This is a genomic window from Novosphingobium sp. HNCC26BN242 (assembly GCF_057180525.1).
This window is the reverse complement of the sequence record NZ_JBXUGM010000001.1, coordinates 114,288-171,958: the sequence shown is the minus strand read 5'-3', so window position 1 is coordinate 171,958 and position 57,671 is coordinate 114,288. Positions and strand designations below refer to the sequence as shown.

The 57,671-nt window shown below is 61.2% G+C and carries 43 protein-coding genes (2 of these 43 cut by a window edge); 22 read left to right on the top strand and 21 right to left on the bottom strand.

Annotated features, from left to right (window positions below):
* From peaB to AC2A1F_RS00725, 8 genes are all read left to right on the top strand, one after another.
* Nucleotides 1-264: the final stretch of a quinohemoprotein amine dehydrogenase maturation protein gene (gene peaB / locus AC2A1F_RS00760; protein WP_484206874.1), read on the top strand. The gene continues 1,191 nt to the left of window position 1, outside the view; only the last 264 of its 1,455 coding nucleotides appear in the window; its start codon lies off the left edge, out of view; the stop codon is at nt 262-264.
* A complete protein-coding gene (gene qhpC, locus AC2A1F_RS00755; protein ID WP_292630081.1) occupies nt 261-584 on the top strand; it encodes a quinohemoprotein amine dehydrogenase subunit gamma in 324 nt (107 codons plus the stop codon). Before peaB ends, qhpC begins: the two co-directional genes overlap by 4 nt.
* A gap of 46 nt (nt 585-630) precedes the next feature.
* Nucleotides 631-1,719: a YncE family protein gene (locus tag AC2A1F_RS00750; protein WP_484206873.1), complete on the top strand. Its 1,089-nt coding sequence runs from the start codon at nt 631-633 to the stop codon at nt 1,717-1,719.
* Nucleotides 1,720-1,757: 38 nt separating this feature from the next.
* Nucleotides 1,758-2,753, top strand: coding sequence for an NAD(P)/FAD-dependent oxidoreductase (locus AC2A1F_RS00745; protein ID WP_484206872.1), 996 nt, complete (start codon nt 1,758-1,760; stop codon nt 2,751-2,753).
* Nucleotides 2,750-4,447, top strand: a complete 1,698-nt coding sequence (locus tag AC2A1F_RS00740) for an ABC transporter ATP-binding protein (RefSeq protein ID WP_484206871.1) — start codon at nt 2,750-2,752, stop codon at nt 4,445-4,447. Before AC2A1F_RS00745 ends, AC2A1F_RS00740 begins: the two co-directional genes overlap by 4 nt.
* 7 nt (nt 4,448-4,454) lie before the next feature.
* Nucleotides 4,455-5,138: a S8/S53 family peptidase gene (locus AC2A1F_RS00735; RefSeq protein WP_484206870.1), complete on the top strand. Its 684-nt coding sequence runs from the start codon at nt 4,455-4,457 to the stop codon at nt 5,136-5,138.
* Nucleotides 5,139-5,250: 112 nt separating this feature from the next.
* The gene (locus AC2A1F_RS00730) at nt 5,251-6,564 is read left to right on the top strand and encodes an NAD(P)/FAD-dependent oxidoreductase (protein WP_484206869.1); all 1,314 of its coding nucleotides are present in this window, start codon (nt 5,251-5,253) and stop codon (nt 6,562-6,564) included.
* A 74-nt stretch (nt 6,565-6,638) separates the two neighbouring features.
* Nucleotides 6,639-8,666, top strand: coding sequence for a tetratricopeptide repeat-containing sulfotransferase family protein (locus AC2A1F_RS00725; protein WP_484206868.1), 2,028 nt, complete (start codon nt 6,639-6,641; stop codon nt 8,664-8,666).
* Nucleotides 8,667-8,860: 194 nt separating this feature from the next.
* Here the strand turns inward: AC2A1F_RS00725 and AC2A1F_RS00720 are convergent, their stop codons facing one another.
* Nucleotides 8,861-11,578 (bottom strand): TonB-dependent receptor, encoded by a 2,718-nt coding sequence (locus tag AC2A1F_RS00720; protein ID WP_484206867.1) that lies wholly within the window; start codon nt 11,576-11,578, stop codon nt 8,861-8,863.
* Between the two features lie 472 nt (nt 11,579-12,050).
* A complete protein-coding gene (locus tag AC2A1F_RS00715) occupies nt 12,051-12,488 on the bottom strand; it encodes a VOC family protein (RefSeq protein ID WP_484206866.1) in 438 nt (145 codons plus the stop codon).
* A gap of 134 nt (nt 12,489-12,622) precedes the next feature.
* On the opposite strand from AC2A1F_RS00715, the gene AC2A1F_RS00710 reads away from it, so the two are divergent.
* The 3 genes from AC2A1F_RS00710 to AC2A1F_RS00700 all read left to right on the top strand — a co-directional run bounded on the left by AC2A1F_RS00710 (nt 12,623) and on the right by AC2A1F_RS00700 (nt 17,079).
* Nucleotides 12,623-13,336, top strand: a complete 714-nt coding sequence (locus tag AC2A1F_RS00710) for an SIMPL domain-containing protein (RefSeq protein ID WP_484206865.1) — start codon at nt 12,623-12,625, stop codon at nt 13,334-13,336.
* Nucleotides 13,337-13,419: 83 nt separating this feature from the next.
* A complete protein-coding gene (locus tag AC2A1F_RS00705; protein ID WP_484206864.1) occupies nt 13,420-14,223 on the top strand; it encodes a metallophosphoesterase family protein in 804 nt (267 codons plus the stop codon).
* A 372-nt stretch (nt 14,224-14,595) separates the two neighbouring features.
* Nucleotides 14,596-17,079 carry a TonB-dependent receptor gene (locus AC2A1F_RS00700; protein ID WP_484206863.1) on the top strand — a complete coding sequence of 828 codons (2,484 nt, stop codon included), beginning with the start codon at nt 14,596-14,598 and terminating at the stop codon, nt 17,077-17,079.
* A 71-nt stretch (nt 17,080-17,150) separates the two neighbouring features.
* Here the strand turns inward: AC2A1F_RS00700 and mtgA are convergent, their stop codons facing one another.
* Both mtgA and AC2A1F_RS00690 read right to left on the bottom strand, forming a co-directional pair.
* The gene (gene mtgA, locus AC2A1F_RS00695; RefSeq protein ID WP_484206862.1) at nt 17,151-17,873 is read right to left on the bottom strand and encodes a monofunctional biosynthetic peptidoglycan transglycosylase; all 723 of its coding nucleotides are present in this window, start codon (nt 17,871-17,873) and stop codon (nt 17,151-17,153) included.
* 58 nt (nt 17,874-17,931) lie between these two features.
* Entirely contained in the window at nt 17,932-18,600 is a 669-nt protein-coding gene (locus tag AC2A1F_RS00690; RefSeq protein ID WP_484206861.1) for a Crp/Fnr family transcriptional regulator, read from the bottom strand.
* Between the two features lie 138 nt (nt 18,601-18,738).
* Between AC2A1F_RS00690 and AC2A1F_RS00685 the strand changes: the two genes are divergently transcribed.
* The 4 genes from AC2A1F_RS00685 (at nt 18,739) to AC2A1F_RS00670 (ending at nt 26,939) form a co-directional block, all read left to right on the top strand.
* Nucleotides 18,739-19,203, top strand: coding sequence for a hypothetical protein (locus AC2A1F_RS00685; protein ID WP_484206860.1), 465 nt, complete (start codon nt 18,739-18,741; stop codon nt 19,201-19,203).
* Between the two features lie 255 nt (nt 19,204-19,458).
* Nucleotides 19,459-22,434, top strand: coding sequence for an adenylate/guanylate cyclase domain-containing protein (locus AC2A1F_RS00680; RefSeq protein WP_484206859.1), 2,976 nt, complete (start codon nt 19,459-19,461; stop codon nt 22,432-22,434).
* Complete coding sequence (locus AC2A1F_RS00675; RefSeq protein ID WP_484206858.1) at nt 22,431-23,804, top strand: cytochrome P450; 1,374 nt, start codon at nt 22,431-22,433, stop codon at nt 23,802-23,804. The genes AC2A1F_RS00680 and AC2A1F_RS00675 overlap by 4 nt, the downstream gene beginning before the upstream one ends.
* Nucleotides 23,805-23,828: 24 nt before the next feature.
* Nucleotides 23,829-26,939 (top strand): Dyp-type peroxidase, encoded by a 3,111-nt coding sequence (locus tag AC2A1F_RS00670; RefSeq protein WP_484206857.1) that lies wholly within the window; start codon nt 23,829-23,831, stop codon nt 26,937-26,939.
* A gap of 99 nt (nt 26,940-27,038) precedes the next feature.
* Here AC2A1F_RS00670 and AC2A1F_RS00665 read toward each other — a convergent pair whose 3' ends face one another.
* Nucleotides 27,039-28,448 (bottom strand): methyltransferase domain-containing protein, encoded by a 1,410-nt coding sequence (locus AC2A1F_RS00665; protein WP_484206856.1) that lies wholly within the window; start codon nt 28,446-28,448, stop codon nt 27,039-27,041.
* 258 nt (nt 28,449-28,706) lie between these two features.
* Between AC2A1F_RS00665 and AC2A1F_RS00660 the strand changes: the two genes are divergently transcribed.
* The 3 genes from AC2A1F_RS00660 to AC2A1F_RS00650 are packed head-to-tail and all read left to right on the top strand — an operon-like array spanning nt 28,707 to nt 31,062.
* On the top strand, nt 28,707-30,203 hold the full coding sequence (locus tag AC2A1F_RS00660; RefSeq protein WP_484206855.1) for a hypothetical protein: 1,497 nt from the start codon (nt 28,707-28,709) through the stop codon (nt 30,201-30,203).
* Between the two features lie 6 nt (nt 30,204-30,209).
* Nucleotides 30,210-30,626, top strand: a complete 417-nt coding sequence (locus AC2A1F_RS00655; RefSeq protein ID WP_484206854.1) for a hypothetical protein — start codon at nt 30,210-30,212, stop codon at nt 30,624-30,626.
* Nucleotides 30,589-31,062: a tetratricopeptide repeat protein gene (locus AC2A1F_RS00650; RefSeq protein WP_484206853.1), complete on the top strand. Its 474-nt coding sequence runs from the start codon at nt 30,589-30,591 to the stop codon at nt 31,060-31,062. Before AC2A1F_RS00655 ends, AC2A1F_RS00650 begins: the two co-directional genes overlap by 38 nt.
* Before the next feature lie 127 nt (nt 31,063-31,189).
* Here AC2A1F_RS00650 and tssH read toward each other — a convergent pair whose 3' ends face one another.
* The 10 genes from tssH to AC2A1F_RS00600 form a co-directional block, all read right to left on the bottom strand.
* Nucleotides 31,190-33,838 (bottom strand): type VI secretion system ATPase TssH, encoded by a 2,649-nt coding sequence (tssH, locus tag AC2A1F_RS00645; RefSeq protein WP_484206852.1) that lies wholly within the window; start codon nt 33,836-33,838, stop codon nt 31,190-31,192.
* Nucleotides 33,835-34,938 (bottom strand): type VI secretion system baseplate subunit TssG, encoded by a 1,104-nt coding sequence (gene tssG, locus AC2A1F_RS00640; RefSeq protein WP_484206851.1) that lies wholly within the window; start codon nt 34,936-34,938, stop codon nt 33,835-33,837. Before tssG ends, tssH begins: the two co-directional genes overlap by 4 nt.
* The gene (gene tssF / locus AC2A1F_RS00635) at nt 34,902-36,764 is read right to left on the bottom strand and encodes a type VI secretion system baseplate subunit TssF (RefSeq protein WP_484206850.1); all 1,863 of its coding nucleotides are present in this window, start codon (nt 36,762-36,764) and stop codon (nt 34,902-34,904) included. The genes tssG and tssF overlap by 37 nt, the downstream gene beginning before the upstream one ends.
* A 4-nt stretch (nt 36,765-36,768) precedes the next feature.
* Nucleotides 36,769-37,311, bottom strand: coding sequence for a type VI secretion system baseplate subunit TssE (gene tssE, locus AC2A1F_RS00630; protein WP_484206849.1), 543 nt, complete (start codon nt 37,309-37,311; stop codon nt 36,769-36,771).
* Nucleotides 37,311-38,099, bottom strand: coding sequence for a type VI secretion system accessory protein TagJ (locus AC2A1F_RS00625; RefSeq protein ID WP_484206848.1), 789 nt, complete (start codon nt 38,097-38,099; stop codon nt 37,311-37,313). The genes tssE and AC2A1F_RS00625 overlap by 1 nt, the downstream gene beginning before the upstream one ends.
* A 54-nt stretch (nt 38,100-38,153) precedes the next feature.
* Nucleotides 38,154-38,633: an Hcp family type VI secretion system effector gene (locus AC2A1F_RS00620; RefSeq protein ID WP_484206847.1), complete on the bottom strand. Its 480-nt coding sequence runs from the start codon at nt 38,631-38,633 to the stop codon at nt 38,154-38,156.
* A 200-nt stretch (nt 38,634-38,833) separates the two neighbouring features.
* The gene (tssC, locus tag AC2A1F_RS00615) at nt 38,834-40,324 is read right to left on the bottom strand and encodes a type VI secretion system contractile sheath large subunit (protein WP_484206846.1); all 1,491 of its coding nucleotides are present in this window, start codon (nt 40,322-40,324) and stop codon (nt 38,834-38,836) included.
* A gap of 83 nt (nt 40,325-40,407) precedes the next feature.
* A complete protein-coding gene (gene tssB / locus AC2A1F_RS00610; RefSeq protein WP_484206845.1) occupies nt 40,408-40,920 on the bottom strand; it encodes a type VI secretion system contractile sheath small subunit in 513 nt (170 codons plus the stop codon).
* 102 nt (nt 40,921-41,022) lie between these two features.
* On the bottom strand, nt 41,023-42,108 hold the full coding sequence (locus AC2A1F_RS00605) for a type VI secretion system protein TssA (RefSeq protein WP_484206844.1): 1,086 nt from the start codon (nt 42,106-42,108) through the stop codon (nt 41,023-41,025).
* Nucleotides 42,109-42,177: 69 nt separating this feature from the next.
* Complete coding sequence (locus tag AC2A1F_RS00600; RefSeq protein WP_484206843.1) at nt 42,178-42,828, bottom strand: OmpA family protein; 651 nt, start codon at nt 42,826-42,828, stop codon at nt 42,178-42,180.
* 381 nt (nt 42,829-43,209) lie between these two features.
* Between AC2A1F_RS00600 and AC2A1F_RS00595 the strand changes: the two genes are divergently transcribed.
* The 3 genes from AC2A1F_RS00595 to tagH are packed head-to-tail and all read left to right on the top strand — an operon-like array spanning nt 43,210 to nt 47,465.
* Nucleotides 43,210-45,219: a type VI secretion system Vgr family protein gene (locus tag AC2A1F_RS00595; protein WP_484206842.1), complete on the top strand. Its 2,010-nt coding sequence runs from the start codon at nt 43,210-43,212 to the stop codon at nt 45,217-45,219.
* A gap of 10 nt (nt 45,220-45,229) precedes the next feature.
* Entirely contained in the window at nt 45,230-45,766 is a 537-nt protein-coding gene (locus AC2A1F_RS00590; RefSeq protein ID WP_484206841.1) for a DUF6931 family protein, read from the top strand.
* A gap of 34 nt (nt 45,767-45,800) precedes the next feature.
* Complete coding sequence (gene tagH, locus AC2A1F_RS00585; RefSeq protein WP_484208135.1) at nt 45,801-47,465, top strand: type VI secretion system-associated FHA domain protein TagH; 1,665 nt, start codon at nt 45,801-45,803, stop codon at nt 47,463-47,465.
* 44 nt (nt 47,466-47,509) lie between these two features.
* Here the strand turns inward: tagH and AC2A1F_RS00580 are convergent, their stop codons facing one another.
* From AC2A1F_RS00580 to tssK, 6 genes are read right to left on the bottom strand one after another with little or no spacing between them, the layout of a single operon-like run.
* The gene (locus AC2A1F_RS00580; RefSeq protein ID WP_484206840.1) at nt 47,510-49,567 is read right to left on the bottom strand and encodes a serine/threonine-protein kinase; all 2,058 of its coding nucleotides are present in this window, start codon (nt 49,565-49,567) and stop codon (nt 47,510-47,512) included.
* Entirely contained in the window at nt 49,564-50,316 is a 753-nt protein-coding gene (locus AC2A1F_RS00575; RefSeq protein WP_484206839.1) for a PP2C family protein-serine/threonine phosphatase, read from the bottom strand. The genes AC2A1F_RS00580 and AC2A1F_RS00575 overlap by 4 nt, the downstream gene beginning before the upstream one ends.
* The gene (gene tagF / locus AC2A1F_RS00570) at nt 50,313-50,855 is read right to left on the bottom strand and encodes a type VI secretion system-associated protein TagF (RefSeq protein WP_484206838.1); all 543 of its coding nucleotides are present in this window, start codon (nt 50,853-50,855) and stop codon (nt 50,313-50,315) included. The genes AC2A1F_RS00575 and tagF overlap by 4 nt, the downstream gene beginning before the upstream one ends.
* The gene (gene tssM / locus AC2A1F_RS00565; RefSeq protein WP_484206837.1) at nt 50,837-54,301 is read right to left on the bottom strand and encodes a type VI secretion system membrane subunit TssM; all 3,465 of its coding nucleotides are present in this window, start codon (nt 54,299-54,301) and stop codon (nt 50,837-50,839) included. Before tssM ends, tagF begins: the two co-directional genes overlap by 19 nt.
* Before the next feature lie 18 nt (nt 54,302-54,319).
* Entirely contained in the window at nt 54,320-55,816 is a 1,497-nt protein-coding gene (gene icmH / locus AC2A1F_RS00560) for a type IVB secretion system protein IcmH/DotU (RefSeq protein ID WP_484206836.1), read from the bottom strand.
* Between the two features lie 34 nt (nt 55,817-55,850).
* Nucleotides 55,851-57,191, bottom strand: a complete 1,341-nt coding sequence (gene tssK, locus AC2A1F_RS00555) for a type VI secretion system baseplate subunit TssK (RefSeq protein WP_484206835.1) — start codon at nt 57,189-57,191, stop codon at nt 55,851-55,853.
* 120 nt (nt 57,192-57,311) lie between these two features.
* Between tssK and AC2A1F_RS00550 the strand changes: the two genes are divergently transcribed.
* A protein-coding gene (locus tag AC2A1F_RS00550) for a peptidoglycan DD-metalloendopeptidase family protein (RefSeq protein ID WP_484206834.1) crosses the window boundary here: on the top strand, nt 57,312-57,671 show its 5' portion. 1,077 nt of this gene lie beyond the right edge of the window; the window shows 360 of its 1,437 coding nt (coding positions 1-360); the start codon lies at nt 57,312-57,314; its stop codon lies off the right edge, out of view.

The window sequence follows — 57,671 nt, the reverse complement described above, 5'->3', positions numbered from 1 at the left end:
GACAAGGAAAAGCGCACCGATTTTCTCACGCGCGGCCATGTTGGGGCAAAGTACGAATGCTCCACCTGCTGGGCGCGGCCGCTGTGTGCGGGCGGATGCCATCATGAGGCTTTCGTCCGCTATGGCGATACCGGCCACGCCAACCTGCATTACTGCGACTGGATCCGCGAATGGACCGAGGCCTGCCTGAAGATCTACGGCACCGTCGCCCAGCGCAATCCTGAATTTCTTGAACGCTTTGCTGCACGAAAGGGCTTGTCATGAAGCACCTGAAACCCCTGAACAAAAAAGCACTGCGGATCGAGGAAACGATTGCCTCGACCGAGGAAGACGTGATCGCGCTGCAAAAGCCGATGCACACGCCGATGGGCTGCTCGATCTCGTTCTCGCCGGGGTGGGAAGTGGATGCAGGCGGCGGCACGGCGGGTCTGTGCCAGCCGGCCGAGCGCGACATCTATGACTGCTACGTCACCTGCTTCTGGCCGGTGCAGGTGCCCGATCACGTCAATTATTCGCCCGACTGGGCCAGCAATTGCGCGACTGCGGCCAAGGACTGGCGCAGTCTCGACATCATCTTCCCGTAAGGCCGCCGCCTGCGTCCCTGTCCATCACCACCGGAAGACCCGCCCCATGAAGAAACTCGGTCTTGCTATAGCTGCTTGCGTTGTCGGGATCGCCCCGGCGCAGGCCTCCACGCTGTTCATGGGCTCCTACCCCGACAAGATGCTGGTGCTGGATGAGGCAACCGGTGCGGTGAAAGACCGGCTGACGCTGGCTTCGGGCCTGCCCACGTCGATGCGCATCTCGAACGATCAGAAGAAGATCTACGTCACCACGATCACCACCAGCGGGATCGAGGTGATCGACACGGCAACCAAGAAGGTCACCAATTCGTTCAGCCTGAACACGCCGACTGTGCGCTATCGCTTCAATGGCGGCGTGCCCGATCCTTCGGGCAAGTACTTCTATACGATGATGCAGAAGTTCGAGAAATTGCAGGACCGTTGGACGGTCAGTCCGCAAATGTTCGGCGTGATCGATTTGACCAAGAAGGCCGTAGTGCGCACCGCCAATGTGCCGGAAGAGGACGTCCGGGCCGGGGCCGGGCGCGGCAATTACATGATGTCGCTTGATGGGTCGACGATGTTCCTGATCCGCGACAAGGTGCTCGTGGTGGATACCGGTAGCCTGAGCGTGAAAGAACGGCTTGAAGTGTCCAAGCCCGAAGCCACCGGCATTGAAGGCGTCAGCTTCAGCGGCGGGGTGGAAACGCTGCGCAACCCGGCTGAGTACGTCTCGATGTTCACGGCGCAAGACCCCTATATCCGCAACAAGGTCTATGGCGTGGGCCGCTTCAATCTGGCGACCAAGGCGTTTGATTTCCGCCCGATTGGCCCCGCTCCGGTGGGTGGCGGGATGGCTGGCCTGCAAGTGTCAAAGGACATGAAGGAAGGCTGGACCGTCGTCACGCAGGAGAAGGTCGGCAACAAGCGCTGTGAATTCTGGCATCTCGATCTCACCACTAATCTGGTCAAGAACAAGGCCGAATTCCCCTGCCGCACGCGCTTCCAGTTCGGCATGTCGGGCGATGGCAAGATGCTGTACATCTATGGCGCCAGCTATGACATCGAGATGTATGATGCGCAGACGTTGCAGCACATCAAGACCATCGATCTGGGCAACGACACCACGGGCGCGGGGATGATCATCACCCAGTGAGCGCGCCAGCAATTCAGTTGAGGGGGCAGGGTGTCGCGGTGGCTACGGCTGCACACCTGATGCAACGGGCCGGGTTTGCGTTCACACGTGAACCCGGCCTTCGCCGTTCAGTGCCGGTGATCATGTTGAGCGATCCGGCACTGGCTTTGTTGCGTGACGTATTCGACAATCCTGTGCTGTTTGACGACAAGCCAAGGATCGACCGGCGCGTGGTGCGTTGGGGCAGCCCGGAAGCGGTGGAAATGCCGCATGGAGCGGTGGTTATTTCAGAGGACGACCTGAGCGATGTTCTTGATTTGTTTCCCCAGGGAAACACGTTGAAAGCAAACCACAAAATCCAACATTCCAATGATTTCAATGGTAGTTTTTCGGTCCACGCAATGCCACCGTTCCCGCAGGGGGAAACGCTGCGCTTCGGTGAGCGCCTTTCGTCGACGGCCCGTGTCACTCTGAAGAGCGATGTCACGCCCGCCACCTGCTGGATCGAGGCCTTGGATGCCGGCTGGCTGTTCCTGATCCCCGATGGGTTCGGGCAGGCGTGGTTGCTGGCCGTCGGTGGCGCACCGGAAATGTTGGCGCAGAACGCGCCGCTGATCGGCCCATTGATTAATGCACTTGAGCCTTCGGGTGGCCAGTTCGACACCAGCCCGCGCATGTTGGCGAAGCTGGCCGGGGATGGCTGGCTGGCTTGCGGCACAGCAGCCATCGCCTTTGATCCGATCTGCGGCGATGGCACCGCGCAGGCCGCGCGCGAAGGAATCTTGGCAGCAGGCGTGATCGCCGCACTGGCCCGTGGCGAGGAACCTGCCCTGCTTGCCACGCATTACCACTCGCTACTGCTGGCCTCGCTGCGGCGGCATTTGCAACTGTCCTTGCCGTTCTATGCCAATGGCGGTGCGGGTCGCTGGTGGCACGAACAATATGCGGCGGCGCGTGAAGGCTATGACCGCACCACTGCGCTGCTCAGCCGCTTGCCCGAACCGCGCTTTGCCCTGCACGGCTTCGATCTGATCCGGCGCGGACAAGCGGCTTGAACCCGCCCTCCAAGATTGCGCCCTGGAGCACATACGCACGGTTGTGGCCGTGGCTGCGGCCCTATGCCCCGCGTCTGGTGCTGGTCCTGCTCGGCAGCCTTGTCGCCACGGGGCTGACGCTGGCGCAGCCGTGGATTTCCAAGCTGATGATCGACGAAGCGCTGATGAAGCGCGACTGGGACATGCTGGTAAAGATCGCCGCGCTGATGGTGGGCGCAACGGTGGGTGGCTTTGCGGTCAATGCGCTCGTCTCCTACCGCTATGTCGGGCTTTCCGCGCAAATGCTGTTCGACATGCGGGTGGGCCTGTTGCGCCATCTACAGCGGCTGTCCCCGCGCTTTTACGGCAACTTCCGGCTGGGCGATCTGATGTCGCGGCTGAACAGCGACGTGTCCGATGTGCAGCGCGTGGCGGGCGATACGCTGCTTTCGGTGCTGAGCAATGTGCTGTTCTTTACAGGCTCCGTGGCGATGATGCTCTGGCTGGACTGGAAGCTGTTTCTGGTCGGCACGGTGCTGGTGCCGCTGGCGGTGGGCAGCTTTTTGCATTTCCAGCGCAAGATGACCGACCTGACCCGCCAGATGCGCGAAAGCGGGGCGGACATCGGCAGCCTGCTGGCCGATACGATCATCGGCATGCGCACGGTCAATGCACTGGGGGCCGAGGCGCATGAGGCAGAGCGTTTCGGCAAGGCCAATGGCGGGTTCGTGGCGACGATGCTCAAGATGCAGACCGTCTCGTTCCTGACCGGCGCCTTGCCCGGCACGATCGTGACCGCATCGAGCGCGGCGGTTATCCTCTATGGCGGCAAGCAGATCATCGATGGCACGATGACCATCGGCGCGCTGGTGGCGTTCATCACCTATCACGGGCGGCTGCTGGCCCCGGTTCAGGCGCTGATGGGGCTGACCGCCAGCCTTGCGATGGCGCGCGTGGCATTGGCGCGGATTTTCGAGCTGTTCGATACTGCGCCCGAGGTGGTTGAAGCCACGGCTCCTTGGCCGCTGCCGGTCGTAACGCGCGAGATACGGCTGGAAAACGTGACGATGCATCACGGGCGCGAACCGGTCCTGCAAGGCGCAAGCCTGACCATCCCGGCGGGCTCGCTGACCGCGATCATCGGGCCATCGGGCGCGGGCAAATCGACGCTGGCCGATCTGCTCGTGCGCTTCCTTGATCCGGTGGAGGGCCGCGTGACCATTGATGGCGTGGATCTGCGCGAACTATCGCTCGTTGATCTGCGCGCGCGGGTGCTGCTGGTGGATCAGGCACCGTTTCTGTTCAACGCCAGCATCGCGCAAAATATCGCCTTTGCGCAGCCAGAGGCGACGGACGCGACCATTGCGGCAGCCGCCAGCGCGGCGGGGCTGGATGGGCTGATTACGCGCCTGCCCGAAGGCTATGCCACCCGCACCGGAGAGCGTGGCCTGGCGCTGTCTGCGGGCGAGCGACACCGCATCGCCATCGCCCGCGCGCTGCTGCGCCGGCCCGATGTGCTGATCCTTGACGAGCCGACCGCCGCGCTGGACGAGGCGACCGAGCAACTGGTCGCCAAAGGCCTGCGCACGGCCCTGCCCCATGCCACGCTGATCGTGATCACGCACAAGCCAGCGCTTGCCGATATGGCCGATCATGTGATCCGGCTGGAGCATGGGCGCGCGCGGATCGACCCGCAGGTTTCTGCCCATGGTTAAACGCCCAATGCCTAAGCGGATTGCGGTGATCGACAGCGGGGTTCATCCCACTCACCCGCATATCCATGCCCCGCGGCTCTTGCCGGGGCTATCCGTGCTGGCCGATGGCACGGTGCTGCGCGATCCTGCCGAAAGCCTCGACAAGCTGGGCCATGGCACGGCGGTGACAGCGGCGATTCAGGAACTTGCGCCCGAAGCTGATATTCTGCCGATCCGCGTATTCCGCGAGGGCTTGCGCGCATCGGCCCGCGCGCTGGCAACCGGCATCCGGCAGGCACTGGAAGCGCGCTGCGATCTGATCAACCTCAGCCTTGGCACCACCAACCCGGCCCACGCCGCTGTCTTTGCCGCACTGGCGCAAGAAGCGGCAGAGCAGGGCGCGCTGATCGTGGCGGCATTCGAGACAGAGGGTGTGCCGTGCTGGCCGGGGTGCCTGCCACACGTGCTGGGCGTGGGGCTGGACTGGGACCTGCCGCGCGGGACACTCACCGCCCGCTCAGACCCCAATGCAAATTGGCGCATGGTCATAGCATCGGGCTATCCCCGCCCTATTCCCGGCGTGGAGCAACGCCGCAATCTCTATGGCGTAAGCTTTGCCGTAGCGCAGGCAACCGGGTGGATTGCCGTGCGCAAACAGTTGAAAACGCGGGCAGATGTTTTCGCAGCGCAGGAACTTTGCGCTGAATTGTAACCCGCAACTGCCACAACAGAGGCAATACTTCGCACAAACGGCCAGATTGATTTCGCCAATCAGAAGGCAGCATGCTAGCTAAGGCAAACGCGGTTACCAACAGGGGAAGTCGTTGGCGCAGCAAAAGACACAGATTGTGGTGGTGGGCGGCGGTGCCGGCGGGCTGGAACTGGTGCGCAAGCTGGGCGCAAAGTTTGGGCGCAAGCAGCACGACATCATCCTGATCGACCGCAATCTGACGCACATCTGGAAGCCACTGCTGCATGAAGTGGCCGCCGGATCGCTCGACGCCAATCTGGACGAGGTGGGCTATGGCGGGCATGCAGTGCGCTGGGGCTATCGCTTTTTCAACGGCAGCATCGAAAGCATCGATCGCACCGCCCGCACTATCACCACTGCGCCTTTGCATGATGAACATGGCGAGGAAGTTATTGGCCGCCATACCATCCGCTATGACTATCTGGTGCTGGCCATCGGCGGCATTTCCAACGATTTCGGCGTGCCGGGTGTGCGCGAACATGCGATGTTTCTGGAAGACCGGCCACAGGCAGACCGGTTCCGCCAAAAGCTGCTGAACGCCTGCCTGCGCACCAATCATGCGCACCAGACTGGCGATGCCGATGCCTGCGTGCGGGTGAGCATTGTCGGCGGTGGGGCGACCGGGGTGGAACTGGCGGCCGAACTTTACAATGCGGCCAAAGCCTTGCGCCATTATGGGCTGGAGGTGTTTGACGAAACCAAGCTGCAGGTCTCGCTAATCGAAGCAGGCCCGCGCATTCTGCCCGCGCTGGATGAGACGCTGGCGATGAAGGCCAAGCAGGAGCTGGAAAATCTGGGCGTCCATGTGCTCGACAACACGCAAGTGACGCGGCTGGAAGATCGCGCGGTCCACACTGGCAGCGGTGCGGTGATCGAGGCCGATTTGATCGTGTGGGCGGCAGGCGTAAAGGGCGCGGACGAAATCACGACAATGAGCGATCTGGAGCTGGCGCGCGGCAACAAGATCGTGGTGCGGCCCACGCTGCAGACTGTGACCGATGACCGCATCTACGCTCTGGGCGATTGCGCATCGTGCATGTTGCCGGGCCGAGAACAGCCGATCCCGCCGCGCGCGCAATCGGCGCATCAAATGGCCAGCCTGATCTTTGCCAATCTGGTCCGCGCGCAAGAGGGCAAGCCTCTGAAAGATTTCGTCTATCAGGATCACGGCTCGCTGGTTTCGCTCAGCCGCTTTTCCACCGTGGGCAGCCTGATGGGCAATCTGGTGGGCGGCCGGATGCGCGTGGACGGCTGGATTGCGCGGACGGTCTATGTCTCGCTCTATCGCATGCATCTGATCGCCATCCACGGATGGTGGCGCGGGGTTGGTCTGATCATGCTGGGGCATGTGAACCAGATCGTACGCCCGAAATTGAAGCTGCATTGATCGGATAGCAACGCCGATTGGCCTGCGTCTTTTAACGTACACAATTTGCGTAGGCCCGGGACTAGGCTTTGGCCATGATCCAGCAGGTCCGCAGTCCCATCCCGCCACAGGCCTTGGCCGAGGCCGAAGCGTTGCTGGACAAGCAGCCGCATCTGGCGCTGGGCAAGGCCGAGGCGATGTTGCGGGTGGCACCGGCCTTCCCTCCGGCAGAGTTTCTGGCAGCGCGAGCCTTGCGGCGCATGGGCAAGGGGCGGCAGGCACTGAGCAAGCTGGATGGACTTGCCCGCAGCGGAGGGCGCGTGCCCGCCGTGTTGTGGGAATTGGCCCAAGTTGCCAGCGAGTTGGGTGATACGCCGCGCGCGATTGCCGCGCTTGAAGCGCTGACGCAGATGCAGCCGATGGTGGCTTCGGGCTGGTTCCTGCTGGCGCGACAATTGCGCAAGGCAAAGCGGGAACAGGATGCCTGGCGGGCCGATCTTTCCGGCGTCCATGCCTCATCGCGCGACAAGGAATTGCTGCAGGCGGCGGTTGCGGTGAACGAGGGCAATCTGGACGCGGCGGAGGCCATGCTGGCCGCGCGGCTGGTCCGACACGCCGATGATGCCCCTGCCCTGCGGCTCTATGGCGAGATCGCTTGGCGGCGCGGGGAGATGACGCCCGCGCTAGAGCGGGTGGAAAAGGCCGTCGCGCTGGCCCCCGGTTTTGATCTGGCGCGCGATTTCCTGATCCGGTTGCTGTTGCAGACCAACCGTCTGCCCGAGGCGCTGGCGCATGCTGAAATGCTGGTGCAATCGCCGATCCCTTCACCGGGGCACAAGCTGATCCTGGCATCAGTGTTGGTGCGGCTGGGGCATCAGGAGCGCGCGGCGGGGCTTTACCGGGAATTGCTGGCTGAGAAACCTGACGAGGCGCAAGTCTGGCAAAATCTGGGCCACGTCCTGAAAACGCTGGGCGAACAGGCCGAAGCAGTCGAGGCCTATCGCGCCGCCGTTTCGCGGCAGGCCACGATGGGGGAAGCGTGGTGGAGCCTTGCCAATCTGAAGACCGTAAAGCTGGGGCCGGACGACATCGCCGCGATGGAAGCGGCGCTGGCCACGCTCGATCCTGAGGACGAGGCGCGCCGCGAGGACGTGTTCCACCTGCACTTCTCGCTGGGCAAGGCGCTGGAGGATGCCAAGCGCCATGAAGCTTCTTTTGCGCATTATGCCAAGGGCAATGCCCTGCGCCGCACGATGATCCGGCATGAAGCGGGTGCGTTTTCCGCTGAAGTGGAGGCTGCCCAAGCGACGTTTACAGCGGCCTTCATCGCGCAGATGGGGGATGGCGGGTGCCCTGCCCCGGATCCGATCTTCGTGGTGGGCCTGCCGCGTTCGGGCTCCACGCTGGTAGAGCAGATTCTGGCCAGCCATTCGGCCATCGAAGGCACGATGGAACTGCCCGAGATGATGATGATCGCCGCACGGCTGCAATCGCGTGTGGACGAGGGCGAATTTCCCGATTTCCGCAGCATGATCGCGGCGCTTTCACCCGCTGATCGCACGCGGCTGGGCGAGGAATATATCGAACGTACGCGCGTGCATCGGCAGACTGACAGGCCGCTGTTCATAGACAAGATGCCCAACAATTGGCAGCACGTGGGCCTGATCCACCTGATCCTGCCCAATGCCAAGATCGTGGACGCGCGGCGGCACCCGCTATCGTGCTGCTTTTCGGGCTGGAAACAGCACTTCGCGCGCGGGCAGACGTTCACTTATGATCTGGCCGATATCGGGCAGTATTACCGCGACTACGCGGGGATGATGGCCGCATGGGATGCACAGATGCCGGGCACCGTGCATCGCGTGATCTATGAACGGATGGTCGCCGATACCGAAGCCGAAGTGCGGGGCGTGCTGGATTATCTGGGCCTGCCGTTTGAACCGGCCTGCCTTGAATTCTACAACAATGACCGCGCGGTGCGCACCGCGAGTTCCGAACAGGTGCGCCAGCCGATCTTCAAGGATGGGCTGGAGGCGTGGAAGCCTTATGAGCCGTGGCTGGGGCCGCTGAAGGAAGCGCTGGGGCTGGTGCTGGAAAGTTATCCGGACGCGCCTGCGGGGTGAAGTTATCCCCACACCAGCTTTCGACGGCGCCCCCGGGAAGGCGGGGGGCTCAGGCGGTTTACACTACCCTTCAGTAACACCACCGAGGCCCCCGCCTGCGCGGGGGAGCAGGGATTTTGAGATCAAATCGGTGCCCCACAAAAAATGGCCCCCACGGTTTCCCGTGGAGGCCAGTAGGTACTCGCAGGATAAACTCAGTAGCGCTGGCCCCAGCGGATGCCGAAAAATTGCGGCTTGATGATGAATGTACGAGCCGAACCCGAGCAGAAATCGATCGAGCAGAACGTGTTCTTGGTCAGCTCGCCGCGCTTGTCGAAAGCGTTCTGGATAAACAGGTCGAGCGTCCAGTTCTCTTTCCTCACGCCTGCGGAAAAGTCGAAGCTGACAAAGCCCGCAGTGTTGCCGAACAGTGCGTTCTGATCGACGTTAAGGTCCTGCGTGGCTCCGGTCTGGTACAGCGCAGCACCCTGAACATAGAACCGCGCATCGCCCCAATCGCCGTCATAGCGCACTGACGTGGTGCCTTTGAACTTGGGCTGGCGTGGCAGGCGGGTGCCCTTGGCTGCTGCAACCGACGGGGTTTGGCCATTGGTGTTAGGAACGGGCGTACCCACTGCGCACGTGGCGAGCTGAGCAATGGTTTCGTTGGTGCGATCAGCCACGAAGTTGCAGAAATCTTCCTTCAGCTTGCCATCGTTGAATGCGCCCGAGCTGGAAATGGTGATCTGGCCCAGCTTCAGGTCAGCATCGTATTCGATACCTTTGACCTCTGCCTTGCCCGCATTGCCGGTATAGCCCGCACCCTGCGCACCGGCGACGACCACGCCGTACTGGATATTGTTCCACTTTTCCAAATAGATTGCGGCGTTGAATCGGAAGATGTTGTTCCACGTGCCCTTGAAGCCAAGTTCGAAGTTCGTCAGTTCTTCAGACTTGAACGGCGGTGCCGCAACGATCACGCTGGGTAGGGTTTCGGTTGCGCGGATGCGCAGTGGGCGGTTGTAACCACCAGGACGGAAGCCGGTGGAGTAGTTGGCGTAAATCATTTTATCGGGCTGGAATTGCCAGTTGAGCGCAACCTTGTGCGTTTGGCCATCTTCGCGATACCGGCCAATGCTCTGTGGATCGAGCCGGTTGATGTTACGGCATTGCAGCCGTTCCGCAGGAAGTGGAAGCGGGCACCCTTCAACCCCGGGAGTGGGCAGGAAGATCGATGGCGCATTCTGGGCTGATGCTGCAACACCAGCAAACCCGGTCACGTCATAACGCGTCCAAAAGTAGCGAATACCACCGGTCAGCTTGAGTTCGGGAGTGATGTCGTAGTGCCCTTCGGCGAATACTGCGTAGTCTTTCCAGTGGTTGGTCTGCTCAGTCAGGTAGAATGCATCGCGCTTGACCGCCGGAGAGCCCAAGATCATCGTCCCCAGAGGATTGCCTGCGGCATTGATCACGTTCTCGGTGTCGAAAAACGGGTTGCCGTCATCGTCGAAGTCTATGGCGTAGCGAGCCGGAACGCCCAGCAATCCGCCCGGAACGTCGCCGCCGCCGCCCTGTGTATAGCCTACGATGTTGGCGAGACCATGGATGCCGTAGTCGTTATTGGATTCGTTCGTCTGGTGGTGGAGGAAGCCACCGATGGTGACATCAAACGGCCACGATTTGGGCGTCGACAGACGAAGCTCCTGCGTGAACTTCTTTTCATTGCGCAGGCCGCTGTAGAACTGCGTCGGGTTCAGGAAGTTGGTGCATTTTTGCGCCGCGCCCGAACCGGTGCAGCCGCCTCTATCGAAGAACTGCAGGTAGCTTTCATAACCTGCGCCAAAACCGTCATACGTGACGGTATAATACGTGTAGTCGTTGAGCAGCTTGGTCTGGCGCTGATAGTAGCCGGTTGCCGAAACGATGTCCCAGTCACCAATGTGGCCGTGAATGCTGAGCGCGGCCTGGTAGAACTTGTCGTCCTGACTGGTCTTGTCGTAGTCATGGACCTGAAGATCGCCTACGCGCTTGTCGTACCCGAAATAGCCATCGACAATCTGTTTTTGTGCAGTGATCTGGGGTGATATCTCCCAGCCGTCAAAGGGCTGCCATAGCACTTGCAGGCGGCCACCGTAACCTTCGACCGTGTTGTAATCATCCTGCGCCAAATCGGAATTGTCGAGCGTGAAGGTGGTGAGCGGGTTGTTGTCACCCAGCGTGAGCGTGGACGGGCGCCCATCGTTGAACCGGCCGTTGTTGGGCGTGTTGTCGATGTAGCCGCCATCCTTGCGGTAAAAGCCCATCGCGCGCACCGCCAGCGTATCGGTGATCGGCACGTTGATAAAGCTTTGGTACTGGCCGCCGAAATCGCCCTTGCCGTACTTGTTCACTTCGGCATCATAACCGAACTCGAACTTGTCGGTTTTGGGCTTTTGCGTGATGAAGCGGATCGTGCCAGCCAATGAACCTGCGCCATAGAGCGTGCCTTGTGGGCCAGACAGGGCCTCGATGCGTTCAAGGTCATAGGCCTGAATATCGGGCAGGCCGGTGCCGGTGATCGGAATATCGTCGATGTAGTAGCCCACCGATTCACGCGCACCGCCTGCTGGCACAATGCCGCGGAAATAGGGCGTATTGCGGCCCGGGCCGATGCCGGCAAAGGTAACCGACGGCAAAAGCGCGGCGAAATCCGTCAAGCCCTTGACCTGACGCTGGCCGAGCATGTCCGCGCTCAAAGCCTGCATCGAGATCGGCACCTTCTGGATCGAAGTGGCCGTGCGCGTGGCGGTGACCACGATTTCGCCAAGGCCTTGGTCTTCACCGGCCTGCGGCTCTGCGGCGGGGGCCATGGCTTCCTGCGGTTCTTCAGCAGCACGCACTGCAAGCGGCAGGGCCGTGGTGGAGAGGATGGTAGTGGCTGCCAGGATTCTCATGGCGCGTGACCGGACCCGGATGTCTTTTCTCATAGTGGATCAACCCCCTGTTGGTGCTTCTGGCGTTCCCGCCCTCCCGTGGCATTGCTCTCCCACAGTCAGTGGCGCTGGCCAATTTGCTGCAATGCAGCATGCCCGGATTGCCGCGCAAAGCGATCCGGCTGGAAAAGGCATGACTTCTCCGTCGCCAGAAGACAGAAGCGTCTCCGGCCCCGCCACGCTGGCGCAGCGGTGTTCACGTGCTTGACATTACCCCTTCAACGGGCGCGGCCTTTTGGCCATTCCATGACGCCCGTCCGGGATTGATAATGCTGCAGGGCAATATGGAGTCAACGCCCTTTTACAAACCCGCAACACCCTTTTTTGACAAGTGACCAGCATTCAGGCTGCCGAAAACGCAAAAACGGCGCCTGGATCGCTCCAGACGCCGCTACTGCGTTTAAGGGCAGGACTGTTTAGGGGCTGTACTGTCCTACCAGTTGCCGGTGTTCGCCATGCTCGCCCACGGTTCTTGCGGCGGCAGATGGCCATCCTGCAACAGTTCGACCGAGATGCCATCGGGTGATTTGACGAAGGCCATGTGGCCATCGCGCGGGGGGCGGTGGACGATGTGCCCTGCGTCGATGATGCGCTGGCACGTTTCGTAGATGTTATCGACGCGATAGGCCAAGTGGCCGAAATTGCGCCCGCCGGTGTACACTTCGGCAGGCGAGCCATCTTCGGGTGGCCAGTTGTAGGTCAATTCCACTTCGGCCACGCCTTCCTGACCGGGAGCGGCAAGGAAGATCAGTGTGAAGCGGCCCTGCTCGCTGGAAAAACGGCGCACCTCTTTCAGGCCCACCAGTTCGAAAAATGCGATGGTCGCATCCGGGTCGGTCACCCGGATCATGGTATGGAGAAACTTCGTCACGGCAGGAACCTCTTCGTTCAAAAACGGTTCATCGATAGAATTGCACACCTTGGCGCACCGCTAAAATGCGCGGTGCATGGGAGATCACGATGCAGGCCGAAGATAGGGATAATGATGACCAGACCCAAGGCGGCATGAGGCGTTTTGTTCCGCAGGGCGGAAGAGCGCTGCTGCCTGCCGTGATCCTGACCGTGGGGCTGGTGATCGGCAGTTGGTTCATCGGCGATGGGTTCCGCCGTGCCAAAGTGGCGGACCGATCGGTTACCGTGCGCGGGCTGGCAGAGCGCGAAGTAACGGCAGACCTTGCCACGTGGACGCTGGCCTATTCCGCCACCGCACCCGATATGGCCAGCGCGCAGGCCAGTGTTGATCGCGACAGCCAATCCATCCGCACGTTCTTTGGTGAGTTGGGCTTTCCGGCAGAAGCGCTGCAGCCAACCGGTGTGAATGTGCAAAGCTTCAACAACAACGGCGTGATCAGCTTTACCGTGCGCCAGCGCATGACATTGCGCACCACAGATGTGGACCGTGCGCAAAAGGCGGTAAAGCGGCAGTTCGACCTCGTCCGGCGCGGTGTGATGCTGGAGGAAGGATCGGGCATGGCCTATACCTTCACCAAGCTGAACGCGATCAAGCCCGAAATGGTGGCCGCTGCCACCAAGGATGCGCGATCAGCCGCAGAGCAGTTTGCCCGCGATAGCGGCGCATCGGTGGATGGAATCAAGACTGCCAGCCAGGGCTATTTCGAAATTACGGCGCGCGATGGCGATGGCGGCGGCTGGGGCGTTTCGGACAGCCCTTACAAGAAGGTGCGGGTGGTAACGACCATCGATTTCTATCTGCGATAGGTATTCGCGCGGAACCAGCCAGAAAGGCGGCGGTTGTTGCATCGCGTGCAACTTGGCCCCATATCGCGCCGGTACGAGGCATCATGTTAAACAAACTGCGTTCCCTGTTCACTTCTAGTGCGGAAATTCCGGCAGAAGCGCCCGCTGTGATCGTCCGTGCGCCCGATGGGCAGCGCGTATATGCCGTAGGGGACATTCACGGACGGCTGGACCTGCTTGATCTGCTGCTGCAGCGGATCGAGGACGACGATGCCAGCCGTGGCCCGGCAGAGACGACGCTCATCCTGCTGGGCGACCTGATAGATCGGGGACCCGATAGCCGCGCGGTTGTGGATCGCGTGATGCAGCTTGTACAGACCGGCAAGGTCCGCGTGCTGGCGGGCAATCACGAAGAAATGCTGCTTGTCAGCATGCAGAGCGAAGAAGCGCTGCGCCATTTCCTGCGCCATGGCGGCAAGGAAACGCTGTTCAGCTATGGCCTGAAGCCCGAGGAATACAGCCGATCCACGCTGGAAGACCTGAGCGAACGCATGGCCGAGCTGGTGCCAGCAGAACACGTGGCGTTCTTCAACGCGATGGAAGACCGGATCGTGATAGGCGATTATCTTTTCGTCCATGCCGGCATCCGACCCGGCGTGCCGATCGAGGAGCAGAGCCGATCCGATCTGCGCTGGATCCGTCAGGAATTTTTGCAGCATGACCAATGGCATGGCCATATGGTTGTGCATGGGCACACCATCACGGAAGAGCCCGATATTCTGCCCAACCGCATCGGCATTGATACCGGCGCATATGCCACTGGCCGGTTGACCGCGCTGGGCATCGAAGGGGAAGACCGCTGGTTTCTTTCTGCCGAGATTGCCCCCGAAAGGCGCGAAGCGGCCTGAAGCGGCTGGGCGGATGAAAAAGGGTGGGGACACCTTCGCTACTGCAGCAATTTTTGCTGATCGTTGCCAATTTGCAACTCTTGTCGTTTTATTAGACAATGCTCCGTCGTTGTGAAATTTTGCAACACGTTGATGCTGCCCCACGTAACTCTGTTTCATGCTTGGTAGAGCGCGTGTCTTCCAGCCGCCATATCGTCATTCCAATGTCATATCAGAGCGGTTTGGAGCGGAAAGACGGGTGCTTATGAGCCGTTGGCAACTGACCGGACTGAGGTGATTCTCGCAAATCATGCTCCGGGCCAGGCTACGCCAGCGGCGCGGACATCACCCGCGCCAAAACCGCGCCATTCGGTGCAGTAACGGGGTCAAGAAATGAAAATGAAGCTTCTGGTCGCTGCGTCGACCTTCGCCATCGGCAGCGTTGCCCTTTCGGGAACCGCCTTCGCCCAGTCCACCGGCCAGATCGACTTTGATGAAACCATCATCGTTTCGGGCAAGGTCACGCGCTCTGTCGGTGGTATTGAAACGCCCGACACCAGCCGCGCCAAGCAGGTGCTGGATCAGGCCATCATCGGCCGTCAGGCTCCTGGCCAGACCGTCAACGACATCATTAACCTGGTCCCCGGCGTCAGCTTCCAGAACAACGACCCGTTCGGTTCGGCTGGCGGTACGCTGACCATCCGTGGCTTCGATGCCAGCCGCATTTCGCAGACGTTTGATGGTCTGCCGCTGAACGATACCGGCAACTATGCGCTCTATTCGAACCAGCAGCTTGACCCTGAACTGATCGAGCAGGTCAACGTCAACCTCGGCTCGACCGATGTTGACAGCCCCACGGCCGCTGCAACCGGTTCGACCGTGAACTACCGCACGCGCAAGCCGGGTGAAGAGTTTGGCGTCCGCATGGTCGGTTCGGCCGGTCGGTTCAACTTCCTGCGCGTGTTCGGCATGGTCGATACTGGCGTGCTGACACCTTCGGGCCTGCGCGCATTCATCGCCGCCAGCTCTGCCACCAACGACACGATCTTTGGCGGTATCGGCGAAATCAACAAGAAGCAGATCAACGCCCGTATCTATCAGCCGCTGGGCGACAATGGCGATTTCATCTCGCTCGCCGCGCACTACAACCAGAACCGCAACAACTTCTTCGGTTCGCAAAGCCTGCGCAGCGCCTCGTTCCCAGATACCAAGGCCGAGCGTGACATCCCCGTCGCGCGCTGCACGATCGCTGCACCCGTCGCTGGCGCTGTTGATCCTGCCACCAGCTGCGGTTCGGCCTTCGATTATCGCTTCAACCCTTCGAACACCGGCAACATCCGCCTGAACTCGCGCTTTACGCTGGCAGATGGTCTGGTGCTGACGATCGATCCCAGCGTGCAGTACACGAAGGCCAATGGCGGTGGCACACTGCTGGCCAGCGAAGGTCGCACTCCAACGAACCTTGTGCCAAACTTGGTGGGCTTCATTCAGGGTTCGAGCGGAGTTGCCAACTACTTCGCCGGGCAAGACATCAACGGCGATGGCGATACGCTCGACACCGTCCGCGTTCACAGCCCCAGCCAGACGGAAACGTGGCGTCTTGGCGTGATTTCATCGTTGCGTTACGACATCGATGAAAACAACGTTGTCCGTCTATCCTACTCGTATGACCGTGGCCGTCACCGTCAGACCGGCGAAGCAGGCCTGCTTGCAATCAACGGCTTTGGCGCTGATTTCTTCCCGGTAGACAACCCGCTGCTGGCCAGCGATGGCACCTCGCTGCAGAAGCGTAACCGCCTGTCCTATGCGATCCTGCATCAGGTTTCGGGCGAATATCGCGGCACCTTTGGTGATCTGACCGCAACGGTTGGCGTGCGTATGCCGTTCTTCCGCCGCAATCTGACGAACTACTGCTTTGCCACCAGCGCGGCTGGCAATGTGGCCTGCTTTGGCACTGATGCTGCAAACACCACCTATAACGCCGCTACGCTGTTTGAGGCACCGCAGCAGCGTGTATTCAACTACAACAAGCCGCTGCCGAACGTTGGCTTCACCTATCGCGTGGGTGGCGATACCAGCATCTTCGGCAACTATTCGCAGGGTCTGCAGGTTCCGGGCACCGACAACCTGTACAACTCGTTCTTCTTCGCGCGCGATCGTGCCGAAGCGAAGCCCGATCCAGAAACCACGCATAACTTCGACCTTGGTATGCGCGTGCGCTCGGGCCGGGTGCAGGCACAGGCTTCGGCCTGGTACACGATCTACAACAACCGTCTGGCTTCGGCCTTCGACGTGGATCTTGATGCCACCATCTTCCGCAACCTTGGCCGCGTGGACAAGTATGGCCTTGATGGTTCGGTCTCGTACATGCCGGTCGATGAGCTCAGCATTTACGTGTTCGGTTCATACCTTTGGTCGAAGATCAAGAACAACGTTGTTGTCAGCGAAACGACGGTCAACGGCGTTTCCACCCCGGTCTTTGCACAGACGGCTGGCAAGCGTGAAGGCGGCGCACCGGTCTATACCTTCGGCACGCGCGTTCAGGGCAACCTTGGCCCGCTCTCGCTCGGCGCACAGGCCAAGCGCACGGGTCCGCGTTTCGTGAACGACCAGAACCTGCCGGTCGTGACCAACGCGGGTGCGCTGGTCTATCCGAACAAGACCCCGGCCTACACGCTGGTCGACTTGGATGCCCGTCTCAGCCTGGAATTCCTGGGTCTGAACGAAAACACGTTCTTCCAGCTGAACGTTTCGAACCTGTTCGACGAAGTCTATGTCGGCGGCTTCAACGGCGCGGCCACTTCGCTGACCAGCGTGCCGTTCGCCCAGGTTGGCGCACCACGCACGGTCATCGGCACGATCAGCGTCGGCTTCTGATCACCGCCAGAAGGCTGAATACAAAAAGGCGCGGGAGGGGTAACCTTCCCGCGCTTTTTTGCGATTTCAGTTCAACGATAAACGCAGGAATCGAGCGCTTCGTTCTTTACCACGCTAACGCGGCGGGCGATGACATTGCCGTGGCGGCGTGTGAAGCCGCCTGCACCTTTGACTTCGCGCTTTTTGGGCAGTGGAAGGACAGCGGCGATGCGCGCCGCTTCAACCGCGCTCAGCTTGCGGGCGCTTTTGCCGTAATAGCGCTGCGCGCCTGCCTCCACGCCATAGGTGCCAATCCCGGTTTCGGCGACGTTGAGATAGACTTCCATGATCCGGCGCTTGCCCCAGATCGTTTCGATCAGCACGGTGTACCACGCCTCCAGCCCTTTGCGGACATAGCCGCCGCCTTGCCAGAGAAATACGTTCTTGGCGGTCTGCTGGCTGATGGTTGATCCGCCTCGAATGCGTCCGCCCTTCTGGTTGCGCTTGAAGGCCTGCATCATCGCGGCATGATCAAAGCCGTTGTGCAAGCAGAACTTGCCGTCCTCACCCGATATCACGGCATCGACCATGTCGCGGTCGATATCCTCCAGCGGCGTCCAGTCCTTGGTCACCGGGTTTTCGTCCATCAGCATGGTCAGCGTGGTTGGCACCGGCACGAACTTGTAGATCACCACCTGCGCCACCGAAAGGAACAGGAATGCCGCGATCAGCCGGACGACGATCCAGCCAAAGCGGTGCGCGGGCCTTGGCGCGCGCGCGGCGGCCTGACGGGGGTTCTTGAGATCTTCCAACATGCGCCTTCAACGCTATCCGCCAACAGGCCCGTCTGGCAATCGCCTTGATGGCAAGACTTCAAGCGGTCTGCGAATAGCGATGAAGGCGGTCTTCCAGTCGCGCAACCGAGGGCACCAAAATGCGCCGCCCTTCGCGCGCCAGCAGGCCTTCGCGCACCAGCAGCGCAAACTCGCGCGTTACCGTTTCGCGGTTGGTGCCGATGCGCGCTGCTAGTTCCGCTTGCGTAGGTATCCGCGCGATGCAGGCAGAGCCATCGGGCTGAGGATCACCGGCCAGACGCAGCAATTCAGCCTGAAGCCGCGGGCCGACACCCATGGTGGACAGTTCATAGATGCGGTTGGTCAGGTAACGCACCTGATGCGCCAAATAGCGGGCGAGCCACAAGGATAGCACGGGTTCGCTTTCAATCAGTTCGACAAAGGTGGTGCCGGGAAGCACCAGCAGCGTGCTGTTTTCCACCGCCACCACATCGGCTGAGCGGGGTTGCCCATCGATCGCGGCCAGTTCGCCGAACATCTCCCCCGGCCCGATTAGCCGCAACACTGTTTCGCGCCCCTGAGCCGATACCAGCGACACGCTGACACTGCCTTCTAGCACGATATACACATCGTTGGCCGGAAGACCGACGGCGAGCAGGACGTGACCCTTGCGCACGCGCACCGTACGGCCCTTGCGTGCCAGCACTTCGCGCACATTGTCCGGGACTGACAGATACGATTTCGGCACAGTTATTGTCCGTTTCCGAAGCATTTCGCGCACTCGCTTACCGAATGTGCCAAGAATCACAAGCGCAAGGTGCGCTGGCCAACCGCATGGCCGGGGAAAGAGGGGCAAGGTTTAAAGCCTGCCTTCCCCCGCGCAGCTTTGAGCGCGCCACACCCCGCCGAGGCTATGCTGCGTTATCTGCTCTGGAAAGCCGGACCCGGTCCGATCGATATCGAGTTCAAGCGTCTTGGCGATGCCGTGCTGCGCCCATCGGTTTCGATCGTCACTCCGGTCGGCTCGACAGCTGTGCCCCGGCTGGACGAGATGGACATCGCCCGCTTCAGCCTTGACGACGAACAGGTGGCGCGCCTGCTGAGCGCGCGCGAGGAACTGCGCCCGCCGTGTCTGGTGGTGCAGTGCGATGCCTTTATCGCGATGGCTTCGCGCCGCCGCCGCTGGGGCTGGTCAATCCGTCTTTCGCGCGCAGGCGTGCCATTGCAAGGGTTCCACCTTGATGGCAGGCCGCTTGCGCAATGCCGCAACGGCTTTACCCGCGCCCGGTTGCACAGCATGTGCGAGAGGTCCGGCATGGGCCACGGGCATGACATCATCGGCCTGTGCTGAGACCATGGACGGCCTGATCCTTGATGCGGATTTGGCTGCAAACACGGTCCCGGAACTGAACACCTTTTTGGCATTGCACCATTTTTCGTTGCGAATGTTGCTACAACCTGAATACGTGGGAATGCCGGGGGGTAAGCTGCGGGATTCGCCGCGCCCGGCACCGGGGTGCAACAACAGATCGTGCGGGTGGCAGGCAGCGAAATTGGTGGGGACAGGCGCGTTAAGGCTGCGCCTGGGGCCGAAAGGGGCGGCGGCATGCCTGCCGACCTTGAATCAATCCGATTTGCCACGATTCTGTTCGCCGATATCGTGGGGTCCACGCGCCTGCTGCGCGCGCTTGATCCTGATGATGCACGCGATCTGCTGGATCAATCCATCGCGCTTATCCAGCAAGGTATTCACGCCTTTGGCGGCTTCGTCGTCCGAATACAGGGCGATGGCGTGATGGCCGTTTTCGGGGTGCAGCCGGCAGTTGAAGATCACGCCCTGCGTGGCGTGCTGGCCGCGCGTCGGGTAATCGAGACGCTGAAGAGCGGCGCGCTGGGCGTACTTCCTGCGCCACAAGTGCGGATCGGCATCCATGCCGGGCCAATCCTGCTGCGGCGGCAGGAAAACGATTTCGGATCGCTGATCGATGTTGTTGGCCACGCCGCGCACGTTGCCGGGCAGATTGAAAAGATGGCGCCGCCCGGCGGTGTAGCGATTTCGGCCACGGTGGCCTCGCTGATCGCAGAACCGTGCGAATTGCGGCCTGCAGGCAGCGTCGAAGGCGGAGGAAGCGAAAGCCCCGAGGCACAGGGCGAGGCCGTGTTCGAGGTGCTGTCCGTGGATCTGGGCGGCGGTGATGGGGTGCCGGTCAAGGGGAATGCCACTCTTCCGATGATCGGCCGCGATGCCGAGTTTGAAAAGGTCCGTTCAGTCATCGGCGGGCTGGCAGAAGGTGGGCAAACCGCGCTGGGGATCATCGGCGAGGCCGGCATGGGCAAAAGCCGCTTGCTGCTTGAAGCAGCGCGGCTTGCAGCGGGCTTTGGTACCACATTTGCTGCAGTGCGCGGCACGGCGCTGCTGGCGGCTGTGCCATTCGGCTGCATGGGGCACACGTTGCGCCATCTGGTCGAACTGCTGCAACCGTTTACGCCCGATCCCGCTACTGCTGCGAACCTTTCTGCCAACGAGAAAGCGTGTCTGACCGGGCTGATCAGCGACGAAACCGGGTGGTTGGTGCAACTCTCACCTGGTGACCGCAGCCGCATTGCGACCGACACGATCGTGCGCATTGCCGAACTGGCAGCTTCGCACATCAAGGTGGCGTGGCTGGTTGACGATGTGCAGTATCTGGATAGCGAGACGGTAGCCGTACTGGCCGCAATCAGGCGTGGTGGCCGGATCGCGATGATCCTTGCCGGAAGACCCGAGGCCGCGCTGCAGATCGGCGGCCTTTGCAACGATGTCGTCACCCTTGCATCGCTATCGCCCAGCGAGGCGCGCGTGCTGGTCTCCCTTGCCAACCCGGCAGCCAAGCCCGACGAAGGCACGATCGACCGGATTGTAGAGCGGGCAGAGGGATTGCCCCTGGCCCTTCAGGAATTTGCCGTGACGCTGCAAAGCGCTGCACATGGCGCTACATCTGGCGGCAGCGCAGCAGGCCGCAAGGCGCAAACCAGCGTGCCCGCGCAGGCGGCAAGCCCGCTTCCAGCGCGCCTCGATTCGCTGCTGGCCGCAAGGCTGGCGGCGCTTGATCCTGAATCTAGCCGCCTTTGCCAGTTCTGTGCGGTGCTGGGACCGGTGTTCGCCATCAGCAGGCTGGAACGTGGCAGCCGCCTTGTCTGCCGCAATCCGGCAATGGCAATTGCCCGGCTGGTCGAAGCCCGCGTCATCGAATTTGTCGGCACCGGGGTGGCCCGCTTCTCACACCAGTTGGTTCAGGAAGCTGCCTATCGCGCCATGGCCCGGCGGCGGCGCACTGAAATGCATGCCAGCGCGCTGTCCATGCTGAAAGAGACCAAGGCTGAGGCTGCTGCACGGGGCAGTGCAGGCGATGATATGGCAAGCCATGCCGAGCTTGCCAATCACGCCGAAATGGCAGGGCTGCACGAACAAGCGCTCAACCATTTGTGGGAGGCATGCATACAGGCCTTATCACTGGCAGCCATTGATTCCGTTCGGCAATTGCATGGCAGGGCCTGCGCTGTTGCCGCGCGCCTGCCCGCGCCCGCAGCGGCCAAAGAGCGCGCGCGCTTTGCCATGCTGGCGTTCGATACGCTGCAGCAGCTATCGCAGGAACAAGTGCTGCGCGACGATATCCAGGCGGTGGCCGAGGGCCGGATAGAGTTCGGCCCTGGCCAGCGCACCGTAGCGCGGATCAACATGGCGCTGCTCGATTGGATCGACGGCGCGCCCAACCGGGGCAAAAGCTGGCTGGCGTTGGCCGAAGCAGACCTTGACGCTCATGACAGTCTGCCCCGCCGGACGTATGCCGATCTGACCGCAGCCTACCTCGCCTTTTCAAGCGGTGAGCCGCAAGAAGCGATTGCCCGGATCGAACGGCTGGGCAACCGGCTGGCCGGAAGCCTGCGCGGGGAAACCTTTGGTGCGGTGGTCGTCATCCCTCATGTGCTCGCGCGGGCGTTCGGCGCATGGTATCTGACCGACCTTGGCCAGATCCAAAAGGCACGGGTCTGGGTGGCAGAAGCGATCACGCTGTCGCGGCGTTATGCCCACGCCTATTCGCAATTGTTGGCCGATCTTGCCCACGGCTATCTGCATTATCGCGAGGGTCGCGCAGATCGCGCACTCAAGCTGCTGCGCCGCGCCTATGCCGATTGTCTGCGGCACAACTTTCTGGGGTTTGAACCTGCCAGCGCCAGTTGGCTGGCGCTGTGCCTGATTGAACTGGGCCTGCTGGACGAAGCAGAAGACATTCTGGCGCAATCGGTGGAACGTGGGCATTTTCGCCACGTGCGCACTTCGGCTACGTACTATTTGCACGAGGCGCGGGCGCGGCTAGCGATGGTGCGCGGCAATTCTGCGCTGGCCCACGAACTTGCCGCGTTTGCCCTTGCCCATGCGCGCGATTGCGAGGATCGCATTCACGAACTGCATGCTCTGGCCCTGTGCGCTCAGGTGCACGAAGCGGACATGGCAGCGCCGGAATTTGCTGAACTGCAGGACAAGGTGCGTAACCTTGGCCTCGTTGTGCTGGAACGGCGTCTGGAAGCTTTGCAGCGGTGAGCGTAGAGGCCGCACTGGCAAATGCAGGGCAACGGCTGCTTGATCCTTCTGCCCCCGCGCTGGAACGCTGCGCCGCGGCCGAAGACCCAAAATCCAAGGTGCGCGTGTTCGTTGCCGCCCGGCACGATGCAGTGACGGGCGTCTTGTGCGAAGAAGCGGTCTTTTCACTACGGCATTACGATGATCTGCTGGAACAGATCTTGCCCGGCACACGCTATCTGGTGGGTGAGGATGACGAGAAGCGGCGGGTCCGGCTCCGCCAGCTTCACACCGCGCAAAGCTGGCTGGACGCCAAGCGGGGCGTGGCAAACACCGGCGGCGAAGCCAGCATGACGCTGAATTTCCGCCAATGGATTGCCGCCATGGCGCGCGAAGAAGCTGAGGCGATCCTGAATGTGCTGCAGCGCAGGACAGATACCGGAGAGCCGATAAACTTCGTGCGTGAATATGCCTTCCTGATCGCGTGGCGCATGGCGCGGCGGATTATTGGAGTTCCAGCGCCTGATGCCGTGCCTGGACTGGTGCGGCTGATGGTTTTTGCGCGCAATGTGATGCGCCCCGGCCCGGCCTTGCGCCTGAAAGACGAACTGGGCGATGCCGCCGCAATGCTGCTGATGCAGCAGGCGTTATTTGGGCACGTGTTCGGCACCATCGTCAACAGCAAGGGCTGGTTGCGCTGGCTTGCCAGAAAAACGGCGATGCCTGCGCTGGGCGCCATCGATGCGGCGCTGGCTCTGCCCGAAGTGGCCCCACACGATAGCTTGCTGTCGGCACTGGCATCGGTGAAGCCGCAATTCTCCGGGGTTGAGGACTACGATCTGCAGGCGCGCAGTGTGCTGTTCGAACTGACCGGCGCGCTGGTGTTGATCGTGGGCAAATCGTTGAGCGAAATGGCAGCCTTTGCCTGCTCGCCCGAAGGCGAGCGGGCTGGGATTGGATGGGACAAGCTGGTCAGCCTGCTGGCCGATCCCGGCACCAGCCAGCAGGGCCATGATGCGACCATCAACGAGGCGCTGCGGCTGACTGGCGGCAGCCGGTTGACGCGAACCGTGCGCTGCGATGGTGCGTGGCGCGGGGTTGATCTGAAAACCGGAGACCGTGTGGTCGTGCTGATCGATGCGGCATCGCGCGATCCGGCAGCTTTCCCCGATCCGGGCCGCTTTGCGCCTGATCCGGCTCGGCCCTACATCACCTCCGGCCCACTGCAGGGCCCGCACTTGTGCTATGGCAGGGGCATTGCATGGACCATCATGCGTGAGGCGATTGCCGCCACACAGGGCAGAATTGCGCCATTCGGCAATGCAGGAATGGCTCTGTTTGCGAGCCTGCCAGACGATTTGCCCTTTGTTGCCAGCCGCCGACAAATTTGACCGCCATCAGCACGGGAGCCGCGCGTGAGCCTTTCGCAGGACGTCATCACCATCGCCATCCCCTTTGGCGACAAGTCTGAATGGTGCAGCAACAAGGATATTGAGCGCAAGATTGCCGAATTGGGCAATCCTGCCGAAGGAGCCATCGCGCAATCCCTGCGCGATACGGGACTGGTCCACTTTGCCAGTATCCATGCAATTGCGCCCGAAGCACCCGGCAGCCCCGCGCATCTGTTGATCGAAGCCACCGTGGACGGGGATCCAGATGTCGCGCTTGAGAAGATTGTAGAGCATGCGGGCGCGGCCTTGCTGCCGCTGCTGAAGCTGACAAGCCGGATCGACAGGGCAGAAGCCGTGCTGCCGCTGCTGAAGAAGCACAGTTTCCGCATCAGCCAGTCTGCCCTGCGCTTGCCCGGTCGGGCTTTGGGGTTGCCGTTCAACGGGCTGCCGGGGCTTGGCGTTGCATCCATCACCGCAAACCGGAAAATAGTGCAAACCGCGCGCGATATCATTGCCAGTGAACGGCGCAATTCCACCATGAAAAGCCCGCAGGCGATCCTGAAAGTGGTGGCCGATACCCTGAAGGACGAACTGGCAGGGCTGCCCGAACAGAAACCGCCAGTGCTTGCCTTTTGTGACACGGCAGATGCACCGTGGCTGGAGTATTTACGCACCGGCTTCACTCTGGGCTGGATCGGACGGGCACTGGCTGGCGCGCGGGGCCTGTGGCTGCCCTTGCTGGCGGTGCCCTATGCGCTCTGGCTGATCGCGCTGCTGTTGGGCGGGGAAAGCGTGGTTCCGGCGCTGCTTGGCGCGATTATGCCGACTCTGCTGCTGGCAGTGCTGATCGTGGCGGTCGGCGCTTTGCTGCTCCGCCGCGACGAACGGGCCAACATGCCAGAGGACCGCACCCCGTCTGCCGCCGCGCTGGGGGCAATGATGGCCTGCGAAAGCGCGCCCGGGGTGGTGCAGAACCACATGATCAGCATCACGCACCTTCGCCCCGGGTTGATCCGCAAGCTCTCGCTCCCGCTCGCCTTCATCGCAATCGCCACGATGGCGCGGATTGGCGCGATGCGGCGCGGCTTCCTTGCCACGATCGGCACGATCCACGCCGCCCGGTGGGTGGTGCTGCCGGGCACGCGGCAGCTGGTGTTCCTGTCCAACTACGATGGCAGCTGGGAAAGTTATCTGGAGGACTTCATCACCAAGTCCTCCGAAGGCGTGTCGGCCATCTGGAGCAATGCCAAAGGCTTCCCCACCACGCAGTTCCTGTTCCTGAAGGGCGCGGCCGATGGCGACCGGATGAAGCGCTTTGCCCGCAATTCGATGCAGCCCACGCCCTTCTGGTTCTCGGCCTATCGCGATCTGTCCACCGCCGCCATCCGCAAGCACGCGCTGATCGTCAGCGGTCTGCTGCACCGCAAGGCGCTGGAAAGCTGCCCTTCCCATGCCGAAGCATGGCTCGACCTGTTCGGCACGATCCCTCGACCCGCCTATGGCCTGCAGTACGAGGAAATCCAGACGCTGATGTTCGGCGGCCTGCGCCGCCATCCGCACAGCTATGTGGTGGGATTGAACTTCGGCGCAGCCAATCCGCAGGATGGACAGCATCCTTATGCCCGCGTGCAATCCTGGCTGGCCGCGTTGCTGGCGCGTGACGAGATTGCCTTTGGGGACAAGCCGCCAGCGGATATCGTATGCAATCTGGCGCTTTCCGCTTCGGGCCTGCGCCTGCTGGGGCTGGACCGGGAACTGGCGCTGGAAGGGAGCGGCACAGCGCAAGGCTTTCCGCCCGCATTTGCCCTCGGCATGGCCCACGAAAGCCGCAGGCGCGCGCTAAGCGATCCTGAAACCATCGAATGGTGCGATGCCGACACCCACGTCGCGCTGCTGCTCTATGCCAAGGACGATGCCCACGCCTTGCAGATCGATGCCCTGCTGGCCGAGGCTGAAGTGCATGGCCTGACGCAGACCACCCATATCCGCACCGGCATCAATGCCTTCGATCTTCCGGCCTTTCGCGCGGCTTGGGATGGGGCTGACACGCTTCAGCCCGCCTCGGCCGCACCTTTCACCCACGCCCGCGCCAATACGACCGAAGAATTATCGACCGAGCCGTTCGGCTTTGTCGATGGCGTATCGCAGCCGCTGGTGCGCGGTTTTCCGGGGCGGCATGGCGCGCCTGATCCGGTCCACGGGGTTGAACCGGGCGAATTCATTCTGGGCTATACCGACAACCGCGGCTACTACCCACCCTCTCCGCAAGTGGAGCGCGATGATCTGGCCCCGGGCCTGCGCCGCCAGCGCCTGCCCGCACCACCGCAAGGCCAGCCGGGCGAATATCCCGACTTCACCGGCAGCCCCGCCGCCCCGCGCGATTTTGGCCGCAACGGCAGCTATCTGGTGATCCGCCAGCTTTCACAGGATGTAAGCGGATTCGAAAGGCAGCTTGATCGCGTGGCAGAGCAGGTCTGTGCCCAACGCGATGCGATCAACCCGCAAGATGGCAACGTGCATCGCACGCGCGAATGGGTCGCGGCCAAGATGCTGGGGCGATGGCGCGATGGGTCCACGCTGGTGGATCACCCCTTTGCCCCCGCCTTTCGCAGCGGAGCCGATGCGATGCGGCGCAACGGCTTTCTGTACAAGGACGCCGATCCCCAGGGGCTGCGCTGCCCCTTCGGTGCCCACGTGCGCCGGTCCTTCCCGCGCGACAGCTTGGCCCAGACCGATCCGGCCGAACTTTCTGTGACCAACCGCCATCGCCTGCTGCGGCGCGGGCGGCCCTATCTTGATCCCTCAGGCGAGACTGCGCTTGGCACTCTGTTCATGTGCTTCAATGCCGATCTTGAACGGCAGTTTGAATTCGTGCAGCAGACATGGCTGGCCTCACCGACGTTTCATGGTCTGGAAGGGGAACCCGATCCCTTTGCCATGCACCACACCAGCGGTGTGGGCGGCGAAAGGGCAGGCTTCACTATCCACGGTCGCAATTCGCCGCTGCACCTGACAGACCTGCAACGCTTCGTGACGCTTCGCGGGGGCGGCTATTTCTTCATGCCCAGCCGCCAAGCGCTATGGTTTCTGGCGGGCAGCGCGTTGCAGGATGGGCCGGACCTGAAAGCGCGATAGCCCGGTAGCTACCCCTCCGTTCGTCTCGAGCCCCTCGACGTGCTCGGGAGTTTGGTGTGATACGCTTGGGTTAGAGCCAGACCGGAAAGCTGATCGCCCTCAGTTTTGCATCAACGCCTTGCTGCAACATGCCGTAAGCGCGGCCAATGTATCTTCGGGCGGAATGCCGGTGCCCAACGTGGCGATTTCCGCCACACTGCGGGTGCCATCGGCAGCCATCAACAGGGCGCGCAGTTCGGGCTGTTCGATCTTGAGCACGGTGTGGTCCATCGTGCAGAGCATCACTTCCCCCTGCTCCAGCATGCCCCGGACCAACGCGCCCGAACAGGGCAAATCCGAGGGCGTGGACGGAAACGGTGCTGGCCCCGGATGCAGATTCACATACCATTCGGCACAAAGCTGCACGATAATGCGCAAAAGCGCAGGATCGGTGGTGATCTGCGACAATGGCACGCGCTGCGGATAGATTGACGCAGCGTGGATCAGTCCCGCGGCAAAGGCCTCATCCTTGATCTCGATCACGTCATCGCCGTGCTTGAACGTCCCGTCCTCTTGCTGTCGCATCTTGGTTGAAAGCCACAGGTCGGCAATCCGCTCAACATCAATCACGCGATCCGGGGCCTGTTTCACAAACAGGGTCTGGCGGAAATAGCGCAGCGAGGCATAGTCGTCGCGTCCAGCAGCGTCCAAAACGGCCAAATCGGGATGGTCGGGCAAGTCCGCGCCTTCGGGCAGGAAGCCATCAAGCTGGCGATTACGGCCAGCATCTGTGAGGAAAATCAGGCCATTGGCATTGCCTGCTGCGACCACATCACGCAGCCGCTGGGGGTTGAAACAGGGGCCAAGCTCATCGTGAAACAGCACTGCATCGGGCCGCAGCAGCATATTTTCAGCCTGCTGGCGCAGAGCCTTGGCCAAAAGGTCATCAGCGGTCTCGCGCGGGCGAGCATACTCTTCCAGAAAATCGCGCACTGCGGCGATCCGCTCGTCAGGATCATCTATATGTCCAATGGCATCCAGCAACATTTCGCGCATGATCATGCGCACATGTCCGCCCGGCATCGCGTTATAACTGATAAAGCCAACGCCGCGATCGGATAGGACATGCGCGGTCAGCGCCATAGTGGCCGCGCGCACATGATCCGGTACCCATGCATAGACGCCGTGCGCAATCACATAATCGAACGATCCGGCGGGGTAGCGGTTATGGGCCTCGCAAATGTCCTCAACCGCCAGCGTCGCGTTGGTCAGACCAGCCGCGCAGGCAATTTCCTGCCCCCGCGCAATGGCGTTTGAAGAAAGGTCGAACCCGTGCGCAGCGCACCCTGGCCACATCGCCGCCATCGCCAACAGATTCACGCACGTGCCACCGCCAATCTCCAATATCCGGGCCTCTTGCGGCAGCACCGGATCTAGCCCCGCAAGCCGTGCCAGCGTGAACAGCCGGTCAGGATGAGTCTGCGGAAAGACCGTGGTGGGATAAGCGACGCGGTCGTATGGAGTGGTCAAGCGTACATCCAGTTCTGGCACGAAGTGAATCCCTTTGGGCTCGGTCCATCTTGCGTGGTCCGCCAATCGATGTTCAAGTGCGAACTTGGTGCCAGAGCTGTGAATTTGCGCACATGAACGCCAAGAAATGCACGCCAAGAATGCTTTTGGGTAATCAGGCCTTTTGCCGGATGGATGGGGCAGCTGTTGAAACTGATCGAGATCAGATGCAGTAGCGGTGTTCTGCTCGTTGCGCGCGCAGGCACGCTGCCTGCGGTCATGCGCAGCGCAAGTGACAATCAGAGCTGTGATTCTACCATCCGCAGCTTGGCGCAGGACAAAGCTGCGATCTTGCAGTTGCGCTCGCAGTGGAAGAATGTTTTCCCCGCCCGCGCACCAGAAGGCTGCTCCGCTACCGACCTTGTGCTTACACTCCAGCGCGAGCTTGGTGCCAGATATGTTGAAGCGGTCATGCTGCGTACGCCCAATATGCCGCTGGGGCCGGCTGATCTGGCCAAGATCACGACTGGTGCCATAAATGTTGGAACAAACCAGAAGCGCCTGATCATTACCCGCAAAGGGATGCTGCCGTCAGAAGCGCTGCAACATCTCAATCCCGCAGAAGCCGTCGCCGTTCTTCGCCAGTTGCGCGAAGGCGATGAAACCGCACGGCAACTGGACCGGCAGGCAGGCAGGCTCCTGCCCGACGGTATGGCCAGATTGCAGGGAGCATGGTTGCGCCGGTTTCTTGCGCAGCAAATCAGTCAGGGCGCGCTGGATGCAGCGGTTGTCAGACAGGCGATAGAAGCAGCTAGGCTGGCTGCGCGACCCGATGCTGAACCGCCCGTGGGCAAGATGGGCTCTCTTGAAAGGATAGGCGAAGCACTGAAACGCAGTCCCCCGTATGCCGCTCAGGCCGGCGGGGAAGCGATCAAGGCCGCAGTAGAAGCATTCCTTCAGCCTGAAAACATTGCGATCATGATCGCGTTGGCCGCAGGCGTTGCGCTGGCGAACACCAACCCGTTGACTGGCGCTGCGGTCAATACCACGCTTGTCTTGTTGGCCTGGGCCAATGGCGGCCTTAAAGCAGTTAAGGGCATTGGCGCCTTCGTGCTTGCCACGGTGCAGGCAGAAAGCGCCAATACCAACGCCGAACTCGAAGCGGCTGCAAAAGCCTATGGCGAAGCACTTGGCACCATGGGGCCAGATCTGCTGATGGCTATTGTTGGCCGGTTTGTGCCAAAGTCGGCCGGAGGGGGCAGCGGCCGCAGCGCTGTACCGGTGTCGAGCGCAGGAGCGGCACCGCGTCAGCAGCCTGCCAGAGCAGCCAAGCGTGCAGCTCCGGCATCCGCGCCGCCTTCACAGGGGCCGGCAAAAAAGCCGAAGAATGCAGCAGGCGCTCCGCCCAAGCGGCAAAGTCTGCGCGAACAATACATGGGCCGCACGCCCGGAAAGGCGTCCAAAACCGGCCAGGAAGTGATTGAGCGCATGCGTGGCGAAGGCACACTGCGCACCAATCCCAGGACAGGGAAAACCATTTTCAAAGCATCGGATGACAAATGGTACCCACTCAATGACGCCGACATGGCGCACCGCACCGATGCGGTAACATGGTGGAACAATGTTGGCCGAAACCATGGCCCAAAGAGCCCTGAAGTCCGAAAATTCATGCTCGATTCGAAAAACTACGTGCTAGATCACTACTCGCTCAACCGTTCGTCTGGCGCAGTCCTCGGACAGAGCCAGCAATATCTGCCACCACGAACCGGGAATTAGCAAACCATGGCGATCACAGACTTCGACACGCTCGACGAAGCAATGACCGCAATCTACGCAGCGCAAGATGTGGGCGACTCTGCACTTGCGGAAAGCCTCTTTCGCCAAGCTTGGGCCGACATTCCCAGCCCGCGCGGCGATTATGAAGTGTCGCAAGTTTTGATCGGCGACTTTATCGATTTTTTGCGAGACCAAGGTGAAAATACCAAGGCTTTTGAAGCAGTAACATGGATGAGAGAGGCCTATGGAGCCGCCGAAGGCCAGAACCCGCATGTCGATTTCACGGCTGCTTCAATTGCTTATGACCTTGGCGATCTCGACACTGCCCGTCGCCTTTTTGACGATCTCTACACCAAGTTCGGCAAACGGCCCTTTGCGGGAAGTGATGACAAGTACCTCGCCTTTATCACAGCAGGAAAATGAACGCGTGGAACTGCCAGATGCCATATATGACCAGATCACTGCCCTGAGTGAGCAAGGCAACGAAGAACTCGATGCCGGTCATCCTGATCGTGCAATCAGATCATGGCTCAAGGCGATAAACCTTCTGCCGGAGCCACGGTTTGTCTGGGATGCGGCAGGATGGCTCTACGCATCCATCGGAGATGCGTATTGGCAGGCAGGCAAAGCCAATGATGCGCGTGATGCCCTGATCAACGCAGTTCGCAGCTCGGGAACGCAAGACAATCCGTTTGTCTTTTACCGCTTGGGTGAGGTGCAGTTGTCTTTGGGCGATGAAAAGAACGCTATCGAAAATCTGCTCAAAGCCTACATGCTGGCTGGTAACGAGATTTTTGAAACGGAGCCCGAAGGCGCGGCGCTGCTTGCCTTCCTGCGGAAGCACGTCAAGCTGAACTGACCTGATGTGCAGCCCACCACGGGCCACTTCGGCGCCAGCATACTATCAAAATCATGAAGTACAGGAGGCGTTTACAACGCCTCCTGACTGAACTGGTTTCTTTGAGAATGGCCGATAGCCGGGTTTTTCAACCGAAACTGTACCCGAACCCATCCCCTTCCACGGTGACATCGATGACCTTGACCTCATCGCCATTCATCTGGCGGTTCAGCAGCTCGATCGAAAGGTCAGGCAGCATCGTGTTGGTCAGGATCGCATCGATCAGGCGGCCGCCGCTGGCCACTTCATTGCAGCGTGAAACGATCAGATCGACCACTTCCTGGCTGTAGTTGAACACGATACCATGGCTGTCGGCGATGCGCTTGACGATGCGGTTCAGCTGGATGCGCACGATGCCCTGCAGCATGGCGGGGCTGAGCGGATAGTAGGGCAGCACGATCAGGCGGCCAAGCAGCGCAGGCGGGAACACCTTGAGCAGTTCGGGCCGTAGCGCGGTGGCCAAAGCTTCGGGCTCGGGCTTCATTTCCTCGTCCTCGCTCATCGTGGTGATGAGGTCGGTGCCGACATTGCTGGTCAGCAAGATCAGTGTGTTCTTGAAATCGATGTAGCGCCCCTCGGCATCGTTCATGAAGCCCTTGTCAAAGACCTGGAAGAACATCTCGTGGACATCGGGATGTGCCTTTTCCACTTCATCCAGCAGCACGACCGAATATGGCCGCCTGCGAACCGCTTCGGTAAGAACGCCGCCCTGCCCATAACCAACATAGCCTGCAGGCGCGCCCTTTAGCGTGGATACGGTGTGCGCTTCCTGAAACTCGCTCATGTTGATCACGATCAGCGAGTCATCGCCGCTGAACAGCAACTCCGAAAGCACCATCGCCGTCTCGGTCTTGCCCACGCCCGAAGGGCCGCAGAGCATGAAAACGCCCACCGGCTTGTTGGGATTGTCGAGCTTGGCGCGGCTGGTCTGGATGCGCTTGGCAATCGAATCCATCGCGTGGTCCTGCCCGATCACCCGCTTTTTCAGCTGGTCAGAAATGGTCAACACGCTTTCGATTTCGTTCTTGACCATGCGGCCCATCGGGATGCCGGTCCAGTCACCCACCACGGCGGCAATCGCGTCCTGATCGACCACGCCGAACACCATCGGGTTGTCGCCATGCGCCTCGGCCATCACGCCAAGCGCAGCCTTCAACGCATCCTTGAGTGCGTCCTCACCCTCAACCGGCCCGTCACCCGCCGCCTTGCGCGCATCGGTCAACGCATCGCGCGCGGCGACAACGGCGGATAGCGCTTCCTTCTCACGCTCCCACTTGGCGTTGACTTCTACGAGCGCAGTCGTCGCCTCGGCAATCGCCTCGTCCAGCTTGGGCAGGCGTTCACCGCTGGTGTACTGCCCACCGGCTTCACGCACCGCAATTTCGCGCTCCACGCCCAGCAATTCCAGCCGCCGCTTGCGATCTTCCACTTGTGCAGGCGTCGAATGCTGCGACACGGCCACACGCGCGCAAGCCGTATCGAGCAGGCTCACCGCCTTGTCCGGCAATTGCCGCGCCGGGACATAGCGCTGCGACAGCTTCACCGCCGCCTCAACCGCCTCGTCCAGCACCACCACGTTGTGATGCTTTTCCATCATCGGCGCGACCGAACGGATCATCGCGACAGCCTTGTCCGTCTCCGGCTCGGCTACATCAACTGTTTGAAAACGCCGGGTAAGTGCCGGATCTTTCTCAAAATACTGGCGATACTCGGCATATGTCGTCGCCGCGATGGTGCGCAGATTGCCGCGTGCCAAGGCTGGCTTGAGCAGGTTGGCAGCATCGCCTGTTCCGGCCTGCCCGCCAGCACCGATCAGGGTGTGCGCCTCATCGATGAACAAGACGATGGGCGTGGCGCTCGCTTCAACTTCATCGATCACTTGCCGCAGGCGCTTTTCAAACTCGCCCTTCATGCTCGCACCCGCCTGCATCAGGCCGATGTCGAGGCTGCGCAGCGTAACGCCTTGGAGCGAGGGGGGCACATCGCCATCGACGATGCGCTTGGCAAAACCTTCGACCACGGCTGTCTTGCCGACGCCAGCCTCGCCCACAAGGATCGGGTTGTTCTGGCGGCGGCGGAGCAGGATATCCACGCACTGGCGGATTTCGGCATCACGACCGACGATGCGGTCAATCTTGCCATCGCGCGCCTGCTGCGTCAGGTCGACCGAGAACTTGGCCAGCGCCTCGCCATCGGCGACAGGGCCGGGGCCAGCTTCGCCGCCAGCGCCACCGCCGCCAAGGTCTGCGCCCTGCGTGGTTTCGTGGCTGGAAGCAGTGGCAGCTTCGAACTCGCTGGCCAGACGCTCCACCTGTACCTTGCGGAATTCGGCGCTGATCGAAAACAGCGCGTTGCGCAGCGTTGCCGTTTTCAGCATGCCGTAAAGCAGGTGCCCGGTCCGCACACGGCCTGCACCGAATTGAAGCGAGGCGTAAAGCCAGCCCTTTTCAATCGCCTCTTCGATCTGGGGCGAGAAATCGGAGATCGAAGTTGCGCCGCGTGGCAGGGCATCGAGTGTGGCGACGACCTGACGGGCCAAAGCCTCATCATCAAGGCCGAAGGCGGTGCGGATCGCGGCGATGTCGTTTTGCGGATCCTGCAGCAGCACGTGAATCCAGTGGACCAGTTCCACATAGGGATTGCCGCGCATCTTGCAAAAACCGGTGGCGGTTTCAATCCCTTTGAGCGCGGTCTGATTAAGCCGCCCGAACAGGGCGCTGCGGCTGATTTCGGTCATCCTGCCGGTTTCCTTCTTCTGAGACTGGTCTTGCGTAAGTGAGCGTCGGCCCGGATCGGGCCGCTGGAAAGCGCTGCTGCAGCGGCTTCGGAACCGGTGGCGGAACCGAGCTTGCGGCGGCGGCGGGCAATGGCGGCAATGGCCGAGCCTCGGGGCTTGACCCAGCCGGACCAGCCCAGCCGTGTCTTGCCATCAAGCCGCGCTGGCGGAGCGTGTTCATCGGCCAATTCGACGCAGAGGTCCCATTCGAGATGGGTCGGCTTGAAGGACTCAATCGCTTCAGCGGCCACAGCAAAGCGCGTGCCGCCGGGCATCAGCGACAGATAATCGGCGTGGTTCTGCGCGCGCACGATCACGCGGAAGGCATCTGACGCGCTGTAGATGCGCCCGCCAAGCACCGCATCCTGCCCGAGCGTGGCGTAATTCCGGCCAAGCTGCGAGCGATCATCGCGCTCCATCTCGCGCCAACGGGGCATGAATTCGACCACAGTGGCCGGTTGGCGCAGCAGGTGGCTAAGCGCATCCTCGATCACCACTGCGCTGCGCGGCCCAGCAAAGGCGGCGGCATAATGCAGCCTTGCGCGGGCGTGAAAGCTACCCTGCGCCCCTTCCCCGGCACCGGACAGTGCGCTGAGCCATTCGGCAAAGCGATCATCATCGGGCCGATCAGCCTGTGCTGCAGGCTGTGATTCTGCCCAGGCCCGATAAAACAGTTGCAGCATGCGCCCGGACAGCGTGTTTAGCCAATCCAGAAATGGCTGCTTTTGGGCATAACGCCGTTCGTACACCGCAAATTCGGTAAGATGGATGGGCATCGGCCCCATCGGACCGAGCAGCCCCAGCCACTCACCATAAAGCCGCGGGCGATCATGCCGAAATTCCAGCTTTGCCAACGTTCTGGGCGCAAAGCCCAGCGACGGTTCCTGCGCCAGATCAACGATCGATTGCGCAGGCTGCCGTGCCGTGCCGATGCGGGGCTTGTCTGATGCCCTCGCCTCTGCGCGGCGCAGCACGGCAAACAGCCCGCTGCGCTGCAGATCGGCGATTTCCGCCGACCAGTCGATCAGATCGTGTGTTTGCGTCCGATCCGGGGCGGCCATGACATTATCGTTCCTTCGCCCGGGGTGCGGACGATCGTTTCAGTGAAGCTGTTGACAGAGGTGAATTCGGCCAGAAACCGCTCCACCACGGCGGAGAACAGAAAAAGCCGCGCATTTTCAAACGAGGCATCGTCGAGCGTCATCGTAATCCGGCTGCCGCGCGCCACAGCCATCGCCCCGCGGCCCGGCACCCGCCGCACGACCGCGCGCGAATTGACCGAGACGATGCCATCGATCTGACGGCGCAAGGCGGCATTGTCACGCGGGCCGTAGAGCGCAAGATGATCGCGCAGCATCGAAGGATCGTTGCCATCTTCGGGCACCAGTGTTGCATAGTTGGGGGTGAGATGCGCGATGATCCGCCACGCCGCATCATCCAGCCCCAAGGGCGGACGCGGCCTGCTGGGGCTGCGCAGAATGCTGACAGCGCGCACCGGCCCACCGGGCGGCACGAAGTGTTCTGTCCCGCGAAAGGCCAGCTTTGCGGCCAGTTCGCGATTGGTGACCAGCGCGCGCACCGCCAGTTCCTTGATATCGGCGATACGTTCAGGATTGCCCGCAGCTGTTAGCGAAATCCACGTTTCCGTGCCGGTATAATCCTCGCGGCGCAGGCGGCGCTGTTCGCGCGTGGACAGGCGCCGCAGCTTCAGGCGCGGCACAAAGAACAGCGCATCGCGCCAATCATAGAGCAGCGCCCCCAAGGCATAGAGCGGTGCCACCGGGCGCGCATCGGTAGAATCGCGCATGTGTGCCGAAACATCAAGTATGCGCCACACTTCGAAATCGAGCGGGCGCGTGCGATCAGGCATCAGCAGGAATTCGTGATCGGCCCCGTTCACCTGCACCCGGCCAAGCTGCTTTTCGAACAGATTGATGGAAGGCGTTGCAAAGAGGCGGAAATTTGCAGGTGACAGGGCCCCGACCAGCGCAGGGGCATTGCGGCTGAACAGCAGCACAATATCGATGGCACCGCCATCGGCCTGCGCAAAGGCTTTGTCCAAGCCCTGCAACACGGCAAAAAGAAAGCGTTCGGGGCAGGCAAAGTATTCCGTGAGCAAGCGATAGCCGCGGAAAGATCGCTCCTCGGCCGGCAGAAGCGCCTCGTCCTTTTCAAAACCGGCCTGCGTAGGCAAGGGCAAGGAAACCGGCGTGGCTGAAGCCGAAGCGGCGGGGCGGGCCAGCACGGCCACGGTATCGCCGATGATCTGGCGATAAAGTTCGCCGGGGATGGTTTCCGAGCCATCAAGATAGAGCGGAAGGTCTGTGATCTTCAGCTTTTCCAGCGGGATGTTGCCCAAGCCTTCAAACCGCAACCGCAAACCTGCCTCGGCCCGCGTGCCAGCGCTGGCGGCAAAGCTGGCCACGGCAGTGCGCGATCCAAGGTATTCAACTTCGCTAATCTTCAACGGATAGAGCTTTACCGCATGACCAGTGCGGAAGGTGACCGGGCTGGCCCCGGCTTCATCGCTGGTCGCCACAAGCTCGGTCTGGCGTGGCACAGTGTAGCCTTCGGCCAGCAGTGGATCACCTTCTTTGGGTTCAAACCCAGCGATACAGATCGACGGCACTGGCGCCAGATAGTGCGGCTGAACAGCTGAAAGCAGATGCTGCGTGAATTCGGGATACTGGTCCGATAGCTTGAGTTGCACCCGTGCCGAAAGAAACGCCACGCCTTCAAGCAGGCGTTCGACATAGGGGTCCGGGTCGTTCGGAGTCTTCAGGCCAAGCCGCCCTGCGACCGTCTCGTGCTCTTCGCCAAATTCACGCGCGGATTCACGCAGATATGTCAGTTCTTCGTTGTAAAAACGGAGCAGGCGGGGATCCATCGCGCTATTCCCGCACTGTCACCGCAGAGGAATCGGCCTCGACATCGGTGCGCAACTTGATCGGGACGGCCCGCACGGCTGACCGGACATCAGCCTCGATCACGAATGTCAGCGCGTTTTCCCGTTCGACCTTGTTCGACAGTTCAACATGGAGCGTATGCGGATCAATCCGGGGTTCAAACGATTTTATCGCATCGCGGATTTCCCGCGCCCGGCGCAGCACGGCGCGGCTGTTCAGCGAGCGGCCCGCAAGATCGGGCACGCCGTAGTTGAGCACGCTGGTGCGCACTTGTGGAAACGCCTCCAAATCGACACTGGATTCGAAATTGGTGGTGTTCAAGAGCCAGGCCAGTTCGCGCCGCACCGTGGCGCGCAGGGCCGCTTCGTTAAAGCGTTCAATGGTGGGAACTGAGAGAAAGCGGAGCGAGTCCCGCCGCTCTTCAGCGTTTTCAAGCTCTTCTCCGCGCAAGCCGCCAATCTCGTTGCCAGCCACCAGCTTGTCAAACAGCGTGGGGTTCAGAACCGCTTGTGCAGGACTGCGCGCCATTAATCGAAGGTGAGCTTGCGCAGATTGAGCAGGGCCGCATCATCGCCTTCGGAAAGGCTCCAAAGGCGTTGGCCGACCCCGGTTTCCACGCCCTGACTGTCAACCCAATCGGTCTGTCGGCCAAGGCGGATGGCAGCGCTGCTGCTCGCTTCTGATCCGGGGTAACGCGCGGGGAGAAAGGCCGCAATTGACTGACCAGACTTCAGTGCAAGCTGCACCGGATACCAAATCGTATCACGCAGATCCTGCGGACCTTCGGAGGAAATCGATGCAACAGCATCAAACGGGATCAGCCCGTAACGCCCGGCAACCATGGCTTCGAACGTTGGGCCAAACCGTATGTCGGCATCGGCGATCCAGTCAAACCGCTGGCCATCAAGGCTTCCCGGTGTATCAGGCGCTTGCCCGAAAGCTTCATCACGCTGCGCTTCTGCCTGTGCGTTATCGCCCTTGACGCCGAGAGTGATGGCCTTAGCCACCCCTTCAATCCAGCCGTCCATGCCGACCAGCACCGGCATGTCAGCCTTTCCGGCGAAGACATCCGCGCGGATCAGCTCGGCGTCGATGGCCTGATTATACGTCACTGCCAGCATCTGTGCGTTATCGGCGACTTGGGCAAGTGCCTGCAATTGCTTGCGGGCCTTGTCCCATTCGCCGGTAACGCACAGTAGCTGAAAAAGGAACATGCGGGCCTGATCATCACCCGGCTTTGAGCGAACGATATCGACGAGCGCTGCACGCGCACCATCGAGATCGCCTTCGCGCAGAAGTGCGTCCGGATTTGCCATGATGACCGCCCCCAGTCCGTGTTGCATTGGCCTGACACAAAGTCAGGCAGGAAATCAGACCGGCTTGTTGGCCTTGAGATCCCAGCCGAACTTGGCCACGCCGCCAAGGCCGCCCTTTTCGGTCTGCTCCTTGTAGTCGAACTTGATTTCAGCAAAGTTCAACGAAACGCTTTCGACCGGATTGTCACCGTTATTGCCGGAATTGGCAATATTGGAAATCAGGATGTGCTTGAGCGTGATCTTGTAATACTCTTCCTGCTTGCCGCCAGCCTTGCGAACCGTGAGCACGCCTTCGCCGATATGGTCACCCTTGGCGCAAGCCTGCATCAGCGAGGGTGTCGAAAGGTCGCAACGCTTGATGAGGGTCAGGTCGTTGAACGAAACCTTGCCGGCACCGCCGCCACCACCGAACGCCATGTCGCCGGTGTTGTTCAAGCCCCACTGGAAGGATTCGATATCGATCTCGCCCTTGTGCTTGTCGTCTTTGGACTCGCCCTTGATGCCCGTCAGTTTCAAAAAGATATCCGCTGCCACGTTCCGTCTCCTATATCTCGGTCAATCCGTTGCGATCCCGAAAGACATGTGTTTCCGAAACAGGTCCCGGCTGAAAATCAGGATACTGTTTGCCACTCCATTTAACGTCAGAGCAGCATTCGGAAGTTCAGGCTTGGTCTTTTCTTTATCGCCAACCGGGAAATACACCCGGCTGGCGTTTCATCATGTGATCAAATGCACTAGCCGCCAGAATTCGGCAGCTTCGAAACCATGCTGAGCGAAACATCCATGCCTTCCAGCTGATAGTGCGGAATGAACAGGAATTTGCCCTTGTAATAGCCCGGATTGGATTCATCCGGGACCACTTCAATCCGCGCATCCTTTAGCGGGAGGCGGGCCTTGGTTTCTTCGGTGGAGCTGTCAGGCTGGCCATCGATGTAGTTCGAAATCCAGCTTTGCAGATCCTGTTCGATCTGACGCTCACTACGGGTGCCACCAATCCAGTCACGCACCATGCACTTGAGATAGTGCGCAAAGCGGCAACTAGAGAAGATGTAGGGCAGTCGTGCCGAAAGGTTGGCCGAGGCAGTCGCAGCAGGGTCATCGTAGACTGCCGGATTGTTCAGCGTCTGTGCGCCAATGAAAGTGGCCTGGTCGGTGCCCTTGCGGTGGACCAGCGCCATCAGGCCAGCCTTCGAAAGCTCAGCCTCGCGCCGGTCAGAAATGGCGATTTCGGTTGGGCAGGTCTGGTCTACACCGCCATCGTCGGTCGGGAAGGTTGCCACTGGCAGGCCCTCGATCGTTCCCCCACTTTCAACCCCGCGGATACGGCTGCACCAGCCCCATGTGCTGAAGGCATCGGTGATGCGCGTGCCCATGGCATAGGCAGCGTTGATCCACGAATACTTGTCGTGATCGCCGCCGGTATCTTCTTCGAAAGCGAATTCTTCGACCGGGTCCGACTTTGCGCCATAGACCGGGCGGCCCAAGAAGCGCGGCATGGCAAGGCACATGTACCGGCTGTCGGGGCTGTCGCGGAAGCTGCGCCATGCGGCGTAGTCGGTTGCATCGAACAGCTTTGCAAGATCGCGCGGGTTGGACAGTTCGGTCCAGCTTTGCATGCCCATCAGGCCCGGTGCGGCACCAGCAATGAACGGGGCGTGCGCGGCCGCGCCAATCTTGGCCAGGCCCTTCATCACTTCCAGATCGGGACCAGTATGGTCGAACGCATAATCGCAAACAAAGGCACCGTAAGGCTGCCCGCCAAGCTGGCCGAATTCGGATTCATAGACCTTTTTGAACAGCGGGCTCTGGTCCCATGCGGCATCGCGATACTGGCGGAACATCTTGCGGCATTCATCCTTGCCGATGTTCAGCACGCGGATCTTCAGATCCTTGCCGGTCGAGGTGTTCATCACCTGATAGTTGAGGCCGCGCCATGCGCTTTCCAGCTTCTGGAAATCGGGATGGTGAATGATCTGGTTGACCTGATCGGTCAGCTTGCGGTCAATCGCGGCACGCAGCGCGTCCATCGTGGTGAACACATCATCACCAATGATCGTCGAATCGGCTAGCGCCTGCTGGGCGAGCGTGGAGACAGCCTGTTCAATGCGGTTGGCGCGGGCATCATCGCTGGGCTTGAACTCCTTGCGCAGCAGTGCCGCAAAATCGTCAGGCGCAAATTCCGTTTCGGTTGCCGCCGAACTGCCTTGTACTTGTTCCGTCGCCATCTCAAGCCATCCTGTCTGCGTGCCACGGCTGGGCCGTGGTCGGAAAATCCATCAACCGATCGCTACCTTTTGAGGCGCAGCGATCATGCCTCGCTCTCGCCCGCCGGCCCCTTGCCCGCAGCCGACATCGCCTTCATCAGCGTCGGGTCCTTGAGCAGTTGATCGAGCAAATCCTGCGCACCGTCCTTGCCATCCATGTAAAGCATCAGATCGTTGAGCTGTTCACGCGCTTCGAGCAATTGCGCCAAGGCTGGCACAGACTTGGCCACGGCACCGGGCGAGAAATCATCCATGGTCTTGAACGTCAGGTCGACGGCCATCTTGCCTTCGCCGGTCAGCGTGTTGTCGACATTGAACGCGGCACGCGGTGCGATGGCAGCCATACGCTGATCGAAGTTGTCCATATCGAATTCAAGGAAATCGCGATCGTTCAGCGCTTTCTTTTCAACGAGGCTCTTGCCCGAAAGATCGGACATGACCCCCATCACGAAGGGAAGTTCGACCTTCTGTTTTGAGCCGAAGGTTTCGACTTCATATTCGATGTGTACGCGAGGAGCCCTGTTTTCCTTGATAAACCGCTGACCACTTTTCGCCATCTATGCCTCCATCGCCGGTTCGCTTGCCAATTCGGCCAGTTTTTTGGCCCTGTGTCTACTGCCTTAGTGCATTCATTCTTGCCGCTGCGTCGGTGTGATGGATCACCAATCCGAACTTGCTGGCGCCTCGCCCCACGAATCTGATGCGCTTTCTGCCGGAGCAACCGCCGCCGGAGCACCACGCCGCGAGCGCAGGACCAGAGCAGCCTCATCAAGACCACCAGGCGCCAGGTCTTCCAGCACGGTCATGAAGTCGAGAGTGGTCCATTCGCGGGCACGCTGCAGCAGAAACGGAACCGGGCTGCCCGGCTCCATTGCCTTGTAATAAGTGCAGATTGCATCAAGCGCCCGGATCACATCATCGCGGTTGCGAATGTTGCCGGAAAAGGCCTGCCCGGTCATACCGGTGCCATCGCCAGACGCGACCGCAAACGATGAAGCAGCATCGCCAATTTCACCCGCGTCACCAGAAGGCTCCTCAACCATTTGCCCCGGCAGCACCGACGCCAATGCATTGCGATAACGGTCGAGCTTTTCGTGTGTCGGTTTAAAATTGGTAGCAGTGTCGCCATCGGCATTCACCGTCAGCACGCCGTCAATGCGGCGGAACGCCTGCCGGATACCGTCAACGCGGGCCAGCAGCGTGGTAAACTGCTCTGGGTCGGTCGCTTCGATGGTTGCCCGGAAAGGCCCATAGCCATCTTCCGATGCGCCCTTTTCGGCAAAGCGTTCAATATCTTCGGCAGAGAAGCGCCCGAACCGGGGATGTTCAATCAGGGGTACCCGCGACAATGGACCCAGAAAATCGGAAATCCGAGTCAGCGATTCGCAAGGAGCCTTGCGCCCGATGAAGCCATATTCGTCCAACTGCGGATGAACATCGGCCCAGCGTTCTTCCAGCAGACTGGCAAGCAATTCTGCAGCATCGGCCAAAAGTTCAAAACGGCGGCCAAACGTGGCGGCACGAATTAAGTAAACCGGCAGCCAGATATCGCGTGTTTGTTCGGACTGAACGAGAATCTGGTCGATGACCTTGCGCCAATCGACATCAGATTCGCCATTTTCAGCACTTATCGGCCGATCAAACGCGCCCTCGATCTCCATGCGGAGATCATCGTAGGAAAGATCGGGCCCCGATGGCGCCTCTTCCGAAAGAGGCGCCGTTAGGGCCGCGATATCAAGTGCCATTCCCCCCAGCCCCCTGGAAATCCGACCCGATCATCCGGCCCTATCCTTTGGCCCGATGATCAGGTCCGGTCAGTCGATCTTGACGATTTCTACGCGACGGTTGGCAGCAGCTGCTGCACCGAGGCCAGCGACAGGCTTGTCGAAACCGTAGCCTTCGGGCTGGAGCCGCGAACGTTCGACGCCGTTCGCTACCAGATATTCGACCAGGGCTTCGGCGCGACGCTTTGACAAATCGATATTGTATTCACGACCACCAACCGAGTCGGTGTGCCCAGCAACGATGAAGCGGTTTGCAGCAGTCGCTGGATTTTTCAGCGCGCTAAGCAGCATCTGCGCCTGTGTGCGGCTGGCCGGTGCAATAGAGGCGGAGCCCGACGCAAAATTGATCGAAAGCGTTGACCGTCCAGCCTGAGCAGGAGCCTTGCGTGGCGTGATGGCAGGCTTCGCACCACCTGCGGCCACCGTTGTCCGGCTCTTGGGAGCAGCGTAGCCCGGAGCTGGCGGAACTTTGGCCCTGGAATCTGCCTTGTCATTGAAGATCTTGAAGCCGCGGTCCTTTGGCACAGGACGCGTAGCAAGACCTGCCGTATCATCGTCGCAATCGCCAGTAAGCTCGCAGACGATCTGCTTGTCTGACTTGACCTGCACTGGTCCAGCCTGCGCGGTTGCGAGAGTCGGGATCGTCAGCATGACGCCCACAGCAATAAGTTTGAGTACCATAGCGCACCTCTTTTCTGCGGGACCAAAGCCCACCCCGGCAAACCCGGGCAGTGTTTTCGCGACGCCTGTGGTTAATTCTTTCCACAGTCTTACAGGTCATCATCCCGCGCCGCAAATGATTCCTGATGGCAGTCTGCCAGCCTCACCGATACAGCCAGTTGCAGTACCGCTTTGGTACATGCTGGCATATAATGGTGAGGGCTGGTGCAAGCATGCCCTCAATCATCAAATCAGGATCCGCGATCTGCGGAATACATGCTTCATAAGCCGGTCACGTTCTGGTAGCGGTGACGACAATCACAGACGAGATGACAAAGAAAAAGCACACGGGTTGCATCGGCACGGCACGATTGCCGCAATATCTCTGCGAGGGGAACTGATTTGGCTGACGACCCGATGCGGCAGACCGCCCTTGCCCTTCGGCTTGGCAATGGCGCTGATCAACTCAAACTCATAAGGCTCGACGCTTTCGAGGCTCTGAGCCAGCACTTTGCGATCACGCTTGACGTGCTTTCGCTGGACGAGATCGAACTTCTGCCCAACCTTGGCAAGGTGGCCGCAATTGAAAGCAAGCTCGACGGGCAGGTTCTGCGCTATTTCCACGGCATCGTGGTTGACGCAGAATACGTTGATGAAATGGGCGGCGAAGGTTTCGTCTATCGCATCGTGCTCGCCCCTGCGGCGCAATTGCATGACAACGGCAGCAATTTTCGAATTTTCCAGACGAAGCCGGTGATCGAGATCATCAAGACGATTTTGACCGAGTGTGGTCTTGATTTCGAAGTAAAGGCTTCAACGGGCACACGGCAACTCGCCTATTGTGTGCAATATGGCGAAAGCAATTTCGATTTCGTTTCACGGCTGATGGAAGAAGAGGGTCTTTACTACTACTATCAGCATAGCGACTCTGCGCATACAATGATCATCTGCGACAAACCGGGCTGCCATGCCCCGATGCCTGCAGGTTCCATGACCTACAATCCGCTTTCTGCATCAGCTGCCCTGCCAGATTCCAAGGCACGCGGCGGATCGACGGGATTATTCGTTCAGGCCTGGCATGAGCGCGCCACAACCGGTGGCGAATCGCGCGTAACGATGCGCGATTATGATTTCAAGGAACCAACCCGTGCCCGCTCGGCCGAGGCGACAGACAAGGGCGCGCACCCTCTTGATCAAATCGAAGTCTATGCCTGGCCTGGTCGTTATTATCAGGAAACAGCCGGACAGAGTTTGAGCACAGTGGTGCTTGAGAGCCGCCGCGCACAGCGATTGCGCTATGAAGGAACAAGTACATACGCCGGCATGGAGACCGGATATCATCTTGAACTGAAAGGTCACCCGATTAATCGGCTGAACCGCAAGTATTTGATCACGCGTTGCCGCACCACACTGGCGACCGAGCAATATCGTTCGGGCGGTAGCACGGGGCGAACCTTCGTCGAATTCACCACCATCCCGCACGACGTGAACTTCCGCGCACCAATCGTGACCCCGCGTCCCGTTGCGCGCGGCCCGGAAACTGCAGTGGTTACCGGGCCGAAAGACGAAGAAATTCACGTTGATGAATTCGGCCGGATCAAGGTCCAGTTCTTCTGGGACCGCGAAGGCAAGCTGGACGACAAATCAAGCTGCTGGATCCGGGTTTCGCAAACCGGAGGCCTTGGCAACATTATCATACCGCGCATTGGCCACGAAGTGCTGATCGATTTCATCAACGGCAATCCCGATCGCCCGATCGTGGTGGGCCGCGTTTTCAATGCGAGCCATATGCCGGTGTACAAGCTGCCGGACAACAAGACCAAGGCACTATGGCGCACCAAGACCTACAAGCGGACCAAAGGCGATCAGCTTTCGGAAGCCGAGGGACTCGATACTGGCGCTCCGGGGGCGAACGAGCTGCGGTTTGAAGATGCGACAGGCAAGGAAGAGATCTTCCTCCATGCCGAGCGCGACATGAACACGCGCGTGCGCCACAATGAAACCCACAAAGTTGGCCGCGATGTCGAAATCAGTGTCGGCAAGAACCGCAAGGAACGGGTCGGCAAGAACGAAGAGATCCTGATCGAGGGCAATCGTAAGGAAGAGGTCAAGGGCACCGAGACCGTTACCGTGCACAAGGATCGCAAGGTCGAGATCAAGTCCAATGACACACTTGATGTAACCAAGACGATCACGGTCAGCGCCGGAGATTCAATCAAGATCAGCGCAAACAGCAAGATCACGCTGTCATGTGGGGGCAGCACCATCACGCTTGAACCGAGCTCGATCAAGATCTCCACCCCTACCCTGTCCATGGAAGGGCAGGCAACGGCCAAGCTGTCGTCAGCCATGACCACGGTTGAAGCCTCCGGGGTCCTGGTCGCCAAAGGCACTATGGTAAAGATCAACTGAGGCGGATGTGATGGGCGAATGGAAGCTTTCCACGTGGGCCGATGCAGCCAAACTTGCGGCAAGCGTAAACCGGCGCGAAGTGCCCGCCGAGGCCCATGGAATCACGCCCGCCGCATGGTTCGCGCATCTGCGCGAGGCGGGCCAGGATATCTACGCTGTCAACTATATCGCCCATGCCATGCCGCGCTATGAATGCGTCATCTGGGCAGTTCGGACCATGATCGAAATCGGGATCGACCGTGCCGATCCGGCCATCGTGGCGGCTTTGCGGTGGATCGACAATCCCAGCGACAGACTGCGCCGCGCCGCTGCGGAACTGGGCGAAAGTCTTGACGATGAAACGCCGCAAGCCATGCTGTGCAAGGCAATTTTCCTGTCTGGCGGTTCGATATCCGAAGAAGACCTGCCCGCCATACAGCCACCGCCCGATGTCTGCGCCAAACTGGCGGCGGCCGCGGTGCTGACAGCGGCGTTCAACGGAAAAGACCCGCCTGCGAAAATCACGACCAGCCTGCAGATCGCCGAGACCGTTCTGGCAGGAGCATGATGACATTTCGTCACCAAGGGGCTAATTGAGCGACGTGCCCTTGACACTGACCATACGCAACGCCGATCGCCTGGAAAATGGATCGCCCCTTTCGCTCGTGCTTGATCGGCGCGGAGCTGTGATCGGCCGCGCGGCAACAACTGATTGGTGCCTGCCTGATCCCACTCTGCATGTGTCATCGCGCCATTGCGAATTGCGTTTTTCCGGCGGCAATTATGAACTGGTGGATCACAGCACCAACGGCACCTTCATAGATGGTCAACAAGCGCGCCTAGCGGGACCGCACGTGTTGTCGCAAGGCGATGTGATTCGAATTGGCCCGTTTGAAATCGTTGCAGCACTGGACGATGCAGCAGCGGCACTCGCGGCCGAACGCAATAGCAACCCAATCCCTGAAAACTGGAAGGGATGGACCGGATCATCCGGGGCAGCCGCGCCGCCGGCATCCAGCGGAAGTTGGGATGCGCGGCCAGCAGGATCGGCCATTTCCGGGACCGGGCCAATGTCGCAAAGCTGGGCTGCACCACCCACTGCGGCTTCGCCACCCTCTGCTGGAGGCTGGGGACCGCCTGCGGTAGAACCGCCTGTTGCGCCGCCGCCTGCTGCTTCGCCGGTTTCAGGCTGGGGCAATCCGTTGCCTCCTGAACCGCAAGGCCAATCTGGCGGCTGGGGACCTGCCAGTTCAGCAGCTTCGGCTCCGGTCGCTCCACCACAGCCCGCTGCGGGATGGGGAGCCGTGACACCGCCGAGCGAACCCGGCCCATCTTCAAGCCCATCTTCAACTTGGGGTGTGCCCACACCTGCGCCGATGAAACCCGCGTCGGAATGGTCTAGCCCCGCTGCTGCTGCTCCACCGCCGCCCGGCGCCGACGACATCTGGGGCAAGTTTGCCCAGTCCAATGTTGTAGACTGGGCGCGCGGCGGGTTTGGCGGTGCTGCGCAGCCACAGGCACCTGCATTCGCCGCACCGCCGCCAGCGCCGCCCCCTTTACCCATGGCTGTTTCCCCTGCGATGCCGGCCATGCCTGCATCGTCGGAACCTTTTGCAACAGCGCCAGTGACCCAGCCGGCAGCGCCTTCAGCAACAACGCCGGCACAAATACCAGCACAGATACCAGCACAGGGCGCATCGATCGGTAGTTTTGCCCAGGGTGCAGGGATCGGCGTTGAAAAGCTGCAATCCGGTGAAGCGCAGACGCTGAGCATGGCCGGAAATCTCCTGCGCCGTCTTGTCGCCGGGATGGTGGTAATGCTCGAAGCGCGGGCACGCGCCAAAAGCCAACTTGGCGCGCAGGGCACCAGTCTTGAATTCGATGGCAACAATCCGCTGAAGTTTGCGCGGACGCCAGAACAGGCGCTGGAACAGTTGCTGAATGCACCGCACCGCGGCTTCATGGACAGCGAACGCGCCATCGAAGACGCCTTCAAGGACCTTCAAGCCCACCAAATGGCCACGCTGAAGGCCATGCAAGGCGCACTGCGCGCCACGCTGGACCGCTTCAGCCCCCGCGCCATCCGCAGCCGCGCCGAACAGGGCGGTTTCCTTTCGCGCATCCTGCCCGGGGCCCGTGACGCGGCACTATGGGCGGCCTACGAGAAGGAATTCAGCGGCGTGGCGCAAGGATCGGACGAGGCGTTCATGGAAATGTTCGCCAAGGAATTCCGCCGTGCTTATGAAGAAATCGCAAACCAGCGTTAATCACGCCAGCGGTGACCACGACAACAAGAATTGCGGATGCCCGGTCAATCGGGCTGTTCATTCACCGTCTTGTACCAGACCATATCGGACTGCCAGCCTTTTGCTTTGGCTTCAGACAGAAACCGCTGAGCCCAGTCTCCGCCGCGTGAAGCCGTAGTGCCATCAAACAGCGCGGGATCGAATGGTCCCTTGCCCCACAGCAGGAAAACCCCGCTCCATCCCGTATGGGTAGTGGACAACTTGAGCCGGTAGCGTTGTGAACCGACTTCTTCCCGCGCCAGATAGGCACGGTCTGCACCTTCCACAAATTCCATCATGCCATTTTCTTGGACGCCGACAAGGCCAATGTCACCGGCAACGCCATTCAGATCGAAGTTGATGACGACCGGCGCACCAAGCTGTCCTGCATCTGGCTCTCCCGCCGGAAGCTTTGCCATTTCCCACTTCACTTGCGGAACGGACAAATGCGACGCACCCTTGCCCCTGATCTGGCGGAAGGCTTCAATTGGGCCGCAGTCATTTGGGCTGATCTGAGAGACTTCGCTGAAATCGATCGACGCCGCGCGAAGTCCACGTGCCGATAGCAGCTTGCCAATCTCGTTCTGCGCATCGACCGGACGGCCAGCCACGCCCCTGACGGCCAGCGCAACATCGCTGCCCTGCACCTGCAGGTCGCTGACATCAAGCCATGAGCACCCTACCGCAGTCAGCCCGGCATCCAGCGCAGACTGAGCCGTCTTCAGGGGATCGCCGGCAGGAGCAAGGGCAGGTGTGGAGGCACCAGACTGCGCCTCCTGCGCAGCATCGTCGCCACCTGAAGAGATCGCATAACCCAGCCCGCCCAGCAGGACGACGGCTGCAGCCACCCCTGCGCCAATGAGCACCTTGCGCTGATTGCCCTCGCCCCCCTCTGCCACGGCAGGTTTTGGTTTGGGCGGTGTCTTGGCCTTGGGCGGTAAAGGTGACGCGGCTGGTTGCGGAGCTGGCACTGCACTGGTTGCGCCTGCTCCCACGGCGGCGATAACGTCCTCCATCGTGCGCAGCCGGTCAGCCGGATTGGGGCGCAACATGGCTTCGAGCACGGGCCGGACTTCGGCGGGAACGGGGGTCAGATCCGGCCCCGCGCGGCGCTTGTCCACCGCATCGACCAGCGATCCGCCCATGTTCACGTCGCGCTTGTTGATCAGCGCAAGGATGGTCAGGCCTAAGCTGTAGACATCGGTCCACGACCCTACCTGTCGGCCAAAATCACCCAGCTGCTCGGGCGCGACATAGTTGAGTTTGCCTGCAAAACCATCGCCGACAATCGTCTGGCTTCCGGCATCAAGGTCCTTGGCGATGCCGAAATCGATCACCTTTGCCCGTTCGAGCCGCCCGCCTTCAAGCATGATGTTATCGGGTGAGATATCACGATGGATCGCCCCGAGCGAATGCGCCACCGCCAGACCTTCAGCCAAAGTGCGGATCAACGCGAGAAGCTGTGCTGGGCTTGCCTCAATCGTGGAAAGCACGTCGGACAGATTGCGACCGTCGATATATTCGGTGACGATGTAGAACACGCCAAGCTGGGGTTCCATGGCCAGCGTGCGGTATTGCACCAGCGCCGGATGGCTCAGCCGCGTGAGTGTGCGCGCTTCCTTGCGGAACATCGCCAGCACATTGGGATCGCGGGCAAGGTGCGGCAGGATCACCTTGATCGCAACGCGCTCGTCCTCGTTGTTGATGTTCACCCCTTCGAACACCTGCCCCATACCGCCGCGCGCGATGAAGCGGCGCACCTGATACAGGTGGTTCAGCACATCGCCTTCACGCACATCGCGCGGCTCACTGGCAGTCATCTGAAAGGACGTTCCGCCGGGAAATTCGGTTTCAGCCAAAGGGGCAGCGGATGTCGGAGCCTCTGCAGGTCCAGCCGAAACGGGCGCAACCGGGGGAGCCGGAGGAGTCGCTTCTGGTGCTGCGGGCGCGACCTGCTCTGGCGGTGGGCTGCCCCATCCTCCAGCAGCCGGGACACTGCCTGCTTGTGCCGGGGGTTCGCTCGGCTGCGGTATGAAGATGGTGCGCGGTTCGTCGTCGCCGCCCTGGCCGTTGTTCTCGTTCACGATGACGCTCCGTTCAAGACCAGCAGGGTAGGTTCGGCCACGCTGATCAGCGCAACGGTAACATTGTCAGGCGCTCCGCCCGCCAGACTGGCCGTCACCAGCGCATCGGCTGCCGCTACGCCCTGTTCGCGTACAATCCGCGCGATTTCTGATTCATCCACCACTCCGTAAAGCCCATCGCTGCACAGCAGAAACAGATCACGCGTTTGCATCTGATCGCGAATGGCATCGATTTCCAGCACATCCTGCACACCCACCGCGCGCGAAAGCACGTGCTTCATCGGGTGGTTTTCAACATCGTCGGGCGACAGCAAGCCACGATCGACCATTTCCTGAACTTGCGTGTGATCGCGCGTAAGCTGGATGAAATGGCCATCCCGCAGCAGATAGGCCCGGCTATCGCCCGACCACAGCACCGCGAATTCATCACCACGTACAACCAGCGAGACTACGGTCGACCCCATCTGCACGCCTGCTTCCTGTGCATGGCCGAAGATGGCAGTATTGGCGGAATGGATGGCGTTGGCGACAATTTCGCAGGCTGCATCAAGTGATTCAGGCACCCTAACCGCACCCACGGCCGCCACCAGCGCCTCGGATGCCATCTTGCCATTGGTATGGCCGCCCATTCCGTCAGCCACTACCCACACCCCAGCGGCAGGGTCAGCAAAATAGCTGTCCTCATTCTGGCTGCGCACATTGCCGACATGCGTCAACACGCTGTCCTCAACGCGGAAAGCATTGTTCATGCGGCCATCTCCAACATCCGCCCGATCACTCCAGCCGGGGTTCTACCTTCATACTCGACCACCGGTCCATCCTCGGCGACCAGCGCCCATGACGGTTTACTGGGTACCCATGGCAAATTGTCAGGCTCCAGTGGAGCCGTGTTCAGCAGGTCGGCGTCCCATCCTTCGCCAAAGGCCTGCGCCACAAGCCCAAGGCATCCGGCCGAAAGCGCCACCGCCCCCTCGCAATCGGGCGCAGGTGCCGATATCATCAAGGGGAACCGCCGCCCTACGCGGTCTGTCGACGCACACAGAATGCCGCCGCTCCAGTTGCCATCGCTTTCAGCATCGACGAAGTGCCAGACCGGAGCCGCCTCATAGCGCTGCTCGAAGCTGTCACCCCAGATCGTGCGGGCCTGTTCCATTTCAGCCGAAAGCCACAGATCGAGCCCATCGCGGAACGACGCGCTGATCCCGCGCGAGACAAAATCACCGTGGGAAGGCAGTTTTCCGAACAGCCAGCGCGCCAGAGGCCGTGGTTCTAGAGCACTGTCGGGCATCTGAAACTCCACAGCCCGCCCCGGCCAAAGGGGTTGCGATCATTGGGCAGGCTTATCTTGAACACCGCCGTCTGCGCGCCCGACCCGAAAGTGGCCAGAACCGCCAGCGGCCCGGCATTTTCCTTGCGCGCAGCGTCCATTAGCCTGAACAGCGCCCATGGGCCTTCGGTGTCCACCCCGCCCACTTTCTGCCCGCCAGACATCAGCGCGACCGAGGCCACAGGCAGGTTGCCCTGCGGGGACCATGCCAGCGGCTTTTGCGCGCCCAATGATCCGCGTTCAAAGCTGTAGCGCGTGTTGCCGACCACCAGATCAACCGAGTCCACGCCCGCCCCGAACGACTTGGCCTCAATCTTCACGTTCAACCCGCCCGCCAGAATATCGCGCAATTGCCGCGCCTTGACGAATTCTTCAGGCGTTACGGGATTAAGCGTGGCGGTTTGCGGGTTTTCCAGATTCCAGCGCCACACCGGGCCGCTCATATCCAGCAGCGGAACGATCCGCGCCTGAATGAAACTGTCGAGGGTACCGCCGAGGCCGAAGATCCGCTGGATATCAGCCAGCGAAGCGTCGGCCACGGCGGTTCCGACAAAAGGGTAGCGGTCCTGCGTGGCAAGCTGGCAATCGGGAAAGACCGACTGCGCATAGGCATCGCTCAGCGCGCCTTGCGCTGCCGCCGTCGTCGCCGTCGATCCGCCGCTTGTGGCCGCTGCCACGAAGTTCTGCAATTGCGGTGGAGCCCCGCCCGCACTTGTCGCCACAGCCCCCAGCGCCATGGCCATCTGGCTCTGCACCGCATCTGCCCCCATGCCGCCACCTGCCAGCTTGGCCGAGTTGATGGCCTCGCCCGCCTTTTTGATCGCGCCGACAAAATCATCGATCGGTGCCGGGGCCTTACCGTCACCTACATAGTCGTGAACCGGCTTGAAGTGCGATGTGATGGCCGTTGCCGCATCCACTTGTGCGCCCACAGACGATGCCGCCGCAGCCTGCGCCAGCTTGCCAAAGCGCGAGGATTCGATCTTGGTATTGGCCGCGTCACCCAGCGCTTTGGCACCTCCGGCAAAGGTCGTGTTCTTGCGCAATTCCATCAGCAAGACTTTGAGCGGCGAGGGCGATTTGGCAAAGGCACCCAGCACCGCCGGGTCGCCAAACAGGTTGCCCGGCGTTGGCAAAGTGGCCACGCGCTCCCACGAATCGATGTATTCGCGCGCATAGAGCGCTGCCACGCCGGGCCGTATCTGCTCCACTTGCGCCTGCACGCCTGCGGTCTCCGCGCCTTCGCCCAGTACCCACAAGTCTTTCTGCAGATCGCTTGCCACGGTCACCAACCCCGGCAAATAGGCCTTTTCATACCCTTCGCGAGTATAGAAATAGGGCACTTCCAGCGTCATGACTTCGGCACCGTTGGCAAATGCCTGCGCATCCCCTGCAGAGATTGCAGCGCTTGCCCGCCACGGCTGTTCAACCCCGGCCAGCGCCTTTTGCCGCAGCACGGCATAGGCCCGGTCGGCAAGGCTGAGCGTCTGCAAAGCCGCGCGGGCCGAGGCGATTGCCGTGCCATCAAGCGGGGCCTTGCGCTCTGCCCATTCGGACGACAGGCCCTGATCTTCCAGCAGCACCGCCAGATGTTCGCCCAATTCCTTGCGCACTGGCGCGCGGTCTGCGCCGGGGAACTGTTCGTTCAACCAATCGCCTTCGACCCACGATTTGATCGTGCCGGGATCGAGCGGCCCCTGCCCGCCGAGCATCAGATAGACTTTGAGCGGCTGATAAACCGCCATCGGATCAGCGGCGTTAGCCGCCATATATTGTTCAATCCGCAACAGCAGCCGTGGCAGCAGAATGCGCCGCAGCCCGGCGCGATAGGCCTCCACCGCCGTATCGGCATGGCTCGATTGATAGAGCCCAAAGCGTTTGAACAGGCCCGGCTCTCCCGCTGCCTGCTCGGCATAGCCCTGCGGCAACATACGCAAGGCGCGCAGCGTGCTGAGCGCCTGTTCCAGATCGGGATCGGTATCACGCACTTCGACCAGATCAACGCCGGTCTGCTGGACCAGCGTCGCGGCCTGTGCCGAGGACTGGCCCAGCGCAGACTGGAACGACCGGTTTTGCCAGAAGCTGACGCCCCACAGCGCCACGACCACCGAAGCGGCTGCGGCAACGCCGATCACGCCCGCTGTCGTGCGCGCCTGCTGGCGGCGGCGGGCAGCAGGATCGGCTTCGACCAGCCCGGCTTCTCCGAACACGACCTCGGTCAGCACGCGGTTGAGGAAGTACGTGCGCCCCGATGCGCCCGATGGCCGCGATGCGCTCTGATAGCTTTCGGCAACGCCTGCCAGAATGCGGTCAAGCGGCGCGCCCTGCTGGACGCCGCTGGTGAAATAGAACCCGCGCAATGTGCCCGCAGGCTGATCGCCTGACAAGAACGCCCCATCCACAAACCGCGCCACGCGATTGCGCAGCGCCGCCAGTTGCGCCGGAAAGCCCAGAATCAGGCTGCGCCGCGTCTGGTCCACTTCCTCGAACAGGCGCTTGGCCTGCCGCGCCTGTTGCGCAGCCACTACGGCATCGAACGCGCCCACAAGGTCATCGCTGGTCGGCTTCTTCACTTCGACCGGAAGTGTCGCACCCAGCACGGCACGACGGCCTTCGACATCGAGATCGTCGTAGAACTCGCTGAAACCCGCGATCAGATCGGCCTTGGTCAGCAGCAAATAGACCGGGACCGAAACTTCGAGCGTAGCGCGCACTTCGGTTAACCGGCGGCGCACCAGCGCGGCGTGGCGATCAAGGCCAGCGCGATCAGCCTGCAACAATTCGTCCACGCCAATGGCCACGATCACGCCATTGACCGGCGACAATGGGCGGTGCTTTTTCATCAGGCCAAGGAAGCTGGTCCAGCCCTTGGCATCGGCAGCACTATCGGAATCCTGCGTGGTATAGCGGCCTGCCGTATCGACCATCACCGCTTCATCGGCGAACCAGAAATCGAGATTGCGTGTGCCACCCACGCCCTTGAACGATTGGTCGGAGAGCGGAAAGCGCAGGCCAGAATTGAGCAGTGCAGTGGTCTTGCCAGCCCCCGGAGGTCCGATAATCACATACCACGGGCGATTATAAAGGTAATCGCGGCGCTTGCCCGATCCTGAACGGAGCGAGGCCAGCGCCTCGGCCATGCGGGCCGAAACGGCTTGGCCTTCGGCATCACCGGGTGCCGGGCCTGCCAGTTCGGCTTCGATGGCGGCGGCGGCCTTGCGCGCTTTGCGCACCCGCAGCCAGCCAAGCAGCCCCCATGGCACCACGACCGCCGCAAACAACAGCAACCGCACCCACCACGGCGATAGCATCCGCACGAAAATAGGCAGGCCGACGCAGAGCACCAGCACGAGGAACAAGACGACAAGTCCAGAGAGGACCCACCAATTGCCGAGATACTTCTTCACGGGCCTCGCCTCTTTTGATTAGCGCTGACGCGGAATGATGACTTCGACACGGCGGTTGAGCGCCTTGCCTTCGGCGGAACCATTGTCGGCAATCGGGCGGCTATCGCCATACCCTTCCACCGAAATGCGCCCCGGATTGGTGAGGACCGAGCCCAGAATACCCGCCACGGCCTGTGCCCGCGCTTGTGAAAGCGCGCTGTTATCGGGGAAGGCAAGGCCGCTGATCTGGTCACTGTCCGAATGGCCCTCAACCGTGACCTGACCCGGCTCAGCCTCAACCGCGCGGCCGATGCGTTCAAACAGATCAGCGCGGCCCGGCTCAAGCTGGTCAGACCCGGACTGGAACAGCTGCCCCACAGTGGTGCGCACGCGCACGGTGCTGCCATCTTCCTCAACCACCACCAGATTTTGGCGCACTTCAGGTTCAAGAAATGTGCGCAACCGCACCAGTTGATCGCTTTCCACAGCCGGTGGCGGCGCGGCTCCGACTCGCGAAAGCCGCAAGCTTTCCTTGGGCATCAGTGCCTTGGTGGCTTCGAGCGAGTCCGATCCCGCGGTCATCAGCAGCAACCGCAGCACGATGTAGATGGCCAGCAGCACCGCCAGCGCCGCAGCGGCGGCAAGCACCACTTTGCTCCATGGGCTGATCTTGCGCAGCGGCGCATCGGCCCCGCGCCACATCGGCGCGATTTCCAGCTGCGAGAGCGAACGCGGATGTTCCAGCGCGCCATAGAGGCTGGTCAGGATTTGCTGCAGCCGCGCCCGACCATCGGGCATCACACGGAAGCGGCCTTCGAACCCAGCGGCAAGGCAATCGGCGTAAAGCTCGATCAGTTCGGCATTCTGGCCGGGCCGGGCAAGGAGATCATCGACAAGTTGCCAGAACCGGTCACCGCCGATGTTCTCCCGGAAAAAGCTGACAACAAGGCTTCGCCGCGCCCATTCCGCTCCGTCGTTGCCCGCGCCCGGCAGGTTCTGGGCGATATCATCAATCGTGGCGCAGATCGCATAGCGTGCGCGCATCCGGGTTTCTTCGGGGTAGAGCGGTGCAATCGCGCGGTCATAGGCCGCAACCGCTTCCATCGCCTCACGGTGAAAATCCGGCATCGAAATGCGCGCGCGGCCAGACCGCACCGATGCGGCCAGCGCGAGCACCGTGCCCGCTTCGATCACCAGCGGGCTGCGCGTTTCGCGCGCGCGTGACGGCACTGGGATGTCATCGTCGTTCAGCCGACGCCCGCCACCCATCACGGGCTGGGGAGCGGCAAAGGACGGCGGCGGTTCTCCAAACCCGGCAGGTGGAGCGCCAAAGCCGGAGGGCGGCGCAGCAAAGCCGGAAGGTGGCGGAGGCGCAGGCGGCTGCGCCATCGGCGGTGGCGCGCCCCATGCCCCAGCACCCGCGGGCGGCGGAACAGGCGCAGCGGGTTGTGCAGGCGTGCCGCCCCGCATGCCTGCCAGCGGCGAAGGCCGGAAAACCGTGCGATTGCCGTTGTCGGAAGAACCGTCTCCGCTCATGCCGATTGTCCTCTCAGCCAAGCAGGCAGCACGCTCATCGTGCCGCCCTTTTCACGCACCACAATTCCATCCGCAGCTGCGGCCAATCGCCCGCTACGTGCAGGCCGAGCGCCGTGGCAGTGGCGAAATCGCGCCAATCGCCCACACCCCGGTCCAGTTCAAAATAGACAAAGCCCGGCAGCACGCGCAGCTGCGAAGGCGGCGTCGGCGTGTGCCGCAAGGGCACCCCCGGCAACGCAGAATCGACGATCTGGCGCATCTTCTCAACCGCGCCGATCTTGGCCACAGCCGGGAACATCTGCCGCACTTCATCGGCCGATGCGGCTGCGCGCACGGCCAAGTAGAAATAGCCATGCTGGTACAGATTGCGGTCGGCAATCGTCGAGGTCCACGCACCCGGCCCCATCGGCTCCAGCGGCAATTGCACGGCGGACCGGTCAAACACCGCCGACAGCATCGATTGCAGCAGATCGAACAGCGGTTCGAATGTGCCGCGCAGATTTTCGTGATCGTAGGCGGGCAGCGGCGGAGCCTTGCGCTCGGGCTTTACCAATGTGGCGATTTCACCCGCAAGGCTGGCCAGCTCCTGATACATGCGTTCAGGATGCACCATCGGCAGCGATTCCAGATGGCGCAGCACCGGTATCCAGCGGTTCAGCGCTTGCAACAGCAGGAAGCTTGCAAAGGTTTCCGCGCCGCCATCTGTCGCCTCGACCGCGCGCAGGGCCAGCTCGTCAGAGCGTTGTTCGCACCGCCCCAGAATGTCGACCAGCCCATTGCGCAACGGGTGTGAAGCGCGGATATCGAGCGAGGGAGGAATATAACGGTCATCGAACATGACCTTCTTGCCCTGCATTTCGCGGATCTGGCCCAGCCCGCACAGGATGCGGCCATAAGTCTGATCGCGCGTTACGCCCAGCCGCAGGTTCGGGCGCGCAACTTCGATCGGCTCCTGGCTACGATCCTGCGAGAAGCAATCGGCAATCTCGCTCTCTTCTACCAGAAAACGGATGTCCGGCCCGGCGCTATCTGCCTCGTCAAACTCCTGCGCGCCGATCTGGGCGGCGGGCAGGGTGAGGAAGACAACGGCATCGCGCGTATCGAGCGGCACATCGAGCGGCGGCGGCGGTGCGATATCATCGGGGATAGAGAACGGCGTGCCATCGGGCATGACGCCCTTAGCGCGCACAAGGATGAACTTGCCGATGGCGGCAAGATCCTCGTCCACCTCAACCTCGGTCAAGCCCCAGGGGTGCGGACGCAGCGAATCTGCACGCGCGCGCAACTGCCCCAACAGGGCACGATCAGCCTGCTGGAAATGTTGCGGGCGAAGAAATTGCCCTTCACGCCAGGCGACACGACTTCCGAACGACATCTGCCCCCCCGTTAATCAGCAGCATACTGTAAAGCACAGCTTCACCCATCGCAAAAGCATGGTTATAGCTGCATGTGAATATTTCACGGCAACTTGTCCCGCTTCGAGAGGAGAATTGTGATGAGCGACGATTCTTTCGATCCCAAACAATGGGTAAAGCAGGCGGCAAGCGAACCGCCTGCCAAATTTGCTGGCAGTAGCGCCACAGAAACGGTGAGTGATTTCTGGCGCGAAGCTAGCGGCACGGTCGCACAACCGGTCAATGCTGCATCTCAAACAGCGCAGCCCGAGCGCAATAATGTGCAGCGAAGTTCCGTTCGGCATCGCTCCGACAAGCGCCTGCCGCTGGCCATAGCGGGGTCGGTTACCCTGCTTGCCGTGGGTGCGACTGGTGCATGGTTGACGCGCAACCCCGGGACTCTGCCAGTGGCCACCGCAGTCACCAACACCGAAGCCAACAGCGGGCTGCAAGAACGCGCG

Coding starts and splice junctions, on each gene's coding strand:
- qhpC (WP_292630081.1), top strand. CDS start 261: ATGAAGCACCTGAAACCCCTGAACAAAAAAGCACTGCGGATCGAGGAA.
- AC2A1F_RS00750 (WP_484206873.1), top strand. CDS start 631: ATGAAGAAACTCGGTCTTGCTATAGCTGCTTGCGTTGTCGGGATCGCC.
- AC2A1F_RS00735 (WP_484206870.1), top strand. CDS start 4,455: ATGCCTAAGCGGATTGCGGTGATCGACAGCGGGGTTCATCCCACTCAC.
- AC2A1F_RS00725 (WP_484206868.1), top strand. CDS start 6,639: ATGATCCAGCAGGTCCGCAGTCCCATCCCGCCACAGGCCTTGGCCGAG.
- AC2A1F_RS00720 (WP_484206867.1), bottom strand. CDS start 11,578: ATGAGAATCCTGGCAGCCACTACCATCCTCTCCACCACGGCCCTGCCG.
- AC2A1F_RS00710 (WP_484206865.1), top strand. CDS start 12,623: ATGAGGCGTTTTGTTCCGCAGGGCGGAAGAGCGCTGCTGCCTGCCGTG.
- AC2A1F_RS00705 (WP_484206864.1), top strand. CDS start 13,420: ATGTTAAACAAACTGCGTTCCCTGTTCACTTCTAGTGCGGAAATTCCG.
- AC2A1F_RS00700 (WP_484206863.1), top strand. CDS start 14,596: ATGAAAATGAAGCTTCTGGTCGCTGCGTCGACCTTCGCCATCGGCAGC.
- mtgA (WP_484206862.1), bottom strand. CDS start 17,873: ATGTTGGAAGATCTCAAGAACCCCCGTCAGGCCGCCGCGCGCGCGCCA.
- AC2A1F_RS00680 (WP_484206859.1), top strand. CDS start 19,459: ATGCCTGCCGACCTTGAATCAATCCGATTTGCCACGATTCTGTTCGCC.
- AC2A1F_RS00660 (WP_484206855.1), top strand. CDS start 28,707: ATGCGCAGCGCAAGTGACAATCAGAGCTGTGATTCTACCATCCGCAGC.
- AC2A1F_RS00655 (WP_484206854.1), top strand. CDS start 30,210: ATGGCGATCACAGACTTCGACACGCTCGACGAAGCAATGACCGCAATC.
- AC2A1F_RS00650 (WP_484206853.1), top strand. CDS start 30,589: ATGACAAGTACCTCGCCTTTATCACAGCAGGAAAATGAACGCGTGGAA.
- tssH (WP_484206852.1), bottom strand. CDS start 33,838: ATGACCGAAATCAGCCGCAGCGCCCTGTTCGGGCGGCTTAATCAGACC.
- tssG (WP_484206851.1), bottom strand. CDS start 34,938: ATGGCCGCCCCGGATCGGACGCAAACACACGATCTGATCGACTGGTCG.
- tssF (WP_484206850.1), bottom strand. CDS start 36,764: ATGGATCCCCGCCTGCTCCGTTTTTACAACGAAGAACTGACATATCTG.
- tssE (WP_484206849.1), bottom strand. CDS start 37,311: ATGGCGCGCAGTCCTGCACAAGCGGTTCTGAACCCCACGCTGTTTGAC.
- AC2A1F_RS00625 (WP_484206848.1), bottom strand. CDS start 38,099: ATGGCAAATCCGGACGCACTTCTGCGCGAAGGCGATCTCGATGGTGCG.
- tssC (WP_484206846.1), bottom strand. CDS start 40,324: ATGGCGACGGAACAAGTACAAGGCAGTTCGGCGGCAACCGAAACGGAA.
- tssB (WP_484206845.1), bottom strand. CDS start 40,920: ATGGCGAAAAGTGGTCAGCGGTTTATCAAGGAAAACAGGGCTCCTCGC.
- AC2A1F_RS00605 (WP_484206844.1), bottom strand. CDS start 42,108: ATGGCACTTGATATCGCGGCCCTAACGGCGCCTCTTTCGGAAGAGGCG.
- AC2A1F_RS00600 (WP_484206843.1), bottom strand. CDS start 42,828: ATGGTACTCAAACTTATTGCTGTGGGCGTCATGCTGACGATCCCGACT.
- AC2A1F_RS00590 (WP_484206841.1), top strand. CDS start 45,230: ATGGGCGAATGGAAGCTTTCCACGTGGGCCGATGCAGCCAAACTTGCG.
- AC2A1F_RS00575 (WP_484206839.1), bottom strand. CDS start 50,316: ATGAACAATGCTTTCCGCGTTGAGGACAGCGTGTTGACGCATGTCGGC.
- tagF (WP_484206838.1), bottom strand. CDS start 50,855: ATGCCCGACAGTGCTCTAGAACCACGGCCTCTGGCGCGCTGGCTGTTC.
- icmH (WP_484206836.1), bottom strand. CDS start 55,816: ATGAGCGGAGACGGTTCTTCCGACAACGGCAATCGCACGGTTTTCCGG.
- tssK (WP_484206835.1), bottom strand. CDS start 57,191: ATGTCGTTCGGAAGTCGTGTCGCCTGGCGTGAAGGGCAATTTCTTCGC.